The sequence below is a fragment of the Pseudoduganella violacea genome (genome assembly GCF_014191875.1).
Taxonomy (GTDB): Bacteria; Pseudomonadota; Gammaproteobacteria; order Burkholderiales; family Burkholderiaceae_D; genus Rugamonas; species Rugamonas violacea_A.
The window spans coordinates 1-55,293 of record NZ_JACHXD010000025.1 but is presented as its reverse complement, the minus strand read 5'-3'; the positions used below and the strand labels follow the sequence as shown (position 1 = coordinate 55,293).

Sequence of the window (55,293 nt, the reverse complement as noted above, 5' to 3'; positions counted from 1 at the left end):
CCGGTCGACTCCAGCGGCGCGCTGCGCCAATACGCGCTGGCGCCCCAGCTCTCGCCGCTGCTGCCGCTGTTCGACGCGGGCAAGATGGGCGTGCTGCTGAACGTCGGGCCGCTGATCCAGCCCACCACCAAGCAGCAGTATCTGGCCAAGTCGGTGCCGCTGCCGCCCAAGCTGTTTTCGCACAACGACCAGCAATCGATCTGGCAATCCTCGGCGCCGGAAGGCGCGGTCTCGGGCTGGGGCGGACGCATCGGCGACCTGTTCGAGGCCGGCAACGGCAATGCCACGTTCACCTGCGTGAACGTGTCCGGCAACGCCGTCTACCTGGCCGGACGCTCGGCCGTGCAGTACCAGGTGTCGAGCAGCGGGCCGGTGTCCTTCGATGCGCTGCAAAAGCCGCTGTTCGGTTCCACCGCCGCCAGCAGCGCCTTGCAGACCATGCTCACCCAGCCGCGCGCGCACCTGCTGGAACAGGAATACACCCGCGTCACCAAGCGCTCCATCGACGCCAATGCCACGCTGAACACCGCGCTGGCCGGCGCTCCGGCCATCAATACCGCCTTCCCGGCTTCGAACAGCCTGGGCGACCAGCTGAAAATGGTGGCGCGCATGATTTCGGCCGCCGGTTCCGTGGGGGCGAAACGACAGGTCTTCTTTGTGTCGCTGGGCGGCTTCGATACCCACGATGGCTTGAGCACCGTGCATCCGGGACTGCTGGGCAGCGTGGCGAGCGCGCTGTCGGCCTTTTATGCGGCGACCGTGGAGCTGGGCGTGGCGGATAAGGTGACGACCTTTACCGCCTCGGATTTCGGCCGCACGCTGACGGTGAATACCGACGGTTCGGACCATGGCTGGGGCAGCATGCATTGCGTGCTGGGCGGCGCCGTGAAAGGGCGCGGCTTCTACGGCATTCCACCGCTGGTGGCGAACAACGGCGCCGACGATGTGGGCCAGGGACGGCTATTGCCGACGACCTCCGTCGATCAGTATGCGGCAACGCTGGGGAGCTGGCTGGGCGTATCGGACAGCGCCTTGCTGGCGCTGCTGCCCAACCTGGCCAATTACAACGCGTCGGCGCGCAGGTTGGGCTTCCTGTAGACGGGGAGGGCGGTTTAGCGCTGCAGCAGCATCGAGCGCACGATGCCTTCTTTTGCCAGCACATAATCGTGGCCGGCCAGCACATAGTTGGTGTTGGGCTGCACCACCTTGATATTGACGAAGACCATATCGCTGGTCTCGGCATAGGAACCGACCACAATGGCCTGCGCCTTATGCGCCAGCGCCACTTCGCCCAGTTCGCGCGTCAGCATCAATTCGCCCTGGTTGCGCTTCATATACACGCTGTTGCGCAGCTTCATTTCCAGCATCTTGGTGCCGCCCTGCGCCATGCGGGTGGACACCTGTTCCGAGATCAGGCGTCCCAGGGTGGAGGTCTGTTCCAGCGCGTCGATATTCACCACGGTCGCCATGATGACCGGCTGTTCGGCTTGCAGTTTGCCTGCCAGCTGGCGCAGCAGGGAGTCGGCGGCGGCATAGTTGGCGCCGACGAACTGGTTCGACGCCACGGTATTGTAATTGGCTTCTTCCTTGGGCTGATTGGCGCAGCCGGCCAGCAGCAGCGGCAAGGCCAGGGCGCCGGCGCACAGGAGTTTAACGGGGCGCATTAGCGGTCTCCACGCAGTTTGTATTCTTTGACAAGGGCGCCGTTATACAGGGCGGCGTCGGCATCGGCGACATAATAGGCCGAGCTGGTGCGCGCCAGATAGCGGTACTGATCGGTGACCGATACCGTCACAATCACTTCGGTTTTGGGCGTGGCGCCGGGCGCGAACTTGGCGCGGAACCAGCTATAGGTATCCAGCGCGGCCACGGTGCCGACGGCGCCCACGGTCGGATCGATATCGCTCAGCACCCACAGGCCGGTGGCCAGCGCCGTCGCTTCGCCGCGGTAACGGTATTGCGGGCGATTGGCGGCGAAGGTGACGGCTTGCACCTTCAGGTCCACTTTCAGGGCGCCGGCCGGGGTCAGCGACACGGTATGGCCGGCATTCACCAGGGAAGTGATGATATGGCTGGTCAGCGCCTGCTCGAACTCGGAGGCGTTGGCCTTCGGCTCCGGCACATAGAAGGGGCGTGGCGAGGCTTTTTTCAGGTCGTTCGACAGCGTCTGCTGCACATGGCGCGCGATCACGTCCCAGTGGGCGGCCGCCTGCAGCTTGGGCTGCTCGGTATTCGGGAAATTGGTCGCTACCGGCACGGGGGAATAGGGCATGGCGCAGCCGGCCAATGCGCAGGCTGCCATCAGGGCAGCAGCGGCTTTCACATCCATTGTTTCCTCCAGCTCGGTAAGTTCTTCATCCCGGCGAGTGTAACATGAATGTTTCTGATTGGAAATTGTCGCCGCCGGATTTGAGGCCGTGCGGCGACACTTGGATCAGCGGCGGTTCTGCTTCATGGCCGACTGGATTTCGCGGTTGCTGTCGCGTTCCTTCTCGGTGGCGCGCTTGTCGTGCTGTTTCTTGCCCTTGGCCAGGCCGATCTCGCATTTCACGCGGCCGCCCTTGTAGTGCAGATTGAGCGGCACCAGGGTATAGCCGGCGCGCTCGACCTTGCCGATCAGCTTGTCGATTTCTTGACGATGCAGCAAGAGTTTGCGCGTGCGCACCGCTTCCGGGTGGATATGGGTGGACGCCGTCGGCAGTGCGCTGATGTGCGCGCCAAACAGGTACAGTTCCTTATCGCGGATGGTGACGTAGGCTTCCTTGATCTGCACACGCGTATCGCGGATCGCCTTGACTTCCCAGCCCTCGAGCACGAGGCCCGCTTCATAGCGGTCCTCGATGAAATAGTCGTGAAAGGCTTTACGGTTATCGGCAATGGTCATGAGTGGTAAATATGCGCAGGTCGGTTAAACTACGGTTTTCGCGCGGGGCGCGGCAATCCAACATCATAGCAAACGGTTACGCAATGGCAGTAGTTCACAAGTCGGTATTTCTGGGATACAGCGCGGAACAAATGTTCGAGCTGGTCGCAAAGGTCGAAGATTATCCCAAATTTTTGCCCTGGTGTGGTGGCGTTGACATTCGCGAGCGCAGCGAAGACAGCGTGGTCGCCAGCGTCGGCATCCATTACCGCGGCATCCGCCAGCATTTCACGACCGCCAACACCAACACCCGGCCCAGCCTGATCAAGATGAAGCTGGTCGACGGTCCTTTCAAGACCCTGGACGGCACCTGGGCCTTCAAAGCCCTGCGCGACGACGCCTGCAAGGTCGAACTCGACCTGCACTATGAATTTTCCAGCCGCCTGCTGGAACAGGTGGTCGGCCCGGTATTCGGCATGATCGCCAACAGCATGGTCGACTCCTTCTGCAAGCGCGCCGAGACGGTGTATGGCTGAACATATGGCTGAGAAGATCAAGATCAGCGTCTGCTACGCCCACCCCGAATCGGCCCTGCTGCGCGCGCTGGAAGTGGACGAAGGCACGACCATCGGCCAGGCCATCGAAATGAGCGGCGTGCTGCAGGACGCGCCCGACATCAACCTCGTCACCATGGCCGTCGGCATCTACGGCAAGAAAAAGACCCTCGACACCGTGCTGCAAGCGCGCGACCGCATCGAAATCTACCGCCCCCTGATCGCCGACCCCAAAGACGCCCGCCGCCGCCGCGCCCGCAAACCCGCCTAACTCCAGCGCGCCGACAGCTGAGCCCGTGTCCACCTTGGGGTCAGACCCCAATCGGACACGGGCTCAGCATTAAAAGTGGGCTTATTTGCAGCCCGAGGCCAGCATTTGCTGGTTGCGCTTGATTTGCTGGGCGCGCTGCTCGTCGCTGATGAAGCTGCGGCCGCCGTTCTTGTCGTAGTTGGCGGCGCGCTCGCCCGATTCGAGCACGCGCTGGTTGGCGCGGATGCTGTCGCAGTTCTTGGCGTTGTCGGTTTGGCGCTCGGTTTCTTCCCGGGTTTTTTGTTCGGCCGCCGCCGCTTCGGTGCGGCGCTTGTTGTAGTCGGCGTTGCGTTCGGCGAGCGTGGGCTTGGCTCTGGGCTTGTTGTCCGGCGCCGGCGCGGCTTCTCCCTCGGCGGTTGGCGCTTCGTCGGCGGCAGGAGCGGCCGTCAGCGGCTCCGGCATCTGGCCGCGCGGCGCTTTGAGGATACGGCTGTTTGGTACGGCGGGCGGTGGCGGCTGGTCGGACAGCTGCTTGACGCCGCGTTCATTCAGCCATACCCATTGCGCCTGGGCCAGCGCGGGCCAGCAGAGCAGGGCGGCCAGCAGGGCGGCGCCATGCGCCGCAAACGCCTGTCTACTGGCGGGAAACCGTTTGCCTGGAGTGGATTTCATCATCGTTCTCCGAGATACTCTGCCCCCGATTTCGCCACGAATGCCGGCGGCTGTCAACGAGCGATGCGTGCGCGGCAAACTTGTATAATTGCCAGGGTCTGGCGCAGGCCGGGCTTTCTCTCAACCGGGATAAAGGAGTATCCATGCGTTTAGCCTCATTGTTGGCGTCTTGCCTGGCCCTGGGCTTGCAGGCGGCGCCGGTTCGCGCCGAGACTCCCGCCTCCACTCCGCCGTTGAAGGAAAGGCTGCTTCAATTCTATAAGGAGTTCTTCCCCTTCGGTTATACCGATCCGATTTCGGTCAGCCGCTTTGACCATGGCAGCGTGAACGTCTGCAACTCCTTGAGCCATGGCTGTTCGGTCGTGACCCTGCCAGGCCCGGTGAATAGGGCGAAACGCTTCGTGCCCGGCCCTTTCGTTGAGGGTGCCGCCGCCAGCTGGCTGGCGCTGGACCACCAGGACTCCTATCTATGCTCGGTGGCGGAAGGCGAGCGTGCCGCCACCTGCGCCAGGATGGCGGGCTTTTCCGCCAGCGGCGTCCATATCAACTTCATGCGTCGCCATATCGTGCCCATCTTGCACTTCAGCTCATCGAGCGATTCGGACCAGTTTGTCGCCAAGTACGCCAAGTCCTTCTACGTAAGCCTGGCCAAAGCCGCCGAGCTGCTGAAACTGCACATGGCGGAGAACAAGCCCGCCGCCTTGGTCGGCATGCTGCCCGCGAGGCAGGTTCTGTTTGATGTTCCCGGCGCGGCGCCCCAGCCCGAGGACGGCAATGGCGGCGCCTGGGAAGTGCCGGTTGGCAGCGGCAGCGAGACCAGCGTGGAGGAGGAGGGCGTCAGCTGAGTCTTGACCTGCAGGCGCAATATGGACGAAAACGCAAAGCGCCGGCGCAAAGTGAAATCTGACATGGTTTTGGACAGGAAGCCCGGCCTTCTGTATAATTCACTTTTGCGCCGATAGGAAATGTACTATGCGTCTACTTCAAAAAGCACTCACCTTCGATGACGTGCTCCTCGTCCCCGCGTATTCGAATGTTCTGCCTGCCGATACGTCCCTCCGCACTCGCCTGACCCGAAATATCTCCCTGAATATCCCGCTGCTGTCCGCCGCAATGGACACCGTGACGGAAAGCCGTCTGGCGATTGCCATGGCTCAGGAAGGCGGCATCGGCATCATCCACAAGAACCTGAAACCGAAAGACCAGGCCCGCGAAGTGGCCCGCGTAAAACGTTTCGAAGCCGGCGTACTGCGTGACCCAATCACCATCCCACCGGATATGAAGATCCGTGAAGTCATCAAGCTCACCGAGCAGTATGGCATCAGCGGCTTCCCTGTGGTGCAAGGCAAGGAAGTAGTCGGCATCATCACCAACCGCGACCTGCGCTTCGAACAGGAGCTGGACGCCGAAGTGCGCGCCAAGATGACCCCGCGCGAAAAGCTGGTGTACGTTTCGGAAGACGCCGACACCAACGAAGCCAAGCGCCTGATGAACAAGCACCGCCTGGAGCGCGTGCTGGTGGTGAACGACGCCTTCGAACTGCGCGGCCTGATCACCGTCAAGGACATCCAGAAATCCACCGAACACCCGAACGCCTCGAAAGACCAGCACGGCAAGCTGCTGGTCGGCGCGGCCGTCGGCGTGGGCGCCAAGGATGAAGAGCGCATCGACCTGCTGGTCGCCGCCGGCGTGGACGTGCTGGTGGTCGACACCGCCCACGGCCACTCGCAAGGCATTCTCGATCGCGTCAAGTACATCAAGACCAAGTACCCGCACGTGGACGTCATCGGTGGCAATATCGCCACCGCCGCCGCCGCCAAAGCGCTGGTGGAATACGGCGCCGACGCGGTGAAAGTGGGCATCGGTCCAGGCTCCATCTGCACCACCCGCATCGTCGCTGGCGTGGGCGTGCCGCAGATCACCGCCATCGCCAACGTGGCCGCGGCGCTGGAAGGCACCGGCGTACCATGTATCGCCGACGGCGGCATCCGCTTCTCGGGCGATATCTCGAAAGCGCTGGCAGCCGGCGCCTCGACCGTGATGATGGGTTCCATGTTCGCCGGCACCGAAGAGGCGCCGGGCGAAGTGATCCTGTACCAGGGCCGCAGCTACAAGTCCTACCGCGGCATGGGTTCCCTGGGCGCGATGAGCGACGGCTCGGCCGACCGCTACTTCCAGGACGCCACCATGAAGGCCGACAAATTCGTGCCGGAAGGTATCGAAGGCCGCGTCGCCTACAAGGGCAGCGTGCTGGCCATCCTGTTCCAGCTGGTGGGCGGCGTGCGCCAGTCCATGGGCTACTGCGGTTGCGCCACCATCGACGAGCTGCGCGAGAAAGCTGAATTCGTCGAGATCACCTCGGCCGGCATGCGCGAATCGCATGTGCACGACGTGCAGATCACCAAGGAAGCCCCGAACTACCGTTCGGAATAAGCCTTCCTTCTAGGCCGGCGGCGGGTTTGCAACCCGCCGGCAGATGCGGCACCGCCGCCGGCGCTTTTACTTCGCAGTTTTCTAATCTGGCCTCTACGCATCCATGCACTCTAAAATCCTCATCCTCGATTTCGGCTCCCAGGTAACCCAGCTGATCGCGCGCCGCGTGCGCGATGCCGGCGTGTTCTCCGAAGTCTATCCTTACGACGTCAGCGACGAATTCGTGCGCAACTACGGCGCCTCGGGCATCATCCTGTCCGGCAGCCACAACTCCACGCTCGAAGGCGATTCCCCGCGCGCGCCGCAAGCCGTGTTCGAAGCCGGCGTGCCGGTGCTGGGCATCTGCTACGGCATGCAGACCATGGCGGCCCAACTGGGCGGCAAGGTGGAAAATGGCCTGGTGCGCGAATTCGGCTACGCTGAAGTGCGCGCCCGCAGCCACACCAAGCTGCTGACCGGCATCAACGACTTCGTCACCGACGAAGGCCACGGCATGCTGAAAGTGTGGATGAGCCACGGCGACAAAGTGCTGGAAATGCCGGCCGGCTTCAAGCTGATGGCCAGCACCGACAGCTGTCCGATCGCGGCGATGGCCGACGAAGACCGCGGCTTCTACGCCGTGCAGTTCCACCCCGAAGTGACGCACACCGTGCAGGGCAAGGCCATTCTGGGCCGCTTCGTGCACGAGATCTGCGGCTGCAAATCGGACTGGAATATGCCCGATTACATCAGCGAAGCGGTCGAGAAGATCCGCGCCCAAGTCGGTACGGATGAAGTGATCCTGGGCCTGTCCGGCGGCGTCGATTCCTCCGTGGCCGCAGCCCTGATCCACCGCGCCATCGGCGACCAGCTGACCTGCGTCTTTGTCGACCACGGCCTGCTGCGCCTGAACGAAGGCAAGATGGTGATGGATATGTTCGCGAAGAACCTGGGCGTGAAAGTGATCCAGATCGACGCGACCGAACAGTTCATGGGCCACCTGGCCGGCGTCACCGATCCTGAGCAGAAGCGCAAGATCATCGGCCGCGAATTCGTCGAAGTGTTCCAGGTGGAAGCGGGCAAGCGCTCGAATGCCAAATGGCTGGCGCAAGGCACCATCTACCCGGACGTGATCGAATCGGCCGGCAAGGGCAAGAAGGGCCAGACCATCAAGAGCCACCACAATGTGGGCGGCCTGCCGGAAACCCTGAACCTGCAACTGCTGGAGCCACTGCGCGAACTGTTCAAGGACGAAGTGCGCAAGCTGGGCGTGGCCCTGGGCCTGCCGCACGATATGGTGTATCGCCATCCCTTCCCAGGTCCAGGCCTGGGCGTGCGCATCCTGGGTGAAGTGAAGAAGGAATACGCCGACCTGCTGCGCCGCGCCGACGCCATCTTCATCGAAGAACTGCGCAACACGCCTTACGAAGCGGTGGCAGTGGAGGGCGCCGATCCCGACAACGTGCCGAAGAACTGGTACGACGCCACCAGCCAGGCCTTCGCCGTCTTCCTGCCGGTGAAATCGGTGGGCGTGATGGGCGACGGCCGCACTTACGACTACGTGGTGGCGCTGCGCGCCGTGCAAACCCAGGACTTCATGACCGCGCACTGGGCCCACCTGCCGCACTCGCTGCTGGGCAAGGTATCCAACCGCATCATCAATGAAGTCAAAGGCTTGAACCGCGTGGTGTACGACATCTCGGGAAAGCCGCCTGCGACGATCGAGTGGGAATGATTCTTCATCCGGCTGCCTAGCGCAGCACGCGGCAAGAAGACCATCGAAACCCCTGATTTATCAGGGGTTTTTTTTATTTTGACGTGGCGAGAACCGGCGGGGAGCGGCAGGGGCAAGCCCGGTTTGTTGATGGTATCGCCAATGGTATCGCGTGACGCTGGCGAAGACGGTACGGCGATACCATCAGCCCGACCGCTTGGAGTTGATGGTATCAAAATCGTGTAAGTAGCTGATTCAAAAGAAAAAAACCGCGCTGTTCATCACGTTTTTCGTTGATGGTATCTGCGACCCCAAAATGACCAAAAACGCCCCGAAAGCGGACATTTTTAGGTGCGCTAACTTATTGATTCATTGGGGGAAATTGGCAATCTGATGGTATTAATTTTGAGAGGCGTAAAATGTTGACTGATAGCAAGCTTCGCAGCCTGAAACCGGGGCCGCAGGCGTACAAGGTGGCTGACCGCGATGGGCTGTATGTGACGGTGCTCGTTTCGGGCACCTTGTCGTTCCGTTTGAACTACCGGATCAATGGGCGTCAGGAGACTTTGGTACTGGGGCGCTATGGCTCGGGTGGGTTGAGCCTGCTGGAGGCGCGCGCGAAACTGGGGGAGGCCAGAAAGCTCCTTGCCGCCGGTATCTCGCCCCGGCTGCACAAGCAGCGGGTCCGCCAGCGCCACCAGGCCGAGGAGACCTTTGGCCAATGGGCCGAACGCTGGCTGACAACCTACCGCATGTCGGAATCGACCCGCGATATGCGCCGCGCCGTCTACGAGCGCGATCTGCGCGAACCCTTTGCTCGCCTGCTGCTCAAGGAGATCACGCATGAAGAGCTGCGCGCGTTGTGCGACACCATTGTGGCGCGCGGGGCGCCGGCCACCGCGGTGCACGCGCGCGAGATTGTGATGCTGGTGTTTCGCCATGCCGGGCAGCGTGGGCACGAGCATCCCAATCCGGCCGATAAGGTGCCGCCATGCTCCATTGCCACGTTCCAGCCGCGCGACCGGGCCTTAAGCGCCACCGAGATCGGCTGGTTGTACGCATACCTGGAAAAGGTGCAAAGCGCGCCAACGCTACGCCTGGCGGTGAAGCTGCTGCTCTTGACCATGGTCAGGAAGTCCGAGCTGACCGATGCGACCTGGGACGAGATCAATTTTGCCAGCGGCATCTGGACCATTCCGGCCGAGCGCATGAAGCGGCGCAACCCGCACAACGTCTATCTGTCGCGCCAGGCTGCCGACATCTTCATCGCTTTGCGCACATGCGCCGGTGGCTCGCGCTACGTGCTGCCCTCGCGTTACGACACCAGCCTGCCGATCTCCAATGCGACGCTGAACCAGGTGACGACGTCGGTGTCGCGCATGGCGCGGGCGGCGGGCCGCCCGCTGGCCGCATTCTCGCCCCATGACTTGCGGCGCACGGCCTCGACCTTGCTGCATGAGGCGGGCTTTAATACCGACTGGATCGAGAAGTGCCTGGCCCATGAGCAGCGTGGCGTGCGGGCGGTGTACAACAAGGCCGAATACGCGGACCAGCGCCGCGGCATGCTGCAGGAGTGGGCCGATATGATCGATCGCTGGGTTACGGCTTCTTGAGTCCAGGTGCGGCCTGCGGCACGGCGGCGGCCTGCTGCGCGGCGATCCAGGCGTCGACTTCATCGAGGTCCCAGGCCACCGAGCGCGTGGTGATGGAGAAGCGCTTGGGGAACTTCCCGCAGCGCTCCAGTTCCAGGATTGTGCGCTCACCCAGCGGCACTTTCTGCAGCAGCTGCTTGCGTTTAATGAGCACCCGGCCGGGCGTCAGCATGTCGGTGGTAGTGAGAGTGCGGGTATCCATGGTGCGTCAAGCTCCTGCGTGAACGGTTGAAGGAATGGATGCGATGCGCTTCCAGTTGGCGCCTCGGCATGCCTGCTGTTGCGCATCGGTGAGCGCTTCTATGCTCGGCCGGGGCATGGATCCAGTCCATACAAAAGCGGAAGCGGCCAGAGGGGATTTCGGCGGTGGGAGGCGATCCTACTGACAAAGGTGGACACTGAGACGCTGGCTGGCGCCAAGGGCCTCTTCCGTGATCGGCGCCGTGATGTAGTTATGCCCCCCTTTGCAGGCGCTAAGGGATCAAGTTAGGCAATAGGTATAAATAAAGCTCGGAATTCTGGAAGGGATATGGCAATATTTCCTGTGTGACACCAGTCTTGCAGGAATGTTAAATGACCATCATCGCTGAAATTGCAAAGTGGGTAAGTCAACAACCAGCTTGGATTAATGTCCTCAAAGAGCAGGCAGCTGCTGCTCGAAGGGCGCGCTGGACGCAAACAATGACTTTGAGGCATATAACGACAAGGCCCGCCAGCTTTACCGGAGCATGCGAGACACATGGGAGCTCGTTGTTGAAGACCTCTTATTCAATGCGTCGGTAAAGCGCTTTAAGCGTTCGATAAACACGCAACAACTGCTTAAGGTGGAAGTGGGCGACGATGACATCAAGGAAGTTTTTGGCGGCATGACGCGTTGTTCGATGTTCACGCATGAAGGTGGTGCTGAAGACCCACCTCCACTACCTTCCCCCGATGATTTGGACCAAGACCTTACTGCGCTGACCGAGACAGTCGAGCGTATGAAGAGCCGCTCTGACGACGTGGAGAGACGTCGAAAGGAAAAAGGAATTTTTGCTTAGCCAGAGATTTTTTTAGTTTGTTTTGTGAGGGAGGCGCAATGGCGGAACAGGCAGTCAAAGAAGATGGTGGCTCAAAGCAAAGCGGTGCCTTTGCTGTCTTTGATAAGTTCTTCGAACTAAAGTGGGTTGTTAGGGTCAGTGCAGCAGTGTTGTTTGCGGAGACAGCATTGATGCTGGTGAAAGGCGCGAGCCTCTATTCCTTCAAATGGGAGAGTGCAAATTGGGCAGCCGACACCGGCAATCTGCTTCTTGCCGCTGTTGCGTTAGGACTGACCGTTTCGGCAGTCTTGCCTATCGGCGAGGCACTGATTTCGTTTGGCATTTGGTACATTCGGACATCGCTGACCAACGATCGTGAAGTTGATCTGCCAAACTATGTAAAGATCGAGCAGCTTCGGGAAAAAGCGGATCGGGAGCAAAGCGCATATCTGCTTGCGAAGGTCAAAGAAAAAGAAGCCAGCGTTGCTCGGAATGTCGAGTCGATGGAGAAGGCTGGTAATGCCTCGTTCCAGTGCCTCGTCCTATATGCGATCAATCACTATGTGGGCCAACTTGGGACGCAGTCAAGTATCCAGCACATTTTGAATACGCCATATCATGGCTTGGCAGTGGCGTTTCTGCTTTGTGTTGGTCTTATATTGCTGATTTTGTGCTGGTTCTCTTGGTGGCGGGAATACAGTCCTGCAATATGGATCAAGGATGTTGAATTGTACGAAGAATTGCAGAAGCAGGCGAAGGAGAAGCAAGATCGCCTATCCCTCGCGGCAGGTGGGCCTGTTTCGAATTTCATCGTTCGTTGAGCAAGGGAGACACAATGCCGCCACCAAAGCTGCGCCATTGCATCCATTGCAAAAGGCGAACTGTCCACGAGCAGGATGGCGATCAGCTTCGCTGCTCGCAGTGCGTGCCGATTGTCCAGAGTGACAAACTTCAAAGCACTTCAACTGGCGGTGGAGTTGTTGCGGCGCTGCGCCTGTGGGTGGAGTATCCGCATGCTGCGAATTGTTGCTTCTTTCATGTCCTGAAAGGCGTCGCTAAATTTTGGCTGTTTATTGTGGTGTTTGCGCGTGTCTTCGAGTACGGATTCTGGACGTCGGCGACTGTTGTGGCAGTTGGATTTTTTGCGATCGATTGTTTCGGCCCACGAGGGCGAGATAAGATCGTCGCTAAAGAGTTTGGGCGGCAATTTTGGGCCACTTTGCTCTCGCGTTAATAGTTTTAGAAAGCCCACGATTGATGGATAAGTTGAATGCTGCAGTGAAGGCCGCTGGCTTTGATCCCGATGCTTTAGATTTGCCGCTACTGGCTGGTGCGCTGCTTCAGATCAAGCAGTGGGCTGACAATGAAGCCCACCTATCCGGTTTGAAAAGGCAAAGCATTTGCCCAGGACTGAGAGAGACCGGTAACCGATTGTTCGCGTCCAAACAATCTGGCAGTTGACCTACACCTAGTTATGAATGAACTCGACGTAATCAAATCCATACCACCTGACGTTGCCAAAGCAGCGTACGATGACCTTGTGTCTCCGGCCCTAAAGGAGACGGGCAAGATAGGCGAAGACCTCATGAAGACGGTTCGCTTAGTTCTCTTCCCCCTGCAATTTACCGCGGCTCTTCAAGATCGCCTTGCTAGACATTTTCGTAAATCCATCGAACGCGTGCCCGTGGAGAGACGAGTTGCCGTGCGAGTGCGGATGGCAAGATCGTGGACATCTCAATCGCTTCGGACGGTCTGCTGCAAGCAACCGTGCGGAATCACCGCTACGGCTGGCTGAAGGATCATCCGAGTTCGGCACTTAGCGTTAATATTAAATGAGGCATTGGATGAAAAAAATAAAGATGAGGCGTGTGACGCAGGTTCAGAAAGTAGCAATCCGTCGCCCCGGTATTACGCTCGAACATCTGGAGGACCTTGCGGGCATTGATGCCGATGCGCGGCAAGCCTTCCGACATAACAGACGTGCAGATGTTCGTGACCGAACTGGGACGGAAGGCCCTGATCCCGAACTGGTCGCCGAGCGTATTCGTCATGTCTGTTACAGCTTTATCGAATGGCGAGTGAAGATGGGCGAGCTGTGCATTCTGCAGTGAAGCTTTTGAAATCGAACAGGGTGTGTGATCGGAGGAATGGGATGGGATGGCTCAAAAAATGGTGGGGGCAAGACGACGCTGATTTTAATGAGTACCTTGGCCTGCCATATCAACACCCGCATTGGTCAGCTCGCGCGGTCCGTTCCTGTCTGGGTTTCTGTTCGCGGGAGTGGAAATGGCTAATCGGGGCAACGATTGCCGTCGCCGGTTTGGCCGTCAAAGTCTTCTCATGAAGCTCCGCGTGGCACAACCGGTTACATGACGGCACAAGAAGCACAACGGGACATCAGTCATTACCTGATGCACCGGTATAACTGGATAGGGCCACATCAGTTCAACCAGGGACAGGCACCGGCCGTCGCCGAAGAAAAACTTAACGTAGTGTCCGGGACGGGTTGACCACTACACACTGCCTTTGCTTTCGCTGGCCGCAACGAGTTCGCTCTCCCGTTGTCGACGCTCAGCATAGTTGTTTGTGGCGCGGCGGGCGCGTGCTTGCTAAGAAAATCGAAAGCCTGACATCGGCGTAAGCCGCCTGTCTGAGCTAGTGTTCATTGATGTGTTCAGGACTACTGCTTAACCCGAAAAGGTCATCAAGCTGCGAAAAGCAGTTGCTCCGGTAATGGTCGAGCTTGTCCGCTCGGAGGTATAAGCTATCTTTCCGGTACGCTGCGGGGGACAGGAGAAGATAGCGATCGATGTTCTGATTTTCCAGGTCCATCAGCCCGCACAGGACGAAGTCGGCGGGGGCGCCGCTGTTCAATGGGATGCGCCAGCGCCGCCAAGCGTCAGGACACCGTCGGTACGAGGCAACCGATACTTTCACCGACAGGGCATCATTGAAGCGCACCACATTCCAGACCTCAGTCCGTTGAATCGTCGCACCGGCTTGCCGTGCATGTGCCGTGACAGCGGCCAGCAGGGCGTCGACGTGCTGGTGCATGCTCAGAATGCCCAGCGCCCCGCTGGCCGTATGCTGCAGCGGCAAGCCGGCTGCCACATAGGCTTGTACGTAGCTGCCAAACAGTCGCCGGATCCAAACCTTTCCCGGCAACGACGACGTTCGGCAGAGCGCAGCGTTGATCTTGCCATGGCGCGCAAAGACCGCGCGCAGCTGTGCCAGCACAGCCTCCCTGTCCGGTCCCTCGGCGCGCCGCTTCCGGATCTGCTGCGCCAGCGCAAAGGTGGCCTGGCTGACCATGGGGGTGATCGCCTCAGTGCAGCGTACCCAGAGCTGCTCGGGGTTCGGGATGGCCTTGCTGCGCAGCCTGCGCGTGGTTTGGTTGAACACGATCTCGCCGCAATAGCGTGGGCTGGTCAGAATGCGGCGGACAGTGGCGGTATCCCAGGGACGGCCCATATGATTGAGTAGACCCTCCGCCCGCAACTGTGCCGCAATACGGGTGTCGCTCCAGCCATCCTCCGTGTACAACCGATAGATGCGGCAGACCAGCGCCACTTCGTCCGGGCTGCCGTGACGCAGCGCGACACGATCGGTGGCAGCTGGCTTGCGTTCTCCATACGCGAGCGGCGTCCGTGCCTGCCCATCCTGGGCGACCGGGACGCGGCATAGGCCATAGCCGGGCCGCCCTCCCTGCTTGTAGCCCAAACGCGCAAAGCGGCATTGCGCCAGCAGCACTTTGGTCCCCAGTTCCCGGCTGTATTCGGCCGCCATGATGCGCTTGACCCCTTTCAGCAGGGCGTTCAGCGGTGAACCGTCGTCGATAAACTGTTCGGCGCAATACACCACCTGCACGCCAGCCTGGCGGCAGAGGAATTCGTAATAGGCGCTTTCATCAATATCCTGGAAGCGCCCCCAGCGGCTGACGTCATACACCAGCACCAGCTCGAAGTCGGCCGCACCGGACTGCACGTCGGCCAGCAGTCCTTTTAGTCCCTCCCGGCCATTGATACGCAGGCCGCTTTTCCCCGCATCGGCATACATCATGACGATCTCGATATCGTGCGCTTGCGCATACTCGTTCAGCATGGCGCACTGGTGCTGGATCGAATGGTCCTGCGGTGCGCTTGACATGCGGACATAGACGGCGGCGCGACGCCGCTGTCCCTTGGCTGTTGGCGTGGGCATTGGCTGATCGTTCATCTCTCGCTGCCTTGTGGGTAACCCATGCGTGGAAGTGCTGGGAATGCCGGTGCCGTCACGGGGCGCCGGTTGCCGAACCGCTGTCAGGAAGTACGGGACGATGGTCGATTTTGCCAGGAATGACGCGGCGTGATTCTCTCCAATGTCAACGGTATGTCGCAGGCGGTAGTGAGCCTGGACGATAGACAACCCCGCGCCGCAAGCTTAGCCAAATGCCCGGTGGTCCTACGTGATTATCTGAGAGTATTTCATTGATTCATTGGTCTATGCTAAGCGGGTGACGCAACGTTCTCGGACCTGGCGCAGTGAAGGCACCGCCCTTGTTATGACGGCGCCGCGTGGCTTGGCATTCGTGGGCTACTGGATTTGCCCGAGTGACAGTTTTCTATATCGAGGCCATCGCATGATTCTGCAGAGTCTACTGATGCAATCCCGGCGCCTCGGCCCCAAGGACCCCTCGGTTAAGCGTCTCACCGGTATCTTTGTCGTCCTCGTCTGCCTGTCCTTGCTGGTGGTTGAAGGGTGGTTGACGTGGCGCGCGCGCACCATCCAGTTGGCGCAATCGGAAGTGGCCACGGCGAATCTGGCCCAAGCGGTGGGCCAGCATGCCTATGACACGATCAAGGCGGCGGACACCGTCTTGGTGGGCTTGGTCGAACGCATCGAAAGCGACACGCCCTCGGATATCGACTACGAGCGTACCCATCAGTTGCTGGTGCAACGTGTTGCGGAGCTGCCGCAACTGCATGGCATTTTTGTCTATGGGGCCGATGGCAGTTGGCTGGTGAACTCGCAGCCTGTGCTGCTCAAGAACCAGAACAACGCTGACCGGGAGTATTTCAAATTTCACCAGGCACATCCGGATCTGGGGCCACATATCGGCGTGCCGGTGCGCAGTAAATCCACGGGGGAGTGGATCTTGCCCGTCTCGCGGCGTATCAATGCTCCCGATGGCGCGTTCGCTGGGGTGGTGCTGACGACGATCAGAATGGACTATTTCATCGAGTTCTACCGGCGCTTTGATATTGGCAAGAGCGGGGCCATTCTGCTGGCGCTGGACAACGGCACCATGCTGGTGCGTAGGCCCTTCACTCAGAAGGCCTTTGGTCGGGACATTTCTAAGCTGCCGCTCTTTCGGGATCATCTCCCCAAAGCGCCCGTCGCGACGGTGACCTTCACTTCCGGGCAGGATGGCATAACACGAGTGAATAGCTATCGGCGCCTGAAGCAATACCCACTGGTGGTGTCCGCCGCGCTGTCCAAGGATGAAATTCTCGCCAAGTGGCGTGCCGACGCCTATCTGAATGGCGCAACGGTGGGCTTACTGGTGATCGCGTTCGGTCTGTCGGGATTCCGCTTGATCAAACAGATTGGTCTGCGGATTCAAGCGGAGGCCGAATTGGTCAAGGCGCGCGATTCACTGGAGGCGCTCAATCAGACTCTGGAACGGCTAGCGATGCAAGATGGGTTGACTGGCCTGGCCAATCGGCGCCAATTTGATACTTCGCTCAGCAGTGAGTTTAGCCGGGCGATGCGCGATGCCAGCTCGCTGGCGCTGATCATGATCGATGTCGATTGCTTCAAGCAGTACAACGACATCTACGGCCACGCCGCCGGTGATGAGTGCTTACGGGCCATCGGGAAGGTGGTGAGCGATAGCAAACACCGGCCTGGTGACCTGGCCGCACGTTATGGCGGTGAAGAGATGGCGGTGCTGTTGCCGGGGGCAGATGTGGACGGGGCGATGCGCGTGGCTGAAAATATCCGGGCCGCGATTGCGGCGTTGAAACTGGAGCATACAGGTAACAGCACGGGGTTGGTTACTGTGAGTGCCGGAGTGGAAGCGTTCGCCCCCGCGCGGCTGCGCAGTGAGCCGATTGATTTGGTGATTGCTGCCGACAAGGCGCTCTATCAGGCGAAGCACAGCGGAAGAAACAAGGTCTGCATTTCCCCGCTAAACGACACCTCCACGCCAGAAATCGTATTGGCATGACGTGATGCCGGAAGGCGTACACACAAGCAGGCCCTCCTAAGCCCGCGTGACGGCATGGCGCCGAATGCCGGTGTGGCAAGCCCGGTGAGGGATACGGTGAAAGTTTGATATGGCGTTAACAGAAAACGATGCAGTATTGATACTGTCTTTATGGGGTAATCAGTATCCTACCGGACGCTGACGGCAGATCGCTGTCATGATGAACGGAGAGATACATGTTCGAACTTAACAAGGTGTACAGCCGTGATGATATCCATGCGGCTGTAGGTGGCAATAAGGCGTCCTTTCTGCCGGCATATCGGGGAAAAATTGTCGCGGCCTGTCTGCGCGCGGAGTTAAATCCCAGAGCGCCCGAATACATCGTATGCAATAGCGGCGCTGCGGCGCGTGCTGCAGGCTATACGCTGTCCCGGCAGATGGAGCCAGTTCCGGTATTCATTCGTCAGGAACCGGACCGATACCGATTCGCCGGCCATTTCGCCGTGCAGGAGTCGTACACCACGCCGGCCGACTGCATCCCCTTCATCCAGGGGACTGGTTTTACCACCCAGCAGATCTCGCGTGTGATCAGGATGTGTCCGCAACGGTAAGCCCCGAATGCGGATGCAGACGGACTTGGCAGGACAGCCCGCTGCCTCGCTTATGCCAGCGGCGGCGGAACGATGCCGTTTGCCGCGGCGTTGAGCTCGATGCCCGCTCTGAGTGGACGTATATTTTGGGGCGTCATGAGCAAGGCCGTCTAGCAGGCTTGCGCCGCCATGGCCCCTGAATGGATCATTGTGGCGCTAGCAGGGATGCCGGCGGATGTGGCGTGTTCGGCGACTGTCGTATCGCCTGCGCTGCGATGAGCACTGCAATTGTCCCAGCGCGGACAGGATCTCTGGTGCGTAGTCCGTCAGAAACGCCATCGTAAATACATGGCCATGGGTTGCTTCCAGTTGCCGCCAAAGGCGCTGGTATGCCGTCTTCATGGCCGGACTTAGTGGCGAGGGGGACGAGAACTGTTCCATGATCTCTCCTTGGTGTCTTTCCAGCATAGGTGGGGTACCATGGAGGGCATTGATCTGGCGCAAACATCGGGTGCGCGGATGCTTAGTGGCGTGTCGTCGTCGTGGTTTTGCTACTGCGGCGATCGGGCGTCGGGCGCGGCAGCGAACCAAAGTCGCGCAACTGCTCCCTGGGGCGCGACAGCACGCTCTCGATCAGGCATGGCGAGATGCCCGAGAGCAGGGCATAGGTAATGGATGCGCCTACGCCAAATGCTTCTCGGGTGAGCAGAGCAATGCCAATTTTCTCGGCCGTGTGTGCATCAAATCGCCTGGTCATAATGAGAGACTATGCCAGAATGGAAAATGGCAGTGCTACGGTCAAGTGTGAATGGCGTGCGGAAACACGGGAGCACGCCGTGTTGATCCTTGATGCCCCTATTTGAGCCGGTGCACCGTGAGCCGTTGCGCGTGGCCGGGCAGGATGACTTCAAAGGTATGGTGGTTGCGCCGGATGGCAGTCTCGCCGGTTGTGAGCGCAAAACGCTGTGAGGTTGATCCGGTGCGGGCACCCGCGCATGCGGCAGGGGAAGCGTCCCAGGACTGGATGATGACCATCTGGTAGCGCCGTTGCGAGGCATCCTGGACAGTAAATTGCTGAATGACCATTTCATGTTGGCGCATGGCTTCTCCCTGCCGGTGTCGGCGTGGCTGGCGACGAATGGCCAGGAACAGGATATGCGATGTGGCGATGCGGCGTGCCGCTTTCCAGGAAGGTGGGGTGCGCAACCGTCGCTGGCAGTGCATGCTCGCTTGCCTGCTTGCACTATTGAACCATGAAACGCGATGCGGCGGCTTGATGAAAATCAAGCAGTGGCGTTATCGCTGCACAGAAGGGGAGGGTGAGGCGATGTCTTATGGCTGGCGACACAGAACTGTCTTTTCCCCATGCTTGCTGCCTTGCCACCCTGGCCGGAACGATACGGCGTGGACGGGATATCCTCGTGCTGGCCGGGCCGTTTTGTGCCAAACGGTACCGGGGCGCGGTGAGGCGATAGCAGGACCAGGTCGCACCGCGTACGCCGATGCGTAAGACCCCATCCAAGGAGCCGCTGGCCAAGCGTGCGGTAGCCTACGTGCGGATGTCCACCGAGCGGCAGGACCATTCCATTGGCCACCAACTGCAGCGCATTACGCAGTATGCCAGCGAGCACCATATGCAACTGGTCCGGGTCTATGCGGACGAAGGAAAAAGCGGGCTGGTGTTGGCTGGACGATCCGGACTGGCCAAGTTGATCCGGGAGGTGCACCGGGGCGATGCCGACTTCGAGGTGGTGCTGGTGTTCGACGTGAGCCGCTGGGGCCGGTTTCAGGACACCGACGAGAGCGCGCATTATGAATACGTCTGCCGGCGCGCGGGCATTCAGGTCGAGTACTGCGCGGAACCGTTTGCCAATGACGGCTCGCCACTCGCAGCCATGGTCAAAGGATTCAAGCGCGCGATGGCGGCCGAGTATAGCCGGGAACTTTCCGCCAAGGTGTTCGCCGCCCAGGTCCGGCTCTCGTCCGCCGGCTTTAAACCCGGTGGGATTGCCGGGTACGGGATCCGGCGCCTGGCGGTCGCAGGCGACGGCACCGCCAAACGCGTGCTGCAGGCCGGTGAACGCAAACCGGCATTGACGGACCGCGTGCTGCTCATTGCCGGTCCGGAGGAGGAGGTGGCGGTTGTGCGCCGGATTTATCGCTGGTACATCCACCAGCACCTGACGGACACGGCCATTGCCGCCAAGCTCAGCGCCCAGGGTGTGCCCAACTTCATGGGCGTGGCATGGCACCCGTCGCAGGTCAAGAGCATTCTCGTCAACGAAAAGTATGCGGGGGTGATGGTCTACAACCGCACCTCGCGCCGTTTAAGCACCAAGACGGTCCATAATCCCACCGCGCAATGGGTACGCCATGCATCGGGGCTGACACCGATGATTTCGCCGGCGATATTTCGACAGGCACAGAATGAGCGGATGCGCCGGCGCGCGCCGCGAAACTGGAACCACTTTCCGCAGCAGTTGCAGGCGCTGTATGCAAAGCACGGTCGGGTTTCCGCGGCGTTGATCGATGCCGACCCGCGTTTACCCAGCGCGCATGCTGTCAGAGCCCAGTTTGGCACCCTGGCCACCGCTTACGCGATCGCCGGCCTGCCGCTGGACAGCGTGTTCAAGTATGCCGTCACCCGTCATCGGGTGCGCGAGCAGCTCAAGCGGACGGTCAAGGCAGTGGAGGGCTTGGTTGAACGGGCTGGGAAGCGCTGGTGCCGGGAGGGCAGAATAGGGAACCTCGTCATTGATGGCTCGGTGCGCTTGACGGTGGTCGTTTGCAGGGCCAGGTTCGATGAGGATGGCCGCGTGCGCTGGAAGATCCCGCTCAGGCAAGCCATGCCGGCCGACTTTGTGTTGGCCGCCCGGCTCGATCAGCATAATGTGCATGTCTTTGACTACTTTTTGCTGGCGACGGCCGCGTTTTCCGCCCCCTATCTGCTGTGCCGTATCGAGCGGCCGGGAGAGTTTAGCGCTTATCGGTATCGGGAACTGGGTGCGATCTTTGGGCTGGCACACGATGGGCACCGCACCTTGCCCGGATGAGCCTGGGCGCGTGTGGCAGGCCTGCTCGTGGCCAGTATGGTGGGCGCGGCTCTAGCTGGGTAGTGCCTGTATATCGCCGGCGGCGACCAGGCTGCCGTCCTCATCGGGCGGCGCTGAGATTGGCTGCGGTGTTGGCGCCGGTGCGGCGTTCCGCGCCGGGAGGCTGGCGGGCGCCGCGCCGCTCTGTTTGGCCTGCACGGTGGTTGGGCGGAGGGCCGGAGTGGCGGGGATGGCAGCTTTCTTGTCGCCGTTTTGCAGGGCGGCGATGCGCCGTTCCAGACCTAGCCGCAGGGTACGGGCCGTGCTGGCGGCGCTGCGCACCGTGTTCTTGATCCGGGCCTTTTCGAGGCTCAACTGGCTGGTGCTCATCGCCTCGTCGATGCACAAGGTCTCCAGCATCGGCATGAGCTGGTCGACCTTGCCGATCATTTCGAGCAGGCGCCGGCCCAGCATTGAGAACACCTTCGCCTCAATGTTCAGCGGCTCCACGTCATAGCTCGCCAGGTTGAGGATGCCGTGCGCATGGCATTTCGCTTCCACGTCCGCCAGCACCCGGTTCAAACGGTTAAGACGGGTATCGAGCATGGTGCGTAATTCCTGCTCGACCTTGCCGATATCGTCGTCGGCCAGGCGCAGGCGCGCAAACACCGAGATAAAATGAAAATTCATCTGCGTCACGTCGAAGCAGCGCAGGTACAAGCGCTTGCCTTCGGGACTGGAGAGGAGGATGCCGATCTTGCGGCTGGCCGATTCGACGCGGGCGAAGTCGGCATTGGCCTGTCGGGCGATGAGCTTGCGGTTCGCCGCGCCATGATCACGGCGCACAATAATGGGGGATAAGGCGTGCTGTGGCATGGCGAGGCTCCTCGAAAAGACGCGGCAAGCCCCATGCTCTTGCAGGCGCCATGCCATGACAAGCCAAAAGCAGGGCGCGATGCGCTGTCATTCCAGTCCAGGAGCCAACTGCTGTTGCGCTGCCGCGCCCGATCGATCATCACGTCGGCAAGGTGATATGCGCTGGCGCTTGCCATGGAGGGCCAAGTGGGTGGTATGGCTTTTCGTCGTACGGGGACTGGCGGTGCCCATCTCGCCGCCTACAATACTGCGTAGCAGCTCCGCCCGCCTGATCAACCGGTGCGGCGGCATGGTTTCCTGACGGTAGCTGGCAGCCCGTCAAAACGGCATCGGCCGTGTAGTCAAGCCAGCCTCACAGCCGCCGGTAACACGTCCGGCACCTCTTCAATCCCCATGGGACAAGCATCCCATGTGGGTGATTGTCTCGTCTGTTCTACCCAGGGAGGCAATCATGAGGCAGTACCTATCGGGTGCTGCGCGCCGTGGCGGTATGCCATGCGTCCGCGCAGAAGATATCCTGACCGAACTGTTCGACGACGATGAGGCCGTCGAGTTCACCGAGGAAGAGGTGGTCCACCTGCATTGGTGGCTCCTGCAGAAGGTCAGGCTGCTCAGCAACGAAAACACGCCGCTGGCCGATAAGCTGGAGCTGGTGCGCTGGATCTTTACCGATCCCGAGCGCGATACCCGCCCTTTTTCTTTTGTTAATTGCCTGCGCGTGGTGTCGTGCAGTCCATTCTCGCGTTTGCCCTTTCTGGGCGCGCTCGACCCACAGGAAATCCGCGACTGGATCGGTGGGCAGTTGCGCGGCTGGATCGAAGCGAGCATCAGGCAGTACCCGGAATGGGTACGCCAGGAGGTCATGGCCAACCCGGCGTGGGTTGCCGATTGCCTGGCGAGAAATCCCCAATGGCTTAACGAGCAAATCCGGCGCCACGACCCGCGCCAGGACTTGTTTTCCTGACTGCTTGCGATGGTGGCCGTGTGACAGGGCACCGCGTGCAAGCGCATTTCATGGAAGGGAGCATCATGTGTGATAGGAAAAAATTGGCGCTGCGCCCCAGCCGGTGCTACCAGCAGGTGCAGAATCAGGATGAGCTCGATTACCTCATCAAGGAAAGTGAGTTGTTAACCGGTGGTCCCGGCCGCAAGTTCCACCTGCGCAGCCAGGAGCGGCAAGTCACCATTGCACTCGAGTGGGATGGCTACCTGATTGGCAACCTGAACCGGGGCGACCCGATCAAGCGGTTCTATCTGCCGCGCCGGTTGCTGCCGTTGGCCATGCTCGGTTACGTACTGCGCTCGGGCATGCTATTCACGCGGCGCCTGGCCGAATAAGGCCGGTGTACGGGCAGGAGGCATGCCATGAATGAACAACTGCGGGCACGCTTCGAGCGCGCACGGGAGCAGGCGACGGGCCGCTGGACGGGCTTGCTGCAGGCGCTGGGCGTGGCGGAGACGGTGCTGAACCGGCGCAACCAACCCTGCCCACTGGCAGGCTGCGGTGGCACCGACCGTTTTCAATACACCGACAAATATGGTGACGGCAATTATGTCTGCCGCGCCTGCGGGGCCGGTGGCGGCTTCAAGCTGCTGATGGGCTACTTCGGCTGGAACGCCACGACAGCCTTGCGGCATGTCGAGGTGTGGCTGGGGATGGTGCAGCTTGCCGCGCCGATCCCGCCGCCGGCGCGGGAGACGGCGCGCATGCTGCGTCGCCTCCTGGCCGAAAGCCAGCCCGTTGCGGCTGGCGACCATGTTGATCGCTACCTGTGCGGCCGCGGCCTGGGAATGGCCTGCTATCCGCAGGCGTTGCGCTGCCACCCGTCGCTGGCGTATTACGAGAGAGACGCGGCCAACGGCAAACCGGTCCTGGTCGGCCGTTACGCCGCCATGGTGGCCCGTGTGCAAGACCGTCACGGCGCCACAGTGTCCCTGCACCGGACCTATCTGGAACAGGGGGCCAAGGTACAAGGGCGCAACGCCAAGAAGCTGCTGGGCGACGGCATGCAGGGCGGCGCGATCCGCCTGGCACCGGCCGGCGAGGAGCTGGCGGTGTGTGAAGGCATCGAAACCGGTCTGGCCATTTTCAAGCGCACCGGCCAACCGGTGTGGATCGGCATCTGCGCCGGCAATCTGGAGCGGCTGTGGATACCGGAGCAGGTGCGGCACTTGCGCATTTACGGCGACAACGATGCCGACGCGATGTTTGACGGCCAGGCCGCCGCGTATGGCCTGGCACGCAGTTTCATGAAGGAGCGGCAGCGCAGCATCAACCGGCGCGCCGAAGTCTTCATTCCCCGTGCCGGTGGCGCTGACTGGGCCGATGTGCTGACCCAACATGCGGCGCCAGTGATGCAGGCGGCGTGAGGACGGTGTAACACTGGCAGCTCTGCCAGAGCAGGGTGTGCATGGGCACACAGGCGCCACCGAGAGGCCGGCGCAGATGATTGACCCCGCGGGGCTCGTCCCCGGCAGGGGAGGGGCATTCGCAATCTGATGGGAGAAACCACGATGAAAACCGGACGTTCCCTGACTTACTTGGCGACCGAACTGGAACGCCAAGCCGCTGCAAAGAAAGACCTGGTGGTGCCGGCAAAACGGATGCACAGCGTGACTCATGCCTCTGGCCAGTGCCATGTGGTGGTTGACGAGGCCGGTGGCGCGGTGCGCTACCCGCTCAACGACCTGGCCTGCGGCCAGTTGGCCAAACGGCTCGATATTCCGCTGTCGTACTTCAAGCGCATGCGCGCCGACTATCCGGAGCTGCTGGACCAGAACATCAATGGCTGGCTCAAGCTCAATGCCCCGGACAGCTACCTGCTGCGCACCCTGGATGGCCGGGCACGTGCGTTCTTGTCCACACGTTACCGCCGCCTGGACAACTTCGAGCTGGCCAAAAGCGTGCTGCCGATCCTGCAGCAATTGCCTGGCGCCAGGTTCGAATCGGTCGAACTGACCGAAGCGAAGCTGTACCTGAAGGTGGTCAGCGCCAAGACGACGTGCGAGGTGGCGCCGGGCGATGTGTTGCAGGCCGGTGTTATTGTCAGTAATTCGGAGGTCGGATGCGGCACCCTGCGCGTGGAGCCGCTGCTGTACCGGCTCGTGTGCAGCAATGGCCTGATCGTCTGCGACCGTAGCATGCGCAAGAACCATGCGGGGCGCGCGCTGGTGGCCGATGACGATGCCGTGCTGGTCTTCAAGGACGATACCCTGGAGGCCGACGACAAGGCGGTGTTCCTGAAGGTGCGCGATATGGTGCAGGCGGCGGTGTCGGAGACGACCTTCGAACTGCTCTCGGAGAAGATGCGCAAGACCATGGGCATCCCACTGCGGGGCAACCCGGTCAAGGTGGTGGAGGTGCTGGCCAACCGGTATGCATTGAACGAGGCAGAGTGCGCCGGTGTGCTGCGCCACCTGATCGAAGAGCGCGACCTGACCGGCTACGGCCTGGTCAACGCCGTCACCGGTTACTCGCAGGAAGTGGACGACTACGATCGCGCCACGGAATTCGAGGAGATCGGCGGTAAGCTCCTGGCCTTGAGCCAGGGGGAATGGCAGCAACTGGCCGAGGCGGCGTAAGCCCCGGCGTGCTGCAGGCGGACGACAAACTGCGCGGCTCGGTGGCATCGCCACCGGGCAGCCGGTTTGTCGTTGGCTGTTGGCGGCGCGTCAGCGCCTAGAGCGGACAGGCATTGATCGCCAGCACCACCTTGCCGAGTATCTCCAGGCTGCGCTGCCGGCTCCTGTCGCGGATCAGCGTCGCGCCGTAATGGGCGTTCTCGCAGCGCAGCAGCAAGCCGCTGCCGACCTGGATAGCGATATGGCGCACCAGCAGTTTGTCCTGGTGCCGCAGCAGATAGACGCCGTTGCCCTCGACCTGGCGAACGGTGTCGTCGTAAAAAAAGGGGGCGCCGTCCGCAATCAAGGGCGCCATGTCTTTGCCGCGCATGATGGCCACCGGATGCCGCGCGTGCGCCTGGGCGTGTGCCAGTAACGGGGGCAGCCAACTGGCGCAAGCGGGGCTGTCAGGACAGACCTGCGACAGGAGTGCCGGCGGCAGCTGGCTTTGTACCAGGGGCGCGCGTTCGCGCGCCAGCCCAAGCAGCCAGCCGACATCGGTGCCGAACTGGATGGACAGCACGGCCAGTGACGACAGGTCGGGCATGCCCGGGTGGTCGGGATCGATCCAGCGCGCCACGGTCTGCGGTGCCCGGCCGGTCAGTTCGCTGAGAAAGGGAATGTACTGATGGGGCGAGATGTTGCGCATTGCCATCTCCGCGATCAGCCGGTTGCATAGGCCGGGAATGAGGTGAAGATCGAGTTGCTGAGCCTGCTGACGGGAAAGCGGTGTGCTGCACAGGTTCGTCTCCATGGGGCAGTCGCTATGGTGGGATGCAGGTTTGGGGAGTTTTGAGCAGTTGCTATTTGTTGTATCGGATGATTTCAAAATGCTACATAACGCTAGCATCTACTCGAAAGCGAATCGGAGTCAAGAGGGATATCGTTTTGCAGTGCACACGAACAGCACTTGCTATTGACCGGTCTGGCAACGGGGTATAGCCTGACTTGTGATGGTGTGCTGCGAGGCCGGCATCACCTGGCAGGCAACAGCAGGGCAGGGTGCCATGTTGCACCGCCAATCGCTACCTGGGCAATGACCACGCCCCGCCACAACGGGGCACAACGGAGGTGTCATGATGGACCATGCCATTGCATTGACCGAAGTGCAGTACCTCAACCTGAATTTCCTGCTGACCATCCAGGCCTGCTTAAAGAGCGACCGCGCCGCGGCGGCTTATAAGTTCCACTTGGACCGGACATGCGCCGCCCGCTTAGCCAGCATGAGCGTGAGCCAGCTGCAGGTGTTGGCGGCCAATATGCCGCACGAAAGCCTGTTCAAACCGGTCGGTAACTTGGCTGAGCTGCTGGATGCGCCGCCGGGCTTGGCCATGACCTTGTGCACGGTGGGCGCCCGGCCGCCGGTCCGGCCACCCGGAGAGCGGGCCGCCAGCCAGGCCGCTGCCTAGTTATCGGGGGCGGACATGGGCGCGGCGTTCGTGGATACCCATATCAGGGCACTGCAACTGGCCAAATCCTGCGTGGCGCTGGGTGCCCGCATCCGCACGGTATCGCGCATCACGGGCTTGAGCATGTCCCTGCTGCGCGATTATTTCTACCGGGAAGTGCCGTCAGCCAGCGGACGCTGGCCCGAGTCCTGCGACTGGTATCACCTGGGCAGTACGATCGAACGGGCCGAAGCTTCCGTGTTCGGGGCGATCTGCGCGACCTTGTTGGCGGAACAGCTGTGCCGCCCGGGCGAAGCCTTGGTGGCGGCCTACCGCATGTATGCGGAGCGCTGTACCGCCGCTCCCCGCATCTCGTTCGAGCGGGCCTTTAATCTGGTGTGCGATCTGGAAGGGATCTGGAATTGCAGTAGTCCCCAATTGGCCCTGCGTGCTTGCGCCATCTGCCATTCGCGCTATCTGGTGTCGCTGGGCGACTGCAGCGGCGACCAGTCGGGTTGCGTCTTCTGCAAGCTCTTGAAGCGCTACTGGCGCGATACGCGGATCCAGGCGCACTATCTGCCCCTGGCGGCGCCCGCCGATCTCCTCGACTGGCCCGCCTGGCCGTCCTTGGACGAAAGCACGCCCTAGCGTCCCCGGTTTTGCTTGGACGGGGCGAAGTGGGCACGCCACACTGGGCCGGCCCAATGTCCCTTCCTGCCAGCCATGCTCTTGCACCGATTTTCCGCCTTCCTGGCGCGCGCCCGCAGCATAGGGGCCGCCAGCGTGCCTGCCGCGCCAGCAGTCGACCCGGCCCCGGCCCAGGATACAGCCAGCGTGGGCATGGCCGCGCAGTCCGTGGAGGCGATGCTGGCCGAACACGCCGATCTGATTGGCCGCATCAAACTCTGCTACGGCAGCGATCCCGCCACCTTTGCCGCTGACCTGCTGGCCCCCATTCGCGGCTACCTGTACTTCGTCAACGCCTTGCCCGCCACGCCCGACAGCTACTTCAGCGGCGCCGGCGGCCTGGCGCGCCTGGGCCTGGAGACCGCCTTCTTTGCCTTGCAGGCAACCGACGCCCAGATTTTTGCGGGCCGCCTGACCATTTCGCACCGCCGCCGCCTGGAACCGCGCTGGCGCCGCGCGGCCTTCCTGGCGGGCTTGTGCGCGGAACTGCACCGTACCTTGAGCCAGGTGGCGGTATACGACGAGGGCGACGGGTGCTGGCAGCCTTATCTGACCCCTTTGACACGCTGGCTCGAACAGCGCCAGCTCGCGCGGTTGCGCGTCCGCTGGAATAGCGGTCCGGAAACGCGCATGCTGGGGCTGTTTGCACTGCCCATGATTGTGCCCGCAGCGACCATGGCGGATCTGGCGGAAGGCAACACGGTGATCGTGCCGCAGATGTTGGCCTCGATTGCCGGTACCGCGATGTACCACGAGCACAATGTGATGGACCGTCTGGTGCGCCATGCGGCCGTGCTGGTCATCAACCGCAATCTACGCGCGGAGGGCGATGGCGCCGGTGCGCGCAAGCCGCCCGTCTACCTGGCGCGGCATGTGATCGATGTGGTGCGCGAGCTGGTGGTCACGCACCAGGCCTGGCAACCCAATATCGGCCGCTCCCGCCTGTGGTTCGGCAGGGATGGCCTGTTCATGGTCTGGCCGAACGGCCTGGCCGATATCATCCGGCGGCTCGACGACGAGCGTCTGCCCGGCGTGCCGCAGTCGCCGGATGCCATGCTGGCCATGCTAGTCGCCGCCGGCCTGGTCGCCAGCCGGGAAGGGCAGGGGGCGGTGCTGGCGATCTGGCCGCCCGGCGTGCCGGAACCGCTGGACGCCATCCGCTTCGTCTCCGCTGGAACCATCCTGGCGGTGCTCTCGCCCCAGCCCGAGCCGCTCGATGGCCACCTTGCCGGCAGGGCTCCCCCGCAGGCGCATGCCGAGCCCGCGCGCGGCGCGCCGGGTGACGCATCGCCGTCACCGGCCCCAGCCCCAGCCCCAGCCCCAGCCCCATCGGCCGCGCCACCGGAACCATACGCACCGTGCGAGCCATGTGATCTAGGTGAGCCATGCGACCCAGGCGAGCCGTTCGAGCGGTTCGAGCCAACACCCGCACCAGCGCCGCCTGCACGGCCGGGGAAGGGGGCGCCAGCCAAGGAGGCCGACACGCAGTTGCGCTTGCCTGCGATCGCGATATCGCCTGGGCCGGTGGCCGAGGACGAGCATGGGAGCCGGGCGGCAGCGGCCGCCGAAGCGGCGCCGCCAACGTTGCGCCGGCCCCGCAAGCCCCGTCAGCGCAACGCCGTTAGTGGCGACCTGGTGCTGCAGGCAACCCATGGTTTGAAGATGCCGCTGCGCCTCAATCCGACCGTGGCAGCGGCCCTGCAGGCGATTGCCACTGCGCCGGATGCGCCCAGCCTGCGTACGCAAGCCGGACTGTTCATTCCTTTGCCCGAACTGGCGGCGCGGGGCTTGGATGCGCGCCAGGCATTGCGCGCCCTGGCCGATGCCGACATGCTGGCGCTGCAGGCCGATGGCGAGGCCATCCAGACGCGGGTGATCCAGGGCGTCAAGCGGCCGGGCCTGTTGATCGCGCCGCAGTTCATGGTGCCGGACGCGGCGGCGACACCGGGAGAAGGCGATGCTGCTGCGCCAGTATGAGATGCCATGGCGCAGCCCGCTGGAGCTTCGGGCCGCCGCATGCTGGGGGGGCGGGGCACTGGCCTACCTGGCGTTCACGCCCCAGGCCATTCCGTATCGCCTGGGCCTCTTCCTGCTGGCGCTGTGCGTGGTGATGGCCATCGTGCGCCTGCGCCAGGGACTGCGCATCGTCGCCATCCGCGCGGCGCTCTCCGGCCGGGCCATGCAGCGCATCACGACAGGCGACTTGGCGGTGCTGACCAGGGACCCCGGCCAGGTGGTCTTTGGTTTCGGCTTCGAATGGTTGCCGATCCATTCCCAGCGCCTGTATGAGCTGGCCAAGATCGACTACCGGGAAATGCGTATCGCGCCGGCGCTCCTGCTGTTGTTGGGCTATGTGGACAATCCGCAGCCGGACGCCGAGATCGGCCTGCCTTACATCCACGGTGTTGAGCGCAGCGAACAGGTGCTGATGCGCCCGTTGCAAAATTTCGAAGGCGGCACGTTAGTCGTTGGCACCACGCAGTCGGGCAAGGGCGTCTGTCTGGGTTGGCTGATCACGCAGGCGATCCGCCGGGGCGACGTGGTCATCATTTTGGACCCGAAGAATTCGCAGCGGCTCAAACGCCTGGTCATGCGCGCCTGTGCCGACTACCGCGATCCCGACACCTTCCTGTGGTTCCACCCGGCCTTCCCGGAAACCGGGGCGCGCCTCGACTTCACCTTCAATTGGCAAAAGCCGACCGAGATCGCGTCGCGCATCCAGGCCATCCTGCCGCCCGACACCGCCGGGACGTTCTCGGCCTTCGGCTGGGATGCCGTCAATGTGGTCACGCAGGGCATGATCCGGCTGGAAATGCGCCCGAACCTGATGAAGCTGATGCAGTACATCGAGGGCGGCATCGAGCCGGTATTGGAGCGCTCGCTGGAGCGTTTCTACGAGGCGTTGCTGGGTATGCACTGGCGCACGGAGCCGGACCTGGTGCACCTGTTGGAGCGGGTGCGGCGCGGCAGCATCAAATCGCCTTCGCCCATTGCCAGCGCCGAGCTGTTGGCCTTCGTCGAGTACTATGAGCGCCACGTCCACGCCTCCCGGCGCGACAAAGCCATCGATTCCCAGGTGCGGGTGTTCCGCCACAACCGGGAACACTACCAGAAGATCACCGCCAACCTCCTGCCCATCCTGTCGATGCTGACTTCGGGCGACCTGGGCCGCAGCCTGTCGCCCGATCCGTTCGACGTCGACGACGAGCGCCCCATCATGAATCTGGAGAAGATCGAGCGCGCCGGCCATGTGCTCCTGATCTGCCTCGATTCGCTGCCCGATCCCTCGGTGGCCTCGGCCATCGGCGCGATGTCGCTGGCTGATCTGGCGGCGCGCTCGGGCATTCGCTACAACCTGGGCGGCTACCGGCGCATCTCACTGTTTGTCGACGAGGTGTCGAACGTCATCAACAAGCCGTTAATCGAGATCATGAACAAGGGCGCCGAAGGCGGCGTTTACACGACGGCGGCCATGCAGACCATTGCCGACCTGGCCGAACGCCTGGGCAGCGAGGAAGCGGCGCGCATGGCGCTGGGCAACTTGAACAATATGATCGCGTTCCGCACCAAGGACCAGCCGACCCAGAAGTTCATCAACGAGACCTTCGGCCAGACGGCCATCCACAATATGAAGGTGGGGCGCAATACCGCCCACGATGGCCACCTTGGGGACTTCACGGCGGTTGACTCGACCCAGATCACGGAGGAGATGAACGAGCTGGTGCCGATGTCGCTCTTGGGCAAACTGCCCAACCTGCAGTTTTTTGCCTCGGTGGCCGGTGGCCGCCTGTGCAAGGGGCGCCTGGCGCTGCTCGATCCGGGTGACGCCGAAGGCGACGGCGGCAGCGCGAAGGAGGGCGTGCCACCATGATCCGGATCGTCACCATTGCGTCCCTGCTGACGCTGCTGCTTCTGGTGCTGTACCTGCCGTCGGCCTATCCGGCGCAGACGTTTCTTGCCCAGATCCGCACCGAGCATGCGAACCATCGCGCGTTCTGGGGCGAGGCGCATGCGCGCAAGATGCTGGAAACCCTGTTCGCGTTGCAGGCGCCGCCGCCGCGCCAGGCTCCTCTCATGCCGAAAGCCGAAGCGAATCGGCCGGCGGTCGATTCGGTCGTCCAGGGGGAGGTGGGAGCGATGGGCAACCGGCTGGCCGGCAACGCGTACTTCCGTTCCTTGAACGCCCTGGTGCTGCTGGCCACCTACCGGCTAGCGGTATTAGCCTGCCTGTCTGGCGCATTGCTGCTGTTCCTGGGCCTGGCCGTCGTTGATGGCCTGGTCCGGCGGGCGGTCAAGGGAAAGGAGCTGGTCGCGCATCGGCCGGAAGTGTTTGCGGCGTGTGCTTGCGGGGTGATCCTGACGGTCTGCCTGGCCATACTGGCTTGCGTCGTCCCCACCACGTTGCCATCCATCGCGCTGCCTTCGCTGGCGTTGACGGGAAGCGTGATGGCCAATGTGGCGTTGGCCAACTATCACAAGAAATAGCTTGTGAAGTCAGAGGGGAATAAGCGTTGCCTGGCCCCGATTGCGCTGATGAGTAAAGGGAGCGGTGGTGTGTGCCGGGGGTAGATATGTCGATGGGGAAGGGCAGGGACACAGAATACAGGACAGAGACCTTTGGCCTGGCGCTGTAAAAGCGGATCCATTTGACGATGAATCGCTTCGTAGAGTTTGCTGCCTCTCAGGGGAGGCAGAACTGTCTTTAAAGCGGTGGTCCCATTTTCTTAACCAGGTCGGCGAGACTGGTCCCGCCCATAATCCTTAGCAGGGTGCTTTCGGCTTCCTCCATCGCCGCGTTTAAATGCGCGTTGACGGCTGCTTCAACCGGACATGCAGGATTATCTTGGGCAGGCCCAAATGTGAATACATTGGTGCGGGGGAGCGTGTTGTGAACGTCCTTTACCGTCACCTCTGACAGGCTACAGGAAAGGTGCCATCCGCCACCGGGGCCCCGCTCTGCTTTCACGTAGCCCGCATCGCGCAAACACGCCATCGTACGTCGCACCAAAGAGGGGTTTGTGTGAAGCATCTGGGCAATCGTTTCGGATGTGGTTGAGCCACCTCTGAGCTGCATGTGAAGCAGCACATGGAGAAGTCGCGCTAGCCTTGTATCTTGTTGCATCTAATCTGGCCTTTTAAATTGTTACTTATGATGTTACGATATGCCGGTCCGGTATAGCGAGAGGAGAGCATCATGGCATCTTGTACTCAATCAATTGTCATGACGAATGGTATTCGTTTGCACATCGTAGAAGAAGGAAGAGGCCCAATTGTATTACTGCTACATGGTTTTCCCGAAACATCATACGCATGGCGAAACCAGCTCCCGGTCCTTGCAGCCGCAGGCTTTCGTGCCATAGCGCCGGACTTACGGGGATACGGAAAGAGTGACAGTCCAAGTGACAGTGGCACCTATACTACGTTGGATATCGTGGCTGACTTAGTCGGCCTTTTGGACGTATTAGGAGAGCCCCAGGCCGTTGTTGTCGGAAACGATTGGGGGGCCACTATTGCATGGCAGGCAGTGCAGGTGAGGCCAGACCGTTTTCGCGCCGTCGTAGCTCTTGGCGTGCCGCTGATGGCTAAGGCGCCGATGTTGCCGAGTCGACTATTTCCCAACAATGAAGAAGCTTGGTTTTATACGCATTATTTCTGTGCCTCGTCGGCAAAGGATGAGCTTGAAGCAGATGTTAAGTCGACGTTGAAGAGGATATATTTCAATGCGTCAGGCGATATCGGGGAACGTAACGAGAATTCGCCCAATCCGTTCTCGATGGTTTCCAAACATCGTCAGTACTTGGCTGGTCTTCCAGAGCCGATTCAAATGCCTGCATGGATGACTGAGCAAGACTTCGACATCTTCGTCCGAACCTTCGAAAGGACGGGCTTCCAGGGAGCCTTGAACTATTACCTCAATCTGGACAGAAACTGGCAATTGCAAGGCGCTTTTGATGGCGTAACGGTTCCCACACCGGCACTCTATATGGTAGGTGAGCGAGATACCGGGCTAGCTATTCCGGGGATGAAAGACATTATTTCGCGCATACCCCAACTTGCGCCCAATCTGCGTGGCTCATACACGATTCCCGATGCAGGACACTGGTTACAGCAAGAGGCTGCTGAAACGGTAAACGCCTCTCTGATTGAGTTTCTTCGTACATTGGGTTAGTTTGCACTGAAAAATGGCCCAATCGAAGTGGGGCAATTCTGCGAGCAATCAAACAAGTCTGTCAGAAATTTTGTGTGAGGGGAAAATTTCTGACAGGCCCTGATGATCAGATTGATTCCGATGCCAGCATTCCGCTCAGTTGTGCTGTGACTTCTGGCTGCAGTCCCGCAGCCTCAAACACGGCACAGGTAAAACTGATCGGCGCAGGTCCCGGCGCCGTGATGACCCGCTCGGCAGCGATGGCACGGCGGCTCTCCTGATAGAGCGCAGCGCCCTTGTAGCCTTGAGCATTTTTCTCCAAGAAGTCGATACTGTTCGAGGTATGCGGAATCGTGTCCAGAAGTCCTGCCCTGGCCAGTGCCAGCGTCCCACCGCAAATACCGGCAATGGTCGCGCCATTGGATCGGCTTTGCAGGAGAAATTCGGTCAACTCTGGCGCGTCCGTCCCTTCCCAGATCTGCCCGCCGATGATGCCGACGACATTGGGTTGCCAGTCCAGGCAGTGTTGCAGGCCTTCATGCACGGCGACGTTCAAGCCGCCTTGCGAGCTAAAACGTCCCGGCGTTGGCGAGAAGAATCTGACATCTATGCCGTAGTACGCTACCCCAGTTCCGGCGATGTAAGCATATTCCCAGTCGGCGAAACCAGGCGTCAATATTAAAGCGACTTTAGCCATCTATTTACCTTTCAAAGCACGATACAAATTTCAGAAAATGATGGCTTAGTATAGAAGGGACTCCTGACAGATCTTGTCAGGAGTGTTCACGTGGCTTGACAGTTTCGAGGGGGGTAATGAGCACAAAGCCAGCATCCGCAGCCGTTATTGGCCAGGTGGGAAGCGAACTGCCCCAGCATAGATGTTCCATTGGCGCGCCACCGCGGTTCATTCCGCTACGCGTACTTGGCTTTGCCGATAAAAATCCGCTATGCGTGGTATGAAGCGTTGGGGATTGGCGCCAGCAAGATTGGTCAGGACGACGATCGCAAGCCGATCTTCGGCATCAACGATAAAGGCGGCCCTGGCACCACCGATGCCAGCGACTTGTCGGGTGGGTGTCGTTTGCAGCACAGGCCAGCCAGCCGCCCAATCACCATCAGTACCGTTGTTGAGTTTTTCGGGCGCCCACATGCGCTGGATCGACGAGCGGCCGATCAACCGGCCGTCCATTAGCGCAATAAGCCATCGCGCCACTTCATCCGCAGTGGTTTGGATGCCAGCACCAGCCCACAAGCTGTATGGAATGTCGTAAAACCAGTGGGATAATCGGTTGTTGTCGTCCTTGGCCAGGGAGCCACGCGGAGAGCGGCTATAGATCGTTGCCGCGTTTGGAACCAGATCGTAGCTGTCCCCGAACGTGGACAGGGTCATGCCAGCAGGTGCAAACTGCCGTTCCGCAATGTAGCGTTCGATGGGCTGCTTGGTTTGCTTCGCAATCACCTGTGCCAGTAAGCCATAGTTGGTCTGGTTATATGCGAATTGTTCGCCAGCAGGCGCTTCCACGGGTTTTGCCTTCACGTTTTCCCAGGCCGCGAGTTCGGTTCCACCCCCGATCAGACCCTTCTGATCAATGATCTCGGGTAACCCGGATGTGTGGGCAAGAAGTTGCCGGATACGAATGCCGCGCCACCAATCAGGCAAATCAGCCAGGTAGCGGGAGATGGGCGCATCGAGGTCGACCAGCCCGGCCTCGACCAATTGCATCATCGCCACGCCGGTAAACGACTTGGTTGCTGAATTAATCGGAAACAAGGTGGTACGGGTCGCTGGCACACCGTTTTCAACGTTGGCCAGGCCGTAGCTCTCGGACAGGATCACGCGACCATCCTTGATAACGGCGATCTGTAATCCTGGAATGTGTTGATCTTTCATGATCTGCTGGATTGACTGCCTGGCCTGCCTGTTGGCGTCCTCAAATGGCGTTGCGGTGCTTTGGGTGCAGTGGAATCCAAGCGTGATGAGGCAAATTGCTGCTAGGCGGTTAGTGCGAATGATCATGTATCGATTATCCCCTGGGCACAGTGGCCTATCCTGTTTTGGTAAAACGACGACGTTCCCGGCCTGGGCAGGCTGTTGTGGCTCGTTGAGCGCAACCTGTCTTGTAGCCCTGGGATCATCGACGGTGAATTTAAAGCGGATTGATAAACAAGCAATACTCTAATGCATCTGGCCGTCGCTGTCCGATAAGTCTGCGCCACGAAACATGAACGGGCATCCGTTGAGGATGGGTTCTCGTGCCCACGTCATCTGAAGTACACCGAAATACCATGTGATTCTGCACGCGCCGGCCAAAAGCGCCACAAGAGAAGGCATCTTTGTCGGTGTGGAAGTCGTCGGCCTGGCGTATGGTAGCGCCTATTCCCTCCGATATTGTCATTTTTGGAAATGGGCCATGAACACAAGCAGCGTACACACGGAATATCAGACAGGCCAAGGCACCAGTTCTCCGCGGCCTACGCCAGCCTGTTCTCGCCAAGTCGATATCGTGGGCACCCGGATCTGGCTCGACGAATTCAATCTACTGGAGGTGCTCTACAACGATGTCGGCAACTGCTCGCCCAAGCTGCGCTATCCAGACCTGATCAGCGCTTGCGTATCAGTGGTGTTTGAGGATGCGGACCCTGCGGTGCGCATCTTCGGCTTCCTGCATACGCAGCTGGTGTTGCGCGACCAGGAAACGGCGCGGCGCCAGGAGTCCATGTGGCGGATGCAGTACCGGCAATTGCTGGCCCTGCAGAAGTCCGAACTGAATCGCCATCCGCACCCGCAATTTAAGCTCGATCACTTTACGACCGGCTGCGTGGCCCTGGCGATGCAGGCGTCCAATGCGAAGGCCCGGATATTTGACCACGCGCGGCGCAACATCGCATTGCGTGCCGCCGCGCACTATTGACCGGTTTTACCAGCGCCCGGATAGGGCGCGACCCTTGCCGTTACCTTGCCAGGCGATGCGCCAGGCTTACCTGAGTGAGTTCACCCGGACCCGCGTTCCGTACGCGGGACAGTGTTCAACCTTTGCCAGGTATGTGCCTGCTGATCGCCATGCGACTTTCCTATCATCGCCTCGCCATGCTGTTTCTTGCCGCGCCAGGATGGGCGTCGGCCTGCTGGCAGGAAGCTGCGCGCCAACACGCGGTGCCAGCCACGCTGCTCTATGCCATGGCCCAGGCCGAATCGGCCTTAAATCCCCGTGCGGTGAACCGTACCCACTACCGGGTGACGAAAACGGTGGACATTGGCTATCTGCAGATCAACACCAACAGTGGCATGCTGCGCAACCTGGGAGTCGCCCCCGAGCAGCTGTTTGACCCCTGCACCAATATCCACGCCGGGGCACGCATTCTGGCCGAGAAATTCGCGCGCCATGGGCGCTCATGGGAAGCGGTCGGCGCGTTCAACGCATCGTGCGTCACCATGACACCCGAGCGGTGCCGCGCGACGCGCATGCGGTACGCGTGGCGTGTGTACCACTTCCTGTTGATGTCGCCCCAGACGGGCAACGCGCCGGCGCAGGCAAGGCGCCATCGCAGTGGGCACCAGCCTGGGTGAGGACGCCATGCATCCCTTTGTTCATCTAGTGGCGGTCGCCGCCGCGATACCACCCTTGGTCACGGTGGCGGCCTGCACACCGGAGCGGGCGCGACCGGCCCCGGCGGCGGTTGCGCCAGTCCCTGCAGCGATCAGAGGACTCGACCAGCGCACCGCGCTGACGCAATGGGGCTATGGCGCGGCGGCCTACTACGGCCAGTGCCGGGCAGGCACATGCCCAGCCCGCTCGCCCAAGACATTCATCGATGCCAGCGCGGGGGCGGCCATGCCTGCCGCGCTACCCAAAGCGTTGGACGAGATATCGGCGCGGCCCAGGCCCGACGCTCGTACGTCGGCAGAAACGGCCGTCATTCATTTTTCCCTCGGCTCGGCGCAGCTGGACGATAGCGCACGCAATGCACTGCTGCAGTTTCTCCCTTTGGCACCGCAGGCGCGGCGTATCGAAATTACCGGACGCACCGACAGCAGCGGCGGCGAGCGCATCAACCACGCACTCGCCCAGGCGCGCGCGCAAGCCGTACACCGCTATCTGCGGCAGCAACTGCCGCCAGGGATGCCGGTGCGGCTCGCGGCGGCCGGGCGTTGCTGCTATGTCGCCGACAACGTCCGCGAGGAAGGGCGCCAGGCCAATCGCCGGGCGGAGGTCACGTTCCACCTGCAACAGGAGGACGGTCAATGACCTCCGTACGCCGCCGCGGCTGGAAGGGCGCCATGGTGCGTGCGCCACCTGATCACCCGGATGGCGCGCCGCCATGCCATCCGCCTGGCGCCGCAGTACACGGCAGATCACAACCATTTTGAAGGAGACATATATGCGTACCCTGAATACCCCTGTGCCGGTGCGGCTGATGCCGGCGCTATCGAAGAAGGCGTGGAACGCCATCGCCCTGTTGACCGCCATCCTGCTGGGGCTGGCGATCGCCTTTCCGACGCAGGCCATCGACCTGGTGGCCTTCGGCGGCATCACCGGTCCCCTGGTCTCCGCGCTGACCCAACTGGCGGCCTTGGCGCCCGGCGTCAAGGCGCTGGTCGGCTTCATCGGCTTTGTCGTCGCCCTGATTTCGCTGGCGGCACTGCGTAACTTCGGTCCGGTGCTGTTCTATGTCGGGCTGGCCATCTTCGCGGCTGTGGGCCTGGTGATCGCCGGCGCCATCATGGGCGCGGTCATTTAAACGGCAACACAGGAGAACGGGATGCTGGCCGACACCTATATTCCGCGCAGACTGGATGACGTCTGGAAGGTCGGGCTGTGGGACATCGATGTGGCCGCACCCGTTCTGTTCATGGCCTTCGTGGGCTACCTGGCCGGCTCGAAATGGGCCTTTGGCCTGGCGCTGGCCGCGGGCTTGTATGCCAGCCGGTGGCTGGCCCGCATCAAGGCCGATAAGCACCCGGCCTTCGCCTTGCACTGGCTGTACTGGCACTTTCCGCCCAGTCCCGTCAGCGCCATGCGGGCCACGCCGCCGTCCCATCTCCGGCGCATGGTCGGTTAGCAGGAGGACGTGATGGACCATCTCCGATACCAGGACGACCTGAAAGGATTGAAGGACCGCATCCGCGGCCAGCGGCTGGCCATCGGCGCGCTCACGGCGTGCCTGTCTGTCGCCCTACTGACCGTCTACCAGACGCTCGGCACGCAGCGCATCGTGGTGACGCCGCCCACCGTGGACAAGCCCTTCTGGGTGTCCGGTGCGCGGGTGAGCAACGCCTACCTCGAGCAGATGGGGGGCTACGTCGCCTGGCTCATTCTCGATGTGACGCCCGCTTCGGTGCAGTGGAAGAAGGAGGCCTTGCTCTCCTTTGTCGAACCGGACGAGGCCGGCGCCTTGAAGATCCGACAGGAAGTCGAGGCGGAGCGGCTCAAGAAGCTCAATGCGAGCACCTATTTTCTGTTGCAGCAGTTAGAACCCGACGAGGAGAAGCAGACCGTGCTCTTGTCGGGGCGGCTGCGCACCTATGTCAACGGCCAGGAGACCTCGGTCACGCCCAAGCGCTACCTGGCCCAGTTCAGTTACCGCGGTGGCCGCAGCCATCTCAAAGCCTTCAAGGAGGTTGACCGTGATCAGCAAAACATTGCCGCTACTGATGGCGCTCGCCAGCGTTAGCGGGATAGGGCAGGCGGCGCAGACACGCCAGGCCCGCGATGGCGCCACCATCGAGGCCTTCGTGTCCAAGGACGCGCCGACGCGCATCCGTATCGCGGGCGCGCGCATCACCGATGTCGTGGGCAATATCCAGTCGAGCAGCAACTGCGAGGCGCGGCCCCTTGAAGCGGGTGCGGCTACCTCGCCTGGCATGGCGCTGTCGGTGCCGCCGCCCGTCAATGGACGCGGCGACCTGGCGCTCATCTGTGACCTGCCCAAAGGGGAGGTGTATGTGCGTCCCGTGACCGTGGGAACCCAACCGATCAGTCTCTTCATCTCGTCCGCGAGCGCCACCTACACGCTGTCGCTGCGCCGCACCGACGTGCCGGCCGAAACCATCGTCATCGAAGACAAGACGCGGCCAGCGCGGGATGCCGTGCCGGTGCCATTGCGCCGCAGCGCTGCCCACGTCCGCGCCTTGAAAGCCATGCTGGTGGCGATGGCATCGGGCCGTCGCCAGGACGACTGGCAGGTGGACGACACCGAGCGGCCGATGGCGCTGTGGCAGGAGGCGCAACTGCGCCTGGTGCGCACCGTGGCGGGCCGGGAGTTGACCGGTGAAACCTACCGCCTGACCAATGTCAGCAATGCGCCCATGGTGTTGGCGGAACAGGAATTTGACCGCGAAGAAGGGCAGGTGCTGGCGGTGGCCATCGATCACCTGAACCTGCGGCCCGGCGAGAGCACCACCGTGCATGTGATCCGGCAGACGGGAGACGCGCCATGAAGCAAGTGGGCAAACAATTGCGGGCCATGCTGGCCAAGATGAATCCCAGGCAGCAGCAATACCTGATGGCGGCGGGCGCCCTGACCGGTGGCGTGGGCGTGTTCTGGGCCGTGCTGGCGTTTTCCGCCTCGCCCACACCTCCTAGCGGCACGGCCGGTGCGCCGGCGCGCGAGCGCGTCGTCACCAATCCCGAGCTGGCCGGGGGCGTGACGCCCATGCAGGTCAACCCGGTCGACCAATGGCTGGGCACCGCCGGCAAGGAAATGGCGCAGTACAAGGTGGACAAGGAAGCGCAGGACAAGTTCAACGCCGACCGCCAGAGCAATGAAGCGGCCCTGATGCGTCGCCTGTCGGATATCGAAAAGCGGGAGCTCGATCGCAGCCTGGCCAGCGTGCCCGCGTCCCCCGCCGAGATGGCGCCGGCGCCCATTGCCGCCGCGCCGCCCCCGCCACCTTCTGCACCGCCGCTCACCTATCCCCCTGGCAGCCCGGTTGGCCCCATGGCGGCCCCCTTGCCGCCGGGCGTGCAGGCCATGCCGCGCGTTGAACCGGAGGCGCAGGCCATGGAGCGCGTGTCCCTGGGTGGGGGAGCGGGCAAGGAGGCGCCAGTTACGGCGCAGGGAGGCACCGGGGCCGCAGCGCCGGCGGTGGCGGGCGACACCCTGGCCAGCTACCTGCCCGTCAGCTTCGTGCGCGGCCAGCTCCTGGGCGGCCTGGATGCGCCGACCGGCGGCCAGGCGCAAAGCAATCCGCAGCCGGTGCTGATCCGGCTCCTGGACAACGCCGTGCTGCCCAACCGCTACCGCGCGCAGGTCAAGGAATGCTTCGTCATCGCCGCCGGCTATGGCGACATCAGCTCCGAGCGGGCCTATCTGCGCACCAGCAACCTGTCCTGCGTGCGGTATGACCGCAGCGTGCTGGAAGTGAAAATCGAAGGCAATGTGTATGGCGAGGATGGCAAGGTCGGCATGCGTGGGCGCCTCGTCACCAAGCAGGGGCAGCTCCTGGCCAACGCCCTGCGCGCCGGCATCGTCGGCGGCATTGGCCAGGGCTTCGCGCAAGGCGGCAGCACCTTTACCGCTTCGCCCCTGGGCACCCTCAGTACCTCCCCGCAAGGCACCGCCGAGCAGATGCGGCGCGGCATGGCCGGGGGCGTCGGGCGGGCGCTGGACAACCTGGCGAACTATTACATCAAGCTGGCCGAGCAGACCTTCCCAGTGATCGAGATCGACGGCGCGCGCCAGGTCGACATTGTCATCACGCGTGGTGTGCGCATGCCGGCGGCGCTGCCAGAAGGTAGGGATGCCCCTACGGGAGATGACGATGCCCTGGCTGATTAATCGCGTTCTCGCCACCTGCCTGCTGGCCCTGGCCGGCCAGGCGGGCGCCAGCGCGGACGAAGCGCGCCTGCTCGCCGCCATGCGCAAGGCCTACCCGGCCACTGCATTTGAGCGCGCCAGCCGCACGCCGGTGCCGGGCCTGTATGCCTTATGGATGGGCGAAAACGTCGCCTTCGTGTCGCCCCGCAACGCGCGCTATATGGTGTTCGGCCGCCTGGTCGACCTGCAGTCCATGCAGGACGTGAGCACGGGCGCCGGCAGGCCCGCGCAGGACGGCGGCCCGCAAGCGGCGCGCGTGCGCACCAAGCCAATCCCGCGCCCCGGCGCGCTGCCGCTGGGCGACGCCATCACCCTGGTGCGCGGCGCCGGCCGGCGCAAGCTCGTGGTCTTTACCGATCCCTCCTGCGGCTTTTGCCGCCAGTTGGACCGGGAGCTGAGGCAGTTGGACGACGTCACGATCTACCACTTCCTGCTGCCGTTTCAAGGCGAGGCGCTGCCGCTGGCCATCTGGTGCGCCACCGACCGGCAGACGGCCTATGCGCAGGCGCTGGCGGGCACCTTGGCGCTCCCGGCCACGGCGCCGACATGTCCGCACCCGCTGGAGCGCAACCTGGCCCTGGCGGCCCGGCTGCAGGTCCAGGGGACACCGACCTTGCTTTTCGAGGACGGCCAGATGGTCTCTGGCGCCTTGCAGGCAACCGATATCGCGGCGCGCCTGGCGTCCCGCACGCTTTCCCCCACCGCATCCATTGACCCCAGTAGGAGGCAGCATGTCCCACCGCCCCAACCTTGAACGTCCGGCCACCCTGGTGGCAACCCTTGTCGGCTCCGCCATGCTCGGCGGCTGCGGCAATATGTCGGGCCTGGGCGGCTCGGCGGAATATGGCTGCAAGGCGCCTGCCGGTGTGCAGTGCCAGTCCATTTCCGGCACCTACCACCAAGCCTTGCGCGCGACCCAACGCCTGCCGTATACCAGCGCACCGGCCACGCACCGCCTGCTGCTGCCGACCCAGGGCCGCGACACGGCAGCAGGTGCCGTCGAGGCGGCACTGCCCACGCCGCTGCGCTCAGCCCCGCGCATCCTGCGTCTCTGGATCAAGCCGTGGGAAGACGCCGATCACGACCTGGTCGACCAGTCCTACGTGTATGTGCGCATCGACGAAGGGCGCTGGCAGCTCGACCATGTGCAGCGCCACCTGCGCGAGGCCTATGCGCCGCTGCGCGCGCCGGTCACGCCAGCCCCTGCTGCTGCCGTGGCCCCCAACCCAAGCCCGGCCCCGGTCCCGGTAGCTGAGAGCCCGCCCGCCGCTTCGATGGAGAACGGTGCCGCCGCGCCGCCGCCGGTGGAACCGGTGATGGCCGCGTCGGCGGCCGAGCATTAATGGTCTTGTGGAGAACGATCATGCATACCGTGGAAAACCAACGTCTACGCCAACCGGGCATGCGCCATGTCCTGGCCTGGCTGGGGCTGCAGCGCGACGAGGAGTCGCCCGCCAGCCAGTTTGCCTCGTGGCTACCATACCGCGCCTATATCGCCGACCAGCAGCTGTTCGTGAACCGCGATGGCTGCCTGGGCTTCCTGCTCGATGTGCTGCCCCAGAGCGGAGCCGACGAGCGCATGGTGGAAGTACTGCAAAGCCTGTATGCCAACTGCCCCAAGGGCACCGGCATCCAGTTCCACCTGTTCGCAACGCCCCAGGTCCGCGCGCTCTTGACCCGCTATGCCAACCAGCGCATGGAGGACAAGGACCAATATGAGCAGGCCCGCCTGCATGGCCGCCCGGCGCGCAACAGCAACCTGTTTCGTAGCCTGGCCCGCCAGCGCGTACAGCACCTGTTGGAGGGCACGCAGCGCTCGCTGACGCACGGCTACCACTTCACGATACGGGACTTTCGCCTCTTCATCAGCGTCACGCTGCCGGGCGAGGCGCATGACCAGACGCGGCGCGAGGAGCTGTGCGCCCTGCGCGAGACCATGGCCGTGACGCTGGGCGCGGCGACCTTGCCGGCCAATGTGGCCGACGTCGACGCCCTGATCAACTGGTGCGCGCAGTTCACCAATCCCGACCGCATGGCGCGCAACCACCTGGCGCCGCTGCACTACGACGACGGCAGGGAGATCCGCGACCAGATCGTGGACTTTGACACGGTGCAGGATGCCCAGGCCGAAGGGCTGCTGCTGTCCCGCCAGGGCAGCGCGGCGGCGCTGGAGGCGCGGTTTTTTTCGATCAAGTCCTTTCCGGAGCGCTTTGCCCTGTGGCAGATGGGCAGCCTGATCGGCGACCTGATGCAGCCGGCCCTGCAGTACAGCGCACCGTTTCTACTCACCATGGGCGTGCACATCCTGGACCCCATCGAGACGCGCGCGGCCATTACGGCCAACCACATCCGCGCCACGCAAAACGCCGGCAGCAAGATGGCCAGCATCATGCCCGATGTGGACAAGAAGCAGCGCGACTGGAAGGCGGCGGCCGACGCCTCCGATGCCGGCGGCGCCCTGGTGTCGATGTACCACCAGCTGGCCCTGTTCACGGCGCCGGAGCGGGCGGCGGCCGCCGCTGAAACGGCCCGTGCCATCTGGCGGGCACGCGGCTTTGAACTGAACGCCGACATCTACATGCAGCGCCAGGCGCTTCTGGCCAGCCTGCCGATGACCTTGACGCCCGCTTTCCACCGCGACCTGAAGAAGATGCGCCGCGTCACGCGCAAGGCCGTGGCCAACGCCATCCACCTGGCGCCCGTGATCGGCGAGTGGCGCGGCACCCGTACGCCCACCCTGGTGCTGGCCGGGCGCCGCGGCCAGATCACCACGCTCGACCTGTTCGACAACGACCTGGGCAACGCCAACGCGGCCGTCGTGGGCGCGCCGGGCTCGGGCAAGTCGGTCCTGCTCAATGAGCTGGCCTGGTCGTATCGCTCGATCGGTGCCAAGGTCTGGATGATGGACCTGGGCCGCTCGTTCGAGAAGCTGTGCCGCAAGGCCAACGGCACCTATATCGAGTTCAAGGCCAGTAGCGCGATCAACCTCAATCCGTTCTCCAAGATCCGCGATATCCGCGAGGACATGGACATGCTGGTGCCGGCCGTGGCCAAGATGTGTTCGATGCAGGGCCGCCTGGAAGAGGTGCAGTACAAGGCCATCTCGACGGTGCTGCTGCAGCAATGGGAACAATACGGCCAGGACATGACGATGACGGCCATGCGCGACGCCTTTGCGACCGGATCCATCGCCGGCCTGGGCATCCGTGACGACCAGCGCATCCGCGACCTGGCCATCATGCTCAACCCCTACGCCAAGGGCGGCCAGTACGAACGCTTCTTCGAGGGGCGTAACACGGTCGACTTCACCAACGACTTCATCGTGATCGAAAACGAGGAGTTAAAACGCCGGCCCGACCTGCATGCCGTCGTCAACATCCTCTTGCTGTACCAGATCACGGCGGAAATGTATCTGACGCGCAACTTCAAGAAGCTCTTGATCATCGACGAACTCAAGCAGCAGTTGGGCGAGATCGGCAGCGACGACCCCATCAAGGCGGCCGTGGTGGAGGAGGCGGCGCGGCGCGCCCGCAAATACGGCGGCTCGCTGGTGACGGCCACCCAGGGCGCGGACGACTACTACGGCTCGGCGCAGATGGAAGCGGCGTTCAACTGCTCGGACTGGGTGTTCCTGCTGCGCCAGAAGCCCGAATCGATTGAACTCCTGGACCGCAAGGGGCGCCTCCTGATGGACCAGTCGAAAAAGCGCCTGCTCAACTCTTTGCGCACCGAGGCGGGCGCCTTTGCCGAAATGTATATCTCCTCGCCCATGGGGGAGGGGGTAGGGCGCCTGGTGCTCGATCCGGCCACCCACCTGCTGTTTTCCAACAAGATCGAGGACAACAAGCCGATCGATGAACTGCGCGCCCGTGGCCACAGCATCGACGAGGCCATCGCCATCGTGCTGGCCGCGCGCAGCGGGAGGGCGCCATGAAGGCCCTGGCCCTGCAATTGCTCGTCGCTGCCGCCTGCTGCGCGGCATCGATCGGGCTCTACGACCGCCTGGTGCGGCGCCCGGCCACGGCCATCGCCGTGGTGGACGCCGCGCAGCTCTACCAGGGCATGCACACCCAGCTGATGAAGGGCGTACCGTCCGCGGCCAGCGCGGGGGATGCCCTGCGCGCCATCGAGCGCAGCCAGCAGTTCCAGCGGCGTTTTCAGCGGGAACTGTTCAAGCTGGCCGAGGAATGCCAATGCCTGCTGGTGGACAAGGCGGCCGTCATCGGCATGCGGCCCCAGGTGGCCGATCTGACGCCGCTGCTGCGGCAACGGGTGCAATGATGGACGAACACTTCCTGCACCATGCGCGGCGGCGCTGGTATCTGTACCTGCCGCTGGGGGCAATCTGGAGCTTGGCCGCGGTGCGCGTGCTGGTCGACCCCGCGCCGCGCCTGCCGCTGCTCTTTAACGTCACGCCCAGCCTGCCCTATACGGTGGCCATCGTGCAGTATGGTGCCGGCCCGGTCAGGCGGGGCGACTACGTGATCTACGCCTGCCGGGGGCCGGCGGCGCGCCTCTTCCCCGGTTTGGCCGGGCAGCCCTTCTTCAAGCGCGTGGGCGGCGTACCGGGCGACCAGGTGCAGGTGGTGGGGCGGCGCGTGTTCGTCAACGGCGCCGACGCCGGCCAGGCCAAGCGCTATACGGCCGCGTCCAGGCTGCCGCTCGAACCGATCGCCGACGCGGTGATTCCGCCCCGCTATTTCTACATGCAGGGCACGAGCCCCGATAGCTTCGATTCGCGCTACCGCATCACGGGCCTGGTGCGCGCGGACGACATCATCGCCGTGGTGCGGCCCCTGTTTTAGGAGTACATCATGCTTGTACCGCTCTCCCGTGCCGTGCCGCTCCTGGTGGTATCCGCCCTGGGCGTGGTCCGCGCCGACACCCTGGCGACCATCGGGCCGACCTATGCCATTGGCGAAGAGCATCTGCTGGCGATGATCACGCGGCGCCTGCGCGAGAAGGAGGCCAGCGGTGAGCTGCAGCGCCTGCAGCAGCAGATCGTGGCGCGTGGCCGGCAGGCGGTCTTGCAGCCACCGCCCCTGGCGCTGCCGGTGGCCAGCACGCCCCGCACCTTCTACCATGACCCGACCTATGTCCTGGCCCAGCGCATCGTCGATGCCAAGGGCGCCGTGCTGTTCCCGGCCGGCACCCGCAGCAATCCGCTCGACATCGTGCCCCTGCGCCGGCGCCTGCTGTTCTTCGACGGCCGCGATGCCCGCCAGGTGGCGTTGGCCGAGCGCCTGCAGGCGCGCTACGCGGGTGCCCTTAAACCGGTTCTGACCGGTGGCGCCTACCTGGAACTGATGCGGCGCTGGCAGCGGCCGGTGTATTACGACCAGCAGGGTGCGCTGACCCGGCGCCTGCACATTACCCGCGTACCGGCCCTGGTGTCGCAGGAAGGCCGGCGACTGCGCATCGATGAACTGGTGCCGGAACCGGTCGCACCCGCCACGGACAAGGAGGCGCCATGATGACGCCTGCGACACGCCGGGGGAAGGCGCGGGGGCGCTGGTGCGCTGGCGTCCTGCTCCTGGCGCTATGGGGCTTCGGTATCCCAGCGCAGGCGGCGGGTCTGAGCACCTGCACGGGACGCTTCCCCAATCCGATCACCGACATCTGCTGGAGCTGCATCCTGCCCATTTCCCTGGGCGGGCAGCGCCTGGCCGACCTGGGCGGGCAGGAGGATATCGGCAACCCGGCCTCGCCCATCTGCTCCTGCGGCGTCAACCCGACGATTGGCCTGTCGATCGGCTTCTGGGAGCCGGCGCGCCATGTGGAGGTGGTGCGCCGTCCCTTCTGCCTGGTGTCCCTGGGCGGCGTGGACCTGAACCCCGGCATCGCCGCGCCCGAGGCGGGCCGTCATACCGATGCCAGCGGCGAACAGAACGGTTTTTATCAGGCCCACTTCTACGTCAATCCCGCGCTGTACTGGCTGCAGGTGATCGCGGACTTTCCTTGCCTGGAGCGCGCCGGTTTTGATCTGGCCTACCTGACCGAGGTCGATCCGTTGTGGAACGACGACGAGCTGACCTTGATCCTCAATCCCGAGGCGGCCCTGTTCGCCAACCCGGTGGCCATTGCCGCCTGCGCCGCCGATTGCGTGGCCGCCACGTTCGGCTTTAGCCGCGCCGAACTGTTCTGGTGCGCCGGCTGCCAGGGCGGCATGTATCCCTTGGATGGGCACAGCAGCTACCACCTGGGCGGCGTGCGCACGGCTGAACTCTTGAGCCAGCGCTTAACGGCCAAGATGCACCGGGAGCTGCTGGCCTGGGGGCGGCATGGCGCGGCCGGGCTATGCGGGCCGTACTTCCTGCCGGTGATGGACAAGGCCGCCTACAAGACCCAATTGACGTATCCGATCGCCGCCACCGGCAAGGAGGCGGGGCGCTGCTGTCGTCCTTTCGGGCGCACCACCGTGCTGTGGGGCGCCGCCAAGGAGTATCCGGTCAAGGGCGAGGATTTTGCTTTCATGCTGTTTCGCAAGGGGAACTGCTGTGTGGGCTATTAACGTGCCGCCGCATGCGCGGCGCCTTTCCCGCGGTGTGGCCACGGCCGTCCGCTGGCCGCTGGCGTCCCTGGCCATGCTGTCGACCCTGGGGCTGGCGCAAACGCCGGTGCAGGAGGCCGATATCGCGCGCGCTGCGCGCCATCGTCCGGTCATCACGGAGGCCGACATGGCGCGGGCGGCCCGCCAGCATGCCTTGCCCGCAGCCGCATCGATACCGGGGCTTGCGCCTGGTCCTGTGGAGCAGGGCGCCGGCGTGGCGCAACTACCCCAACCCGCCAAAGGGAACATGGTCGATATCGCCGCCCTGGCCCAGAACTATGCCGCCAGCGGCGCCCTGGTTCCCGTGTCGCTCAGTGGCCCGCAGCTTCTGGTGTTTGTCAGCCTGTCGATGCCCGAAGGCGCGCTGCGGCGCCTGATCGAGCAGGGCGCGCGCGCCAAGGCCGTCCTGCTCCTGCGGGGCTTGGAAGGCGGTTCCCTGGTCAAGACCATGGCCCATCTGCGCCAGCTCCTGGGGCAGCGCCAGGTCGCCTTGCAAATCGATCCGCAGGCGTTCGACCGCTTCGGCGTGACCCAGGTGCCGTCCTTTGTCTTGCTGCGCGACGCCAGCCTGGGTCAGGACTGCGGCGCCGGCACGTGTTTTGCGCCCGGCGCCTACCTGCTGGTGGCGGGCGACGTCACGATTGACTACGCGCTGGCGCAGATGGACGCGCGCGCGCCCCGTTTTTCGGCCGAGGCAGGGGTGTTCCTGCGCCGGTTGCGGGAGTAGCCATGCGGCGTATCCTTGTCCTCGTCACGGCCGGCTGCCTGCTGGCAGGGCAAAGTCGCGCCGTGCTGGCCCAGACCAGCATGGATCTGGCCGCGGCCCGCGCCGCCAACCAGGTGGCCAGCGGTGCGGTCAATACCGCCTCGGCCAGCGCCGTGGTGCCGGGCTATACCACGGCGCCGCCCGAAACGGCGCTCTACGGCCGCACCGACCTGGCGAACCAGGCGCGCGAGCACCTGCTGCTGTGCGCCGCGCAACCGAACAACATCGCCTGCGATGCCCAGCGCCAGGCGGTGGCCTCGGCCGGCACGGCCCGTCCCCCCGTCACGTCCGCCGATCCGCAGGTGGCTGGCGCCCAGGCCGTGGCCCGCGACCCGTTGCAGACGGCCGGTGATTTGGCGGGCCTGTATGCCGGCTGTCCACCGGGTGCTCCCTGCACCCCCGGCACCTTCTGCCTGGGCAGCCAGTGCTTCGAGACCAGCCAGGTCAACGACCCCGATTTCGCCCAGGCCATGAGCTACCTGGAGGCGGCGCGCGAGGCGGGCGTCTATCTCGATCCGGGCACGATGAAGGTGTTCAGCGGTGAGGCCAATACTTGCCGCAACCGCCTGCTGGTCAACTGCTGCCGCACCGACCGTGCTGGAGCGGGGTTCAGCAACCAGTCGCTCTTTGGCGTCGGTTCGCGCCTGGTGTTCGACATTCTGATGAACGGCAACAACCGGCGCTTTCTCACCCAGGGCGTCAAGTCGCTACTGTTGGGCCGGGGATTTAGCGGCAGCTTCACCAGCTATGGCGTCACGGTGGCCGTCAACGGCACACCCTTGCCGGCCGGGGCCGTGACGCTGGCAACGGGCGACAGCGTGGCCATCGCGGTCACACCCTGGTCGCTGGCGATCACGGTGGTGTTCTATGTGGCCATGTCGATGATGTCGTGCAGCCAGGACGAGGGCAAGCTGGCGATGAAGGAGGGCGCCGCGCTGTGCCGCAGTATCGGCTCCTGGTGCTCCAAGTGCATCCGGGTACTGGGCCGCTGCGTGGCCTGCATCGAGCATTCCACCGGCAAGTGCTGCTTCAACTCCAAACTGGCGCGCATCCTCAACGAACAGGGACGCGCCCAGCTGGGCATGGGCTGGGGCGCGCCGCAATCGCCCGCCTGTGGCGGCTTCACCGTGGCCCAGCTCCAGACGCTGGACTTCGCGCGCATGGACTTGACCGAGTTCTACGCCTCCATCGCGCCGACGCTGCCCAATGTGGGCAACGTGCAGTCGGCTGCCGCCGCCCGCGCGCCGGCCTGCTACTTCGGGAGGGGCAAATGCTGACCCGTCATTGGTATGGGCTGCTGCTGGCTGCCGCAGTGCCGGTCCTGGCGCAGGCCCAGGTGCAGGCCCAGACAGGACCGCGCATCCCGGTCGAAGACTTCACGCCGCTCCTGCTGCAGGCCATCGACGCGCCCTCGGGCACGGCCCAGGGAACCTTGATTGGACCGGCGGCGCAGGCGATCAGCCAGCACTTCGCCGCCAGCACGCCCATCCGGGTCGACGTCAGTACGCAGCTGGTCTATGCCCAGCATGGCTGCCGCCGCCTGCAGGTGGCGGTATGGCAGGACGACGTGCGCCTGCAGCCTGGTGCGGCACCGGCCCGCCAGTCAATCACCTTCGGCATCAACTACTGCCTCGACGGCAAGCCGCCGGCAGACCTGACCAAAGGAGCGCCGCGATGAAGCGGCGATGGATCGGGTTCCTGGCGATGCTGGCGTGCCTGGCCACCACCGCTGCGCCAGCGCGGGATTTGGCGCCTGCCCCGGCCGGGGCCGTGGACGACGCCCGCCGCGGCTGGCATTTTTACGACGATCCGCTGGCGCCCGAGCCGGCGGCACCCATCATGCCGCCCAGGCTGCCCGCCAGGGACGCGGCGCCGCCCGAACTGGCGCGCCTCAAGCGCTTGCAGCGCGAGATGGAAGACCTGCGCGCGGTGGCAGTGATCCATCCGACGGAAGCGAATGTGCGCCGCTACATGGTGCTGGAAGCGCAGGTCATGCGCAACGCCTCGCAATTTGCCGACCTGGCCCAGCGCATCGCCTGGACCCATCCGGAGCTGGACCCGGCTACCCAGGGCCGGCCGGTGAACGCCACGGCGCTGGATGTGTATGAGCAGACCCAGGCGGCCACGCGTGCCGACACGCTGGCGCGCGTGGGCCGGGACCATGTGCTGATGTTTTTCTTCCGTAGCGACTGTCCCTACTGCCATGCCTTCGCGCCGGTGCTCAAGGCCTTTGGCCAGCGCTACCGCATTCCGCTGGTGGCGGTCAGCCTCGATGGGGGAGCGTTGCCGGCCCTGCCGGCGGCGCGGGTGGACAACGGGATTGTGCGCACCTTGAAGGTGGCGCAAGTACCGGCGGTGTTTCTGGCCCAGCCGTTCGCAGGGCGGATCGTGCCGCTGGGGTTTGGGGTGCTCTCGGAGTCGCAACTGGTCGAGCGCATCGTGGCATTGCAGGACCGGCCGGGAGCGGGGCAGGGTGCACCGCTGTTTTGGCCGGGAAAATAAGTGGAGACAAGCATGAAAGCAAGGAGAGTAGTCCAATGCATGGCAGCCGCTGGCGTGCTGTGCGGCGCGCTGGCGCCGGCCGTCACCCAGGCGGGCGACCTGAACGCGGCCGTGGAGCAGATGTACCAGGATTTGGGCGCCATCGGCAACTACACCGCGCCCGGCGCTTTCCGCGGCCAGGTGTACAACACCTATACCGGGGGGAGCATCATCATGCGCACCCAGAACCGGACCTACCAACTGATGGCGGTGGAGTTCCCCAGCATGAAGGCCGGCTGCGGCGGGATCGACGCCTTCGGCGGCTCCTTCTCGCACATCTCGGCGGCCGAGTTCAAGAACATGCTGCGCAATATCACGGCGGCGCTGCCCGGCGTGGCCTTCCAGCTGGCGCTCGAATCGGTCTCGCCGCTCCTGGGGGGCGTAACGAAATGGACCAAGAACATCGAAAGCATGATGACCAACGCGAACATCGGCACCTGCAACGCCGCCAAGTCGCTGGTCGGTTCAGCGATGGAAGCGACGGGCGTGAGCACGGACAAGGCCTGCGAGGATCTGGCCGTGATGCTGGGCCTGGAATCGGATTACGCGGCGGCCAAGGTGCGCTGCCAGAGCAACAAGCCCGGCGTCTTGAGCACGGCCAGGAATTCGGCCGACCCGAAGATCCGCAACAAGGCGCCCTTTGTCGGCAATATCACCTGGAAGGCATTGAAGCTGGCCGGCACGCAGCTCGATGACCAGGAGCGTGAGCTGATCATGAGCATCGTGGGCACCGTCATCTTCTACGAAGGCACGCGCGACCCGAATCCGGTGGCGCCGACACTGACCTCGATCGGCCGGCTGCTGTACGGCACCAGTGCCGCTCCGGGCGGGAAGGTGAAGCAGGACATGCTCAGGTGTAATAACTACACGGACTGCGATGTGGTGACGGTCGATACCAACTACCTGCACACGCCGTTTGTGACGAAGGTCGAAGGCCTGATGCGCTCCATCACGGAAAAAATGCAGTGGCGCGTCCCGATCCCGAACAACTCACCCGAGATCGGTTTCGTCAACCAGACCTCCGAACCCGTGTACCGCATGCTCTCCCTGGGGACGGCGATGCCCTCGATGGATGTCAGCGATCAGCTGATCGCGCGGTTTCGGGAGCTCATTGCGGCTGACTATGCACAGGTCCTTCTTGAAAAAAATCTTCGCCTTGGGATGTACGTGCTGGACAAGGACTATGCGTTGGATGTCAAACAATCAGTACGGACAAAGGAGCTACGTCAGCGTGCGCAGGAAATGCTGACGCAACTGGCACAGGAAAAATCTCTGCTATATCAGCGGTCCGGCCATATCGAATCGGTGACTTCCACGCTGGAGGCATTGCAGCGGGAGTTGCGAAGCAGTATGCCGCAATATATGCTGGATTTGCTCGGTCGCCGTGCGGCCTATCTGCGGTAGCAGGCTGTTGTGCGATGCAAGTGAAGGAGAACGAGCATGTGGGAAATTTTCGCCTATCAAAATAGCGACAGCCTGTTTGGGATCCTCAATGCCACGGCCGCGATCGCCGGGGCCAATACGTTCAAGAGCGCACTGGCCATTGTCGCGTTCTGCGGCTTTGTCGCCGCGCTGGTTGCCTATGCCATCGCGCCGCAACGGCTACAGGGATGGAACTGGCTGGTGTCGGTGACGCTGGTGCTCTCCGTCCTCTTTGTTCCCAGGGTGACGGTCGGGATCGTCGATAAGACGGGATCGAGCGCGGTACGCATCGTGGATAACGTTCCCTTTGGCTTGGCGGCTTTCGGGTCGCTGACCAGTACGGTGGGCAACACGCTGACCGAGCTGTACGAAACGGCGATGCAGGTCTTGCCGGGTTCGGCGAATCTGCCGAGCGAGCTGTCGTACCAGAAAAATGGCCTGCTGTTCGGGAACCGTCTGATCCGCGAGGCATCGACCGTGGTGTTCCAGAGCCCGAGCTTCCGGACGGACCTGATCACCTTCATCAACAACTGCACGATCTACGATCTGGCGTCGGGCCATATTCCCGCGGAGGAGTTCGCCGCATCGAGTGATGTGTGGCCGATGATGTCCACGCCCAATCCGGCCCGCTTCACCCCTGTGACGGATGCGACGGGCATGCAGGTGGTCGCGCCCTGCACCGAGGCTTACCAGCGCCTGAACGCGCAGATGCCGGCGCAAGTTGGACGCATCCAGGGACTCCTGGCCTTGCGGATGAACCCAACCTTGTCCGGCATGGCGGCGTCGGCTGTCATCGCTGGACAGGTGCAGCAGGCCTATCTGCGCAACGGTATCGCCAATGCGGCGGCCAGCGCGGCCGACATCATCCGCCAGAACGCGATGATCAATGCCGTGATCGATACCAGCCTGCTCGCCGGCCAGCGGATCAACGACCCGGCGTCGATGCTGCTGGCCGTGGGACGCGCGCAGGCGGTGGCGCAGACCAACGCCGCGTGGATCAACCAGGGCAAGATCGCTGAACAGGCCCTGCCGGTCATCCGCAATACCATCGAGGCCATCACCTACGCGATTTTCCCCATCGTGATCCTGCTGCTGCTAATGACCAGCGGCCGCGAAACCATGATGGGATTGAAGAACTATGTCTCGGTGCTGATCTGGATACAGCTCTGGCCGCCCCTGTACGCCATCCTGAACTACATGGCAATGGTCTACGCCGCGCGCGACATGGCGGCCGCGTCGGCCGTTGGGAACGGCGTCAATACGCTGTCGCTGATGACATCGTCCTCGATTTATTCGAGCGCCATTTCCGGGGAAGCCGTTGTCGGCTATCTGACGCTCAGTATCCCGCTCATTGCGTGGGCCGGTTTGAAACGCATGGAAACCTTCGGCAGCGCGCTCATTGGCAATACCCAGATGCTGCAATCGACGGTGGCGAGCGCAAGCGGAACGGCGGCATCGGGCAATGTCTCCCTGGGCAATACCAGCATGGATCAGGTGACGCTGGCGCCGACCAGGAACTCGGCGTTCTTCGCGAGCCACCAGGACGATGTGTCGGGCAATACCTACACCAGCAATGTGATCAGCGGACTGACGGCGGCGCGGGCGCTGGCCAATGAGGGGCCGGTCTCGCGGATTGTGGATGCGAAAGTGACGCAACAGCATGTGCAGGCGGCATCCAAATCCGTTGCGGCGGCGCAGACCGAATCTGTCGCGGCAACCCGAGAAAAGGCGGCGGCGCTAAGCGATGTGTTAATGCATGCCGATTCGAGAACGTCAGGGCATAGCCAGGCGACGGGAACCAGCGCGACCGGCAGCGAGAGCATGGGGGAACGCATCGGTGAGTTGCAGCAGATCGTGAAAACGGTATCGGCGGCTACTGGGGCTGGTGAACAGCAGGTTGCTGCAGTTGGATTTGGTGGCTCTAGTTTTGTCGGAGCCAAGGTTCCTGGTGCCCTGAAGGTCCTGTCGCCATTTGACGCAGGGATTCAACTTCATGCGAAAGGAACTAAGGAGTATTCGGCCTCGGCACAGAAGCAGGACCAGTTAATACGTAGCACGTTAAGAAGCCAAGACAAAGCGAAGTTCCAGCAGTTCGCGGATACCCTAAGTCGTAACTCTAACGCGATCAGTTCATTTGTTAGAGACGAGAGGTCCGGGCATGAATTAGCTGCTCGCTTTTCTGAAACAGTCGCTCGATCTGAGCGAGCTGAAGCCAATTTGCGTACCCAGCAAGACTTCTCGGAAAGTGTTTCCGATGCTTATCAGCGTGGTGAGACGTTCAGCAAGGACTTGGCCAAGGAGCCACGAAATATTAAGTTGTTTGAGGAGCTTCTAAGGTACGAAGAGCAGGGAAGTGCTGCTGAGCGGATCAAAATGGATTCTTACCTGGGGAACATCACCAAAACTCCAACTGTTTTTACAAAGAATAGCAATATTCCTAGGGAAGCGCTGATCAATTCACCCTTTTAGCGAGATTGGTGCGCAAAAAAGGTGGAACTATGAGCCGATCAAGCATATTTCCGTTCGATTTG

Annotated in this window: 58 protein-coding genes and 1 pseudogene (1 of these 59 only partly in view); 46 read left to right on the top strand and 13 right to left on the bottom strand. The window is 62.8% G+C overall.

From position 1 onward, the window contains the following. On the top strand, window positions 1-1,098 hold the 3' portion of the coding sequence (locus FHS03_RS26395) for a DUF1501 domain-containing protein (RefSeq protein ID WP_183443879.1). Its footprint begins 303 nt before the window's first position; 1,098 of the gene's 1,401 nt are visible here — the last part of the coding sequence; the start codon falls outside the window, past its left edge; the stop codon is at window positions 1,096-1,098. Window positions 1,099-1,112: 14 nt separating this feature from the next. On the opposite strand, the gene FHS03_RS26390 is transcribed toward FHS03_RS26395, so the two are convergent. The 3 genes from FHS03_RS26390 to smpB form a co-directional block, all read right to left on the bottom strand. After that, window positions 1,113-1,664: a FlgO family outer membrane protein gene (locus FHS03_RS26390; protein WP_183443878.1), complete on the bottom strand. Its 552-nt coding sequence runs from the start codon at window positions 1,662-1,664 to the stop codon at window positions 1,113-1,115. After that, a complete protein-coding gene (locus tag FHS03_RS26385; RefSeq protein ID WP_183443877.1) occupies window positions 1,664-2,329 on the bottom strand; it encodes a hypothetical protein in 666 nt (221 codons plus the stop codon). The genes FHS03_RS26390 and FHS03_RS26385 overlap by 1 nt, the downstream gene beginning before the upstream one ends. A 105-nt stretch (window positions 2,330-2,434) precedes the next feature. Next, the gene (gene smpB, locus FHS03_RS26380; protein ID WP_176349377.1) at window positions 2,435-2,884 is read right to left on the bottom strand and encodes an SsrA-binding protein SmpB; all 450 of its coding nucleotides are present in this window, start codon (window positions 2,882-2,884) and stop codon (window positions 2,435-2,437) included. An 83-nt stretch (window positions 2,885-2,967) separates the two neighbouring features. Here smpB and FHS03_RS26375 point away from each other — a divergent pair, with 83 nt between their 5' ends. Both FHS03_RS26375 and FHS03_RS26370 read left to right on the top strand, forming a co-directional pair. Beyond that, a complete protein-coding gene (locus FHS03_RS26375) occupies window positions 2,968-3,399 on the top strand; it encodes a type II toxin-antitoxin system RatA family toxin (RefSeq protein WP_183443876.1) in 432 nt (143 codons plus the stop codon). Beyond that, the gene (locus tag FHS03_RS26370) at window positions 3,392-3,688 is read left to right on the top strand and encodes an RnfH family protein (RefSeq protein WP_229426455.1); all 297 of its coding nucleotides are present in this window, start codon (window positions 3,392-3,394) and stop codon (window positions 3,686-3,688) included. Before FHS03_RS26375 ends, FHS03_RS26370 begins: the two co-directional genes overlap by 8 nt. Before the next feature lie 81 nt (window positions 3,689-3,769). Here the strand turns inward: FHS03_RS26370 and FHS03_RS26365 are convergent, their stop codons facing one another. Beyond that, the gene (locus tag FHS03_RS26365; protein ID WP_229426454.1) at window positions 3,770-4,342 is read right to left on the bottom strand and encodes a DUF4124 domain-containing protein; all 573 of its coding nucleotides are present in this window, start codon (window positions 4,340-4,342) and stop codon (window positions 3,770-3,772) included. 140 nt (window positions 4,343-4,482) lie between these two features. On the opposite strand from FHS03_RS26365, the gene FHS03_RS26360 reads away from it, so the two are divergent. From FHS03_RS26360 to FHS03_RS26345, 4 genes are all read left to right on the top strand, one after another. Continuing rightward, window positions 4,483-5,184 (top strand): hypothetical protein, encoded by a 702-nt coding sequence (locus tag FHS03_RS26360; RefSeq protein WP_183443875.1) that lies wholly within the window; start codon window positions 4,483-4,485, stop codon window positions 5,182-5,184. 127 nt (window positions 5,185-5,311) lie between these two features. After that, window positions 5,312-6,772, top strand: a complete 1,461-nt coding sequence (gene guaB / locus FHS03_RS26355) for an IMP dehydrogenase (RefSeq protein WP_183443874.1) — start codon at window positions 5,312-5,314, stop codon at window positions 6,770-6,772. Between the two features lie 103 nt (window positions 6,773-6,875). Continuing rightward, a complete protein-coding gene (guaA, locus tag FHS03_RS26350) occupies window positions 6,876-8,486 on the top strand; it encodes a glutamine-hydrolyzing GMP synthase (RefSeq protein WP_176346003.1) in 1,611 nt (536 codons plus the stop codon). Window positions 8,487-8,884: 398 nt separating this feature from the next. Continuing rightward, window positions 8,885-10,078, top strand: coding sequence for a tyrosine-type recombinase/integrase (locus tag FHS03_RS26345; RefSeq protein WP_183443873.1), 1,194 nt, complete (start codon window positions 8,885-8,887; stop codon window positions 10,076-10,078). Here FHS03_RS26345 and FHS03_RS26340 read toward each other — a convergent pair. Next, window positions 10,065-10,319 carry an AlpA family phage regulatory protein gene (locus FHS03_RS26340; protein ID WP_229426453.1) on the bottom strand — a complete coding sequence of 85 codons (255 nt, stop codon included), beginning with the start codon at window positions 10,317-10,319 and terminating at the stop codon, window positions 10,065-10,067. The genes FHS03_RS26345 and FHS03_RS26340 overlap by 14 nt on opposite strands. A gap of 526 nt (window positions 10,320-10,845) precedes the next feature. Between FHS03_RS26340 and FHS03_RS26335 the strand changes: the two genes are divergently transcribed. From FHS03_RS26335 to FHS03_RS26315, 5 genes and pseudogenes are all read left to right on the top strand, one after another. Then, complete coding sequence (locus tag FHS03_RS26335; protein WP_183443872.1) at window positions 10,846-11,157, top strand: hypothetical protein; 312 nt, start codon at window positions 10,846-10,848, stop codon at window positions 11,155-11,157. A gap of 38 nt (window positions 11,158-11,195) precedes the next feature. Next, window positions 11,196-11,957 carry a hypothetical protein gene (locus tag FHS03_RS26330; RefSeq protein ID WP_183443871.1) on the top strand — a complete coding sequence of 254 codons (762 nt, stop codon included), beginning with the start codon at window positions 11,196-11,198 and terminating at the stop codon, window positions 11,955-11,957. Window positions 11,958-11,971: 14 nt separating this feature from the next. Further along, window positions 11,972-12,370: a hypothetical protein gene (locus FHS03_RS26325; RefSeq protein WP_183443870.1), complete on the top strand. Its 399-nt coding sequence runs from the start codon at window positions 11,972-11,974 to the stop codon at window positions 12,368-12,370. Window positions 12,371-12,980: 610 nt separating this feature from the next. Further along, on the top strand, window positions 12,981-13,247 hold the full coding sequence (locus FHS03_RS26320; RefSeq protein ID WP_183443869.1) for a hypothetical protein: 267 nt from the start codon (window positions 12,981-12,983) through the stop codon (window positions 13,245-13,247). A 246-nt stretch (window positions 13,248-13,493) separates the two neighbouring features. Further along, a pseudogene (locus FHS03_RS26315) lies at window positions 13,494-13,646 on the top strand (IS3 family transposase); the annotation flags it as partial. A 145-nt stretch (window positions 13,647-13,791) separates the two neighbouring features. Here the strand turns inward: FHS03_RS26315 and FHS03_RS26310 are convergent. Further along, complete coding sequence (locus tag FHS03_RS26310) at window positions 13,792-15,351, bottom strand: recombinase family protein (protein WP_183443868.1); 1,560 nt, start codon at window positions 15,349-15,351, stop codon at window positions 13,792-13,794. A gap of 403 nt (window positions 15,352-15,754) precedes the next feature. Here FHS03_RS26310 and FHS03_RS26305 point away from each other — a divergent pair, with 403 nt between their 5' ends. Further along, entirely contained in the window at window positions 15,755-17,344 is a 1,590-nt protein-coding gene (locus tag FHS03_RS26305; RefSeq protein WP_229426452.1) for a sensor domain-containing diguanylate cyclase, read from the top strand. Window positions 17,345-17,559: 215 nt separating this feature from the next. Next, window positions 17,560-17,934, top strand: coding sequence for a hypothetical protein (locus FHS03_RS26300; protein ID WP_183443867.1), 375 nt, complete (start codon window positions 17,560-17,562; stop codon window positions 17,932-17,934). A 502-nt stretch (window positions 17,935-18,436) separates the two neighbouring features. Here FHS03_RS26300 and FHS03_RS26295 read toward each other — a convergent pair. Next, window positions 18,437-18,670: a hypothetical protein gene (locus tag FHS03_RS26295; RefSeq protein ID WP_183443866.1), complete on the bottom strand. Its 234-nt coding sequence runs from the start codon at window positions 18,668-18,670 to the stop codon at window positions 18,437-18,439. 98 nt (window positions 18,671-18,768) lie between these two features. After that, complete coding sequence (locus FHS03_RS26290) at window positions 18,769-19,014, bottom strand: hypothetical protein (RefSeq protein ID WP_183443865.1); 246 nt, start codon at window positions 19,012-19,014, stop codon at window positions 18,769-18,771. 401 nt (window positions 19,015-19,415) lie between these two features. On the opposite strand from FHS03_RS26290, the gene FHS03_RS26285 reads away from it, so the two are divergent. Further along, window positions 19,416-20,966 (top strand): recombinase family protein, encoded by a 1,551-nt coding sequence (locus FHS03_RS26285; RefSeq protein WP_183443864.1) that lies wholly within the window; start codon window positions 19,416-19,418, stop codon window positions 20,964-20,966. 51 nt (window positions 20,967-21,017) lie between these two features. Here FHS03_RS26285 and FHS03_RS26280 read toward each other — a convergent pair whose 3' ends face one another. Next, window positions 21,018-21,821, bottom strand: a complete 804-nt coding sequence (locus FHS03_RS26280) for a DUF1845 domain-containing protein (protein ID WP_183443863.1) — start codon at window positions 21,819-21,821, stop codon at window positions 21,018-21,020. Window positions 21,822-22,272: 451 nt separating this feature from the next. Between FHS03_RS26280 and FHS03_RS26275 the strand changes: the two genes are divergently transcribed. From FHS03_RS26275 to FHS03_RS26260, 4 genes are all read left to right on the top strand, one after another. Beyond that, on the top strand, window positions 22,273-22,785 hold the full coding sequence (locus FHS03_RS26275; RefSeq protein ID WP_183443862.1) for a hypothetical protein: 513 nt from the start codon (window positions 22,273-22,275) through the stop codon (window positions 22,783-22,785). 83 nt (window positions 22,786-22,868) lie between these two features. Next, window positions 22,869-23,159, top strand: a complete 291-nt coding sequence (locus FHS03_RS26270) for a hypothetical protein (RefSeq protein WP_183443861.1) — start codon at window positions 22,869-22,871, stop codon at window positions 23,157-23,159. A 27-nt stretch (window positions 23,160-23,186) separates the two neighbouring features. Next, a complete protein-coding gene (locus FHS03_RS26265) occupies window positions 23,187-24,191 on the top strand; it encodes a DUF7146 domain-containing protein (protein ID WP_183443860.1) in 1,005 nt (334 codons plus the stop codon). Window positions 24,192-24,335: 144 nt separating this feature from the next. Further along, window positions 24,336-25,403, top strand: a complete 1,068-nt coding sequence (locus FHS03_RS26260) for a DUF932 domain-containing protein (protein WP_183443859.1) — start codon at window positions 24,336-24,338, stop codon at window positions 25,401-25,403. A gap of 97 nt (window positions 25,404-25,500) precedes the next feature. Here FHS03_RS26260 and FHS03_RS26255 read toward each other — a convergent pair whose 3' ends face one another. Beyond that, on the bottom strand, window positions 25,501-26,196 hold the full coding sequence (locus tag FHS03_RS26255) for a S24 family peptidase (RefSeq protein ID WP_183443858.1): 696 nt from the start codon (window positions 26,194-26,196) through the stop codon (window positions 25,501-25,503). Window positions 26,197-26,518: 322 nt separating this feature from the next. Between FHS03_RS26255 and FHS03_RS26250 the strand changes: the two genes are divergently transcribed. The 5 genes from FHS03_RS26250 (at window position 26,519) to FHS03_RS26230 (ending at window position 32,002) form a co-directional block, all read left to right on the top strand. Then, window positions 26,519-26,851 (top strand): flagellar transcriptional regulator FlhD, encoded by a 333-nt coding sequence (locus FHS03_RS26250; RefSeq protein ID WP_183443857.1) that lies wholly within the window; start codon window positions 26,519-26,521, stop codon window positions 26,849-26,851. A gap of 30 nt (window positions 26,852-26,881) precedes the next feature. Next, window positions 26,882-27,478, top strand: coding sequence for a FlhC family transcriptional regulator (locus FHS03_RS26245; RefSeq protein ID WP_183443856.1), 597 nt, complete (start codon window positions 26,882-26,884; stop codon window positions 27,476-27,478). A gap of 81 nt (window positions 27,479-27,559) precedes the next feature. Next, window positions 27,560-29,494 carry a MobH family relaxase gene (gene mobH, locus FHS03_RS26240; protein WP_183443855.1) on the top strand — a complete coding sequence of 645 codons (1,935 nt, stop codon included), beginning with the start codon at window positions 27,560-27,562 and terminating at the stop codon, window positions 29,492-29,494. Further along, entirely contained in the window at window positions 29,475-31,388 is a 1,914-nt protein-coding gene (gene traD, locus FHS03_RS26235) for a conjugative transfer system coupling protein TraD (RefSeq protein ID WP_183443854.1), read from the top strand. Before mobH ends, traD begins: the two co-directional genes overlap by 20 nt. Continuing rightward, entirely contained in the window at window positions 31,385-32,002 is a 618-nt protein-coding gene (locus FHS03_RS26230; RefSeq protein WP_183443853.1) for an IncC plasmid conjugative DNA transfer DtrJ family protein, read from the top strand. The genes traD and FHS03_RS26230 overlap by 4 nt, the downstream gene beginning before the upstream one ends. A 217-nt stretch (window positions 32,003-32,219) precedes the next feature. On the opposite strand, the gene FHS03_RS26225 is transcribed toward FHS03_RS26230, so the two are convergent. Next, complete coding sequence (locus FHS03_RS26225) at window positions 32,220-32,639, bottom strand: Rrf2 family transcriptional regulator (RefSeq protein WP_183443852.1); 420 nt, start codon at window positions 32,637-32,639, stop codon at window positions 32,220-32,222. Between the two features lie 72 nt (window positions 32,640-32,711). On the opposite strand from FHS03_RS26225, the gene FHS03_RS26220 reads away from it, so the two are divergent. Beyond that, window positions 32,712-33,686, top strand: coding sequence for an alpha/beta fold hydrolase (locus FHS03_RS26220; RefSeq protein ID WP_183443851.1), 975 nt, complete (start codon window positions 32,712-32,714; stop codon window positions 33,684-33,686). 106 nt (window positions 33,687-33,792) lie between these two features. Here the strand turns inward: FHS03_RS26220 and FHS03_RS26215 are convergent, their stop codons facing one another. Both FHS03_RS26215 and FHS03_RS26210 read right to left on the bottom strand, forming a co-directional pair. Then, window positions 33,793-34,362, bottom strand: a complete 570-nt coding sequence (locus FHS03_RS26215; RefSeq protein ID WP_183443850.1) for a DJ-1/PfpI family protein — start codon at window positions 34,360-34,362, stop codon at window positions 33,793-33,795. Between the two features lie 207 nt (window positions 34,363-34,569). Beyond that, window positions 34,570-35,682 carry a serine hydrolase domain-containing protein gene (locus FHS03_RS26210; protein ID WP_183443849.1) on the bottom strand — a complete coding sequence of 371 codons (1,113 nt, stop codon included), beginning with the start codon at window positions 35,680-35,682 and terminating at the stop codon, window positions 34,570-34,572. Window positions 35,683-36,076: 394 nt separating this feature from the next. On the opposite strand from FHS03_RS26210, the gene FHS03_RS26205 reads away from it, so the two are divergent. The 21 genes from FHS03_RS26205 (at window position 36,077) to FHS03_RS26105 (ending at window position 55,231) form a co-directional block, all read left to right on the top strand. Further along, complete coding sequence (locus tag FHS03_RS26205) at window positions 36,077-36,577, top strand: hypothetical protein (RefSeq protein ID WP_183443848.1); 501 nt, start codon at window positions 36,077-36,079, stop codon at window positions 36,575-36,577. Between the two features lie 131 nt (window positions 36,578-36,708). Then, window positions 36,709-37,233 carry a lytic transglycosylase domain-containing protein gene (locus FHS03_RS26200; protein ID WP_183443847.1) on the top strand — a complete coding sequence of 175 codons (525 nt, stop codon included), beginning with the start codon at window positions 36,709-36,711 and terminating at the stop codon, window positions 37,231-37,233. Continuing rightward, on the top strand, window positions 37,214-37,912 hold the full coding sequence (locus tag FHS03_RS28575; protein ID WP_183443846.1) for an OmpA family protein: 699 nt from the start codon (window positions 37,214-37,216) through the stop codon (window positions 37,910-37,912). Before FHS03_RS26200 ends, FHS03_RS28575 begins: the two co-directional genes overlap by 20 nt. Before the next feature lie 133 nt (window positions 37,913-38,045). Then, window positions 38,046-38,405, top strand: a complete 360-nt coding sequence (locus FHS03_RS26190) for a hypothetical protein (protein WP_229426450.1) — start codon at window positions 38,046-38,048, stop codon at window positions 38,403-38,405. 21 nt (window positions 38,406-38,426) lie between these two features. Then, window positions 38,427-38,726 (top strand): type IV conjugative transfer system protein TraL, encoded by a 300-nt coding sequence (gene traL / locus FHS03_RS26185; protein ID WP_183443845.1) that lies wholly within the window; start codon window positions 38,427-38,429, stop codon window positions 38,724-38,726. 12 nt (window positions 38,727-38,738) lie between these two features. Beyond that, window positions 38,739-39,338 (top strand): type IV conjugative transfer system protein TraE, encoded by a 600-nt coding sequence (traE, locus tag FHS03_RS26180; protein ID WP_183443844.1) that lies wholly within the window; start codon window positions 38,739-38,741, stop codon window positions 39,336-39,338. Further along, a complete protein-coding gene (locus tag FHS03_RS26175) occupies window positions 39,292-40,104 on the top strand; it encodes a type-F conjugative transfer system secretin TraK (protein ID WP_221208271.1) in 813 nt (270 codons plus the stop codon). Before traE ends, FHS03_RS26175 begins: the two co-directional genes overlap by 47 nt. Next, the gene (locus FHS03_RS26170; protein ID WP_183443843.1) at window positions 40,101-41,444 is read left to right on the top strand and encodes a TraB/TrbI/VirB10 family type IV secretion system protein; all 1,344 of its coding nucleotides are present in this window, start codon (window positions 40,101-40,103) and stop codon (window positions 41,442-41,444) included. Before FHS03_RS26175 ends, FHS03_RS26170 begins: the two co-directional genes overlap by 4 nt. After that, window positions 41,428-42,237 carry a DsbC family protein gene (locus FHS03_RS26165; RefSeq protein WP_183443842.1) on the top strand — a complete coding sequence of 270 codons (810 nt, stop codon included), beginning with the start codon at window positions 41,428-41,430 and terminating at the stop codon, window positions 42,235-42,237. Before FHS03_RS26170 ends, FHS03_RS26165 begins: the two co-directional genes overlap by 17 nt. Then, a complete protein-coding gene (locus FHS03_RS26160; RefSeq protein WP_221208270.1) occupies window positions 42,215-42,826 on the top strand; it encodes a TraV family lipoprotein in 612 nt (203 codons plus the stop codon). Before FHS03_RS26165 ends, FHS03_RS26160 begins: the two co-directional genes overlap by 23 nt. A 20-nt stretch (window positions 42,827-42,846) precedes the next feature. Next, window positions 42,847-45,417: a type IV secretion system protein TraC gene (gene traC, locus FHS03_RS26155; RefSeq protein WP_229426449.1), complete on the top strand. Its 2,571-nt coding sequence runs from the start codon at window positions 42,847-42,849 to the stop codon at window positions 45,415-45,417. Next, window positions 45,414-45,764: a hypothetical protein gene (locus FHS03_RS26150; RefSeq protein WP_183443841.1), complete on the top strand. Its 351-nt coding sequence runs from the start codon at window positions 45,414-45,416 to the stop codon at window positions 45,762-45,764. The genes traC and FHS03_RS26150 overlap by 4 nt, the downstream gene beginning before the upstream one ends. Continuing rightward, the gene (traF, locus tag FHS03_RS26145) at window positions 45,761-46,288 is read left to right on the top strand and encodes a conjugative transfer signal peptidase TraF (protein WP_221208269.1); all 528 of its coding nucleotides are present in this window, start codon (window positions 45,761-45,763) and stop codon (window positions 46,286-46,288) included. The genes FHS03_RS26150 and traF (FHS03_RS26145) overlap by 4 nt, the downstream gene beginning before the upstream one ends. Window positions 46,289-46,297: 9 nt before the next feature. After that, window positions 46,298-46,957 (top strand): type-F conjugative transfer system protein TraW, encoded by a 660-nt coding sequence (traW, locus tag FHS03_RS26140; RefSeq protein ID WP_183443840.1) that lies wholly within the window; start codon window positions 46,298-46,300, stop codon window positions 46,955-46,957. Continuing rightward, on the top strand, window positions 46,954-47,994 hold the full coding sequence (locus FHS03_RS26135; RefSeq protein WP_229426448.1) for a TraU family protein: 1,041 nt from the start codon (window positions 46,954-46,956) through the stop codon (window positions 47,992-47,994). Before traW ends, FHS03_RS26135 begins: the two co-directional genes overlap by 4 nt. Next, a complete protein-coding gene (trbC, locus tag FHS03_RS28335) occupies window positions 47,981-48,760 on the top strand; it encodes a type-F conjugative transfer system pilin assembly protein TrbC (protein ID WP_183443839.1) in 780 nt (259 codons plus the stop codon). The genes FHS03_RS26135 and trbC overlap by 14 nt, the downstream gene beginning before the upstream one ends. Window positions 48,761-48,762: 2 nt before the next feature. Then, window positions 48,763-50,076: a conjugal transfer protein TraN gene (gene traN, locus FHS03_RS26125; RefSeq protein ID WP_183443838.1), complete on the top strand. Its 1,314-nt coding sequence runs from the start codon at window positions 48,763-48,765 to the stop codon at window positions 50,074-50,076. After that, window positions 50,070-50,477, top strand: a complete 408-nt coding sequence (locus tag FHS03_RS26120; protein WP_183443837.1) for a hypothetical protein — start codon at window positions 50,070-50,072, stop codon at window positions 50,475-50,477. The genes traN and FHS03_RS26120 overlap by 7 nt, the downstream gene beginning before the upstream one ends. Beyond that, on the top strand, window positions 50,474-51,301 hold the full coding sequence (traF, locus tag FHS03_RS26115; protein ID WP_183443836.1) for a conjugal transfer protein TraF: 828 nt from the start codon (window positions 50,474-50,476) through the stop codon (window positions 51,299-51,301). The genes FHS03_RS26120 and traF (FHS03_RS26115) overlap by 4 nt, the downstream gene beginning before the upstream one ends. A 12-nt stretch (window positions 51,302-51,313) precedes the next feature. Further along, a complete protein-coding gene (locus FHS03_RS26110; RefSeq protein ID WP_183443835.1) occupies window positions 51,314-52,744 on the top strand; it encodes a conjugal transfer protein TraH in 1,431 nt (476 codons plus the stop codon). A gap of 36 nt (window positions 52,745-52,780) precedes the next feature. Then, window positions 52,781-55,231 carry a conjugal transfer protein TraG N-terminal domain-containing protein gene (locus FHS03_RS26105; RefSeq protein WP_183443834.1) on the top strand — a complete coding sequence of 817 codons (2,451 nt, stop codon included), beginning with the start codon at window positions 52,781-52,783 and terminating at the stop codon, window positions 55,229-55,231. Window positions 55,232-55,293: the final 62 nt, after the last annotated feature.

Excerpts from the sequence above, each read along its gene's own strand:
- FHS03_RS26260 (WP_183443859.1), top strand. The coding sequence starts at position 24,336 with ATGAAAACCGGACGTTCCCTGACTTACTTGGCGACCGAACTGGAACGC.
- FHS03_RS26335 (WP_183443872.1), top strand. The coding sequence starts at position 10,846 with ATGCGAGACACATGGGAGCTCGTTGTTGAAGACCTCTTATTCAATGCG.
- FHS03_RS26385 (WP_183443877.1), bottom strand. The coding sequence starts at position 2,329 with ATGGATGTGAAAGCCGCTGCTGCCCTGATGGCAGCCTGCGCATTGGCC.
- FHS03_RS26300 (WP_183443867.1), top strand. The coding sequence starts at position 17,560 with ATGTTCGAACTTAACAAGGTGTACAGCCGTGATGATATCCATGCGGCT.
- FHS03_RS26280 (WP_183443863.1), bottom strand. The coding sequence starts at position 21,821 with ATGCCACAGCACGCCTTATCCCCCATTATTGTGCGCCGTGATCATGGC.
- FHS03_RS26330 (WP_183443871.1), top strand. The coding sequence starts at position 11,196 with ATGGCGGAACAGGCAGTCAAAGAAGATGGTGGCTCAAAGCAAAGCGGT.
- FHS03_RS26345 (WP_183443873.1), top strand. The coding sequence starts at position 8,885 with ATGTTGACTGATAGCAAGCTTCGCAGCCTGAAACCGGGGCCGCAGGCG.
- FHS03_RS26165 (WP_183443842.1), top strand. The coding sequence starts at position 41,428 with ATGCCCTGGCTGATTAATCGCGTTCTCGCCACCTGCCTGCTGGCCCTG.
- FHS03_RS26375 (WP_183443876.1), top strand. The coding sequence starts at position 2,968 with ATGGCAGTAGTTCACAAGTCGGTATTTCTGGGATACAGCGCGGAACAA.
- FHS03_RS26365 (WP_229426454.1), bottom strand. The coding sequence starts at position 4,342 with ATGATGAAATCCACTCCAGGCAAACGGTTTCCCGCCAGTAGACAGGCG.
- FHS03_RS26190 (WP_229426450.1), top strand. The coding sequence starts at position 38,046 with ATGCGTACCCTGAATACCCCTGTGCCGGTGCGGCTGATGCCGGCGCTA.
- FHS03_RS26135 (WP_229426448.1), top strand. The coding sequence starts at position 46,954 with ATGATGACGCCTGCGACACGCCGGGGGAAGGCGCGGGGGCGCTGGTGC.
- traF (WP_221208269.1), top strand. The coding sequence starts at position 45,761 with ATGATGGACGAACACTTCCTGCACCATGCGCGGCGGCGCTGGTATCTG.
- FHS03_RS26225 (WP_183443852.1), bottom strand. The coding sequence starts at position 32,639 with ATGCAACAAGATACAAGGCTAGCGCGACTTCTCCATGTGCTGCTTCAC.
- FHS03_RS26255 (WP_183443858.1), bottom strand. The coding sequence starts at position 26,196 with ATGGAGACGAACCTGTGCAGCACACCGCTTTCCCGTCAGCAGGCTCAG.
- FHS03_RS26360 (WP_183443875.1), top strand. The coding sequence starts at position 4,483 with ATGCGTTTAGCCTCATTGTTGGCGTCTTGCCTGGCCCTGGGCTTGCAG.
- FHS03_RS26110 (WP_183443835.1), top strand. The coding sequence starts at position 51,314 with ATGAAAGCAAGGAGAGTAGTCCAATGCATGGCAGCCGCTGGCGTGCTG.
- FHS03_RS26310 (WP_183443868.1), bottom strand. The coding sequence starts at position 15,351 with ATGAACGATCAGCCAATGCCCACGCCAACAGCCAAGGGACAGCGGCGT.
- FHS03_RS26120 (WP_183443837.1), top strand. The coding sequence starts at position 50,070 with ATGCTGACCCGTCATTGGTATGGGCTGCTGCTGGCTGCCGCAGTGCCG.
- FHS03_RS26150 (WP_183443841.1), top strand. The coding sequence starts at position 45,414 with ATGAAGGCCCTGGCCCTGCAATTGCTCGTCGCTGCCGCCTGCTGCGCG.
- FHS03_RS26170 (WP_183443843.1), top strand. The coding sequence starts at position 40,101 with ATGAAGCAAGTGGGCAAACAATTGCGGGCCATGCTGGCCAAGATGAAT.
- FHS03_RS26320 (WP_183443869.1), top strand. The coding sequence starts at position 12,981 with ATGAAAAAAATAAAGATGAGGCGTGTGACGCAGGTTCAGAAAGTAGCA.
- FHS03_RS26210 (WP_183443849.1), bottom strand. The coding sequence starts at position 35,682 with ATGATCATTCGCACTAACCGCCTAGCAGCAATTTGCCTCATCACGCTT.
- traD (WP_183443854.1), top strand. The coding sequence starts at position 29,475 with ATGCTGCTGCGCCAGTATGAGATGCCATGGCGCAGCCCGCTGGAGCTT.
- guaB (WP_183443874.1), top strand. The coding sequence starts at position 5,312 with ATGCGTCTACTTCAAAAAGCACTCACCTTCGATGACGTGCTCCTCGTC.
- traL (WP_183443845.1), top strand. The coding sequence starts at position 38,427 with ATGCTGGCCGACACCTATATTCCGCGCAGACTGGATGACGTCTGGAAG.
- FHS03_RS26390 (WP_183443878.1), bottom strand. The coding sequence starts at position 1,664 with ATGCGCCCCGTTAAACTCCTGTGCGCCGGCGCCCTGGCCTTGCCGCTG.
- FHS03_RS26370 (WP_229426455.1), top strand. The coding sequence starts at position 3,392 with ATGGCTGAACATATGGCTGAGAAGATCAAGATCAGCGTCTGCTACGCC.
- FHS03_RS26200 (WP_183443847.1), top strand. The coding sequence starts at position 36,709 with ATGTGCCTGCTGATCGCCATGCGACTTTCCTATCATCGCCTCGCCATG.
- FHS03_RS26275 (WP_183443862.1), top strand. The coding sequence starts at position 22,273 with ATGAGGCAGTACCTATCGGGTGCTGCGCGCCGTGGCGGTATGCCATGC.
- traF (WP_183443836.1), top strand. The coding sequence starts at position 50,474 with ATGAAGCGGCGATGGATCGGGTTCCTGGCGATGCTGGCGTGCCTGGCC.
- FHS03_RS26285 (WP_183443864.1), top strand. The coding sequence starts at position 19,416 with ATGCGTAAGACCCCATCCAAGGAGCCGCTGGCCAAGCGTGCGGTAGCC.
- FHS03_RS26105 (WP_183443834.1), top strand. The coding sequence starts at position 52,781 with ATGTGGGAAATTTTCGCCTATCAAAATAGCGACAGCCTGTTTGGGATC.
- traN (WP_183443838.1), top strand. The coding sequence starts at position 48,763 with ATGCGGCGTATCCTTGTCCTCGTCACGGCCGGCTGCCTGCTGGCAGGG.
- FHS03_RS26220 (WP_183443851.1), top strand. The coding sequence starts at position 32,712 with ATGGCATCTTGTACTCAATCAATTGTCATGACGAATGGTATTCGTTTG.
- FHS03_RS26290 (WP_183443865.1), bottom strand. The coding sequence starts at position 19,014 with ATGCGCCAACATGAAATGGTCATTCAGCAATTTACTGTCCAGGATGCC.
- traE (WP_183443844.1), top strand. The coding sequence starts at position 38,739 with ATGGACCATCTCCGATACCAGGACGACCTGAAAGGATTGAAGGACCGC.
- FHS03_RS26325 (WP_183443870.1), top strand. The coding sequence starts at position 11,972 with ATGCCGCCACCAAAGCTGCGCCATTGCATCCATTGCAAAAGGCGAACT.
- smpB (WP_176349377.1), bottom strand. The coding sequence starts at position 2,884 with ATGACCATTGCCGATAACCGTAAAGCCTTTCACGACTATTTCATCGAG.
- FHS03_RS26230 (WP_183443853.1), top strand. The coding sequence starts at position 31,385 with ATGATCCGGATCGTCACCATTGCGTCCCTGCTGACGCTGCTGCTTCTG.
- FHS03_RS26265 (WP_183443860.1), top strand. The coding sequence starts at position 23,187 with ATGAATGAACAACTGCGGGCACGCTTCGAGCGCGCACGGGAGCAGGCG.
- traC (WP_229426449.1), top strand. The coding sequence starts at position 42,847 with ATGCATACCGTGGAAAACCAACGTCTACGCCAACCGGGCATGCGCCAT.
- FHS03_RS26250 (WP_183443857.1), top strand. The coding sequence starts at position 26,519 with ATGATGGACCATGCCATTGCATTGACCGAAGTGCAGTACCTCAACCTG.
- guaA (WP_176346003.1), top strand. The coding sequence starts at position 6,876 with ATGCACTCTAAAATCCTCATCCTCGATTTCGGCTCCCAGGTAACCCAG.
- FHS03_RS26340 (WP_229426453.1), bottom strand. The coding sequence starts at position 10,319 with ATGGATACCCGCACTCTCACTACCACCGACATGCTGACGCCCGGCCGG.
- FHS03_RS26160 (WP_221208270.1), top strand. The coding sequence starts at position 42,215 with ATGTCCCACCGCCCCAACCTTGAACGTCCGGCCACCCTGGTGGCAACC.
- FHS03_RS26215 (WP_183443850.1), bottom strand. The coding sequence starts at position 34,362 with ATGGCTAAAGTCGCTTTAATATTGACGCCTGGTTTCGCCGACTGGGAA.
- FHS03_RS26305 (WP_229426452.1), top strand. The coding sequence starts at position 15,755 with ATGATTCTGCAGAGTCTACTGATGCAATCCCGGCGCCTCGGCCCCAAG.
- FHS03_RS26205 (WP_183443848.1), top strand. The coding sequence starts at position 36,077 with ATGAACACAAGCAGCGTACACACGGAATATCAGACAGGCCAAGGCACC.
- traW (WP_183443840.1), top strand. The coding sequence starts at position 46,298 with ATGCTTGTACCGCTCTCCCGTGCCGTGCCGCTCCTGGTGGTATCCGCC.
- FHS03_RS26295 (WP_183443866.1), bottom strand. The coding sequence starts at position 18,670 with ATGACCAGGCGATTTGATGCACACACGGCCGAGAAAATTGGCATTGCT.